Source organism: Rossellomorea sp. LjRoot5, from assembly GCF_964253455.1.
Lineage (GTDB): Bacteria > Bacillota > Bacilli > Bacillales > Bacillaceae_B > Rossellomorea.
Window position 1 is genome coordinate 2928111 of record NZ_CAXUQN020000001.1, and the last position, 57671, is coordinate 2985781.

The following is a 57671-nucleotide window of genomic DNA, read 5'->3' on the forward strand; positions in this document are numbered from 1 at the left end:
TCCTACCACCAGATTGATCCCAATCGCTGATAATGCAGTGGAAAGAATCGTCCGTCTTTCAGATTGAATGACAGCAGACACTTTTTGGAGCAGCGCCGGAATGATACCCAGTTTAAATAGTAATCCACCGAGACTCAGTGAGAGAATGACAAGGGAAATCGTAAACATCATGCTGTTCACTCCCCCTCTTGTCAACAGTGAGTCAACGGATTCTACACCAGTCTTCGATGTAAAACCTTCGAATAGCACCTGGAATAATTCATTTACCTTTAACGTCCCGTGGATAAAAGATAAGAACACAGAAACGGCTATGGTGATGGCCAGTGTGAATAGTGCAGGCGTCTTATATACAATCAGCACTACCAGCATTACTAAAGGAACTAAACTGTACCAGTGGATAAGGCCGGTCTGCATTAAACCTTCCTGTAACGCATCAAGCTTGGCCAAGTCGACCTTACTGGTCCCGGGCGATAGGACACCAAATACAATCAATGTAATGATAAAGGCTGGTACGGTCGTCCATGCCATATTTCGAATATGAGTAAACAGATCCACTTTGACAATGGATGACGCAAGATTGGTTGTATCCGATAAAGGAGACATCTTATCTCCAAAAAAAGCACCTGAAACGATAGCTCCAGCCGTGATTGCCATGGATAACCCCATAGCCTCACCGATTCCGATCAATGCCACACCGATGGTTGCTGCCGTTGTCAGTGAGCTTCCGATTGCTACTCCACTTAAGGATGTAAGTAAAAAGGCAATCGCATAAAAATAATGTGGAGTGACAAACTCAAACCCGTAAAACATCAACGTGGGAATGGTCCCACTGATCAACCAGCTGCTCACAAGCAGTCCAATAAAGAAAAATAATAGAATGGCACCTAATCCACCCTCTGCACCGGCAATCATCCCTTTTTCAATTTCTTTGAACTTCACTTTGCGTATCAGTCCATAAACCATCAAAAAGAAGAGGGAAAGAATGATCGGAATATGAGGGACCGCTCCCACACCTATAATGCTGACACTGATGATTCCCAGCACAGCGAGTAATACTGCGGATGCTTCTGGAACGGACGGTTTATGAACGCTCTGAATGTTTAACATGTTAACACTTCCTTCTGTAAGATTTATTATGTGACCGAAAAGGGATTGTATGACAAAAAGAACTCTCCATCCCTGATAGGGACGAAGAGTTCTCCGCGTTACCACCCTAATTGAAATAAACTCATGATGAGCATAAGATCGACTGATCCCTGGCAATCCTTTGGTTTATTTCCACTTCATAAAGGTTGTCTCTTGATAAACCCCCTAAGCCACTTAGAGAATTCATAAACAAAGTAATTCAGAAAGAAGCGGACCTGGACTTTCAGCTGACATCCAGTCTCTGTTTGCTGTCGCACTATTTCCTACTGCGTTGTTCAAGACAAAGATATGTGATTGATTTAGTTTAAGGATTCCATTACTCTTTTACCCTTAAACGCTTTTAAGCTTTTATGCACTAAAGTATTTTATAGTAATATAATATCATGCCCTTTGAAATTGTCAAGGAACTATTTTATTCTCCTTCTCCCTTTTAAAGATCCCCTTACATTAAGAATCCCTCCCGTAAATGTTGGGAGGGGCTTGGCGATTAAACGAATTGAGTTCCTGCAAATGGTTCCATCGCTTCTTCTTGTGGTTTTCCTATGAAATAGCCTTGTGCATAGTGGATTCCGATTTCTTTACAGAAAAGCAATTCTTCTTTTCTCTCAATCCCTTCTGCCAGGACCAAAATGTCCAATTCTCCGGCAATCTTCATTACTTTCCGTAAAAATGCCTGATTATCCACATCACGATCACAGTGATTGATGAAGGATCGATCGATCTTTACATAGTCTGGCTGAAGCAGGCTTAACATTTCAACTGTTGCAAAACCTGAACCTACGTCATCAAGGGCGACTTTCATTCCTTCTCTTTTATACACGTCAAGAACAGACCGCAAATGATCGACATCTTCAATCTTCTCTGTTTCTACCACTTCGAAGACGAGATCTTTAGGATTTACATTGCATTCATTCACAATCTTGAATGTATGGCGCAAACAAAATTCAGGGTTATAAATCGTTGAAGGAAGAAAATTGATAAAACTCTTCGTACCAGGTTCCACTTGGCCCTGCCTGGACTCGATTGCTGATTTCCTCGCCTTCTGATCCAACATGGAATGAAAACCAGTTCGCGAGGCGGCTTCGAACAACTCCCCTGGATTGATGAGTTTACTGCCACTCTCTGAGCGTAAGAGCGATTCATAGCCAAAAAGACTGAAATCGCTAAGATCGATGATAGGTTGAAGATGGCTCTTAAATTCCCCTCCCTGAATCAGCTTTACCATTTCTCTATATTTAATTAAATCCATGAATTCTTCTGCAAGACGGAAGGGACCGGGCTTCTCTGAACAATTAAAACTGCATGTCCATCCTTCCTTCACTAATGTGGTTTCTATTTCTGATAATTTTTCATACAGCTCATCCAGATTGTCATATGAAAAAACATACAAGCCTTCTTCTGTCCTATCAACTGATCCTGTCAGAGGTAAGTCCAATCTTTTTTCGTTATGTAAAAATAAAAATCCTGCCTCATGATATTCCATCTCTATTCCACAGTTCGCACATGCGTATTGCATACTATCTCTTCCTTCCCCTGTAACGGCAATAAATACCCATACCTACATACTATGACTAAATACCCTATAAACACCAGTAATATCCCTTTATTTTAGGATAAATTACTCAATGATTGTGAATGTTTCATGAAGCAGCTGTTTCATTTTTTTCTAAAAAGGCTATTTCGCAAAAATTGTCGTCATTTTATGTTCACAAGGATTTGAAGATGCTCTGTCAACTTAGTGTATGGCCCGAGGAGGCTCAACTCACGCCCCGCGGAAAGCGAGCACCTGGAGTGGAAATCAACCGGCATTCGTTATAATGTTTTACCAAAACAGCCAAAAAATAACCTTATTAAATTGAAAAAGCACTCCTCCAGTTCAGGAGAAGTGCTAAGTGTGCTTACATTAAACTATATAAACGAATATCCGGATTTTTATCATTGAACCATCTCATGGCAAAATCGTTTTCGAAAAGGAAGACGAGATTATCATGTCGATCCTTGACCAGCATGCTCCTGGAGCTTGACATGGTCTCCTTGACATCCTCTTCGTTTTCAATCCACCGGGCAATTTTAGATCCGATCGGTTCCATTTTCACATCAACGTTGTACTCATTCTTCATTCTATGCTCAAATACTTCAAATTGAAGTTGACCAACCGCTCCAAGAATGATATCTTCCGTGCGTGTTTTATAATACTGAATGGCTCCTTCTTGAACAAGCTGAAGGATTCCTTTTTGGAAGTGCTTCTGCTTCATCACGTTCTTGGCTGTGACACGGACAAAAAGTTCAGGCGTAAATTGAGGCAGCTTTTCATACTGAAAACCCTGTTTTCCCTGAACAAGTGTATCACCGATTTGATACGTACCCGTGTCATAAACCCCGATGATATCCCCACTGACCGCTTCATTCACCGTACTCCGATCATCTGCAAGAAATTGAGTGGATTGCGCCAGTTTAATGGACTTTCCTGTTCGGGAAAGATTGACCGTCATTCCTCTCTCGAATTGACCTGAGCAAATGCGGACAAAAGCAATCCGGTCCCGGTGGGCAGGGTTCATATTGGCTTGAATCTTGAATACAAACCCGGAGAAATCCTCTGCTGTCGGCTCAATCTCTCCAGCATCGGAATTTCTTGGCTGCGGAGATGGCGCAAACTGTAAGTATGTTTCTAGAAATGTTTGAACCCCGAAGTTCGTTAATGCACTTCCGAAAAAGACTGGAGATAATTCTCCATTCGCTATGCGTTCACGGGAAAACTGGTTTCCAGCTTCATTCAGCAACAAAACATCTTCAAGAGTCTGATTATAGAGGTTGCTTTCTTTAAGAGGGTGTTCGCCCTCAATTTCACCATCGTCATTTAATGGAATAAAGCGATCATCTTCTTCTACTCGAAATTGCTCGATGCGATTATGGAAGCGATCATAGATTCCTAAGAATTCTTTCCCCATTCCTACCGGCCAGTTCATGGGATAAGATTGAATTCCCAATACTTCTTCAAGCTCTTCCAATAACTCAAGTGGTTCACGCCCTTGGCGATCAAGCTTATTGATGAAGGTGAAGATCGGAATACCTCTCATTCGACAAACTTTGAATAGTTTCAAGGTTTGTGCTTCAATCCCTTTCGCTGAATCGATGATCATCACAGCACTGTCAACTGCCATCAATGTTCGATAGGTGTCTTCAGAAAAGTCCTGGTGACCTGGTGTATCCAGGATATTCACCCGATAATCGTCATAATCGAAGGCCATGACAGAAGAAGTGACAGAAATCCCCCTCTGCTTCTCGATTTCCATCCAGTCAGATGTTGCAAACTTACCTGATTTCTTTCCTTTAACTGTTCCAGCGGCGCGAATCGCACCTCCGAATAATAGTAGCTGTTCTGTTAAGGTTGTTTTCCCAGCATCCGGGTGGGAAATGATGGCGAAAGTCCGTCTTGATTGAACTTCCTGTATAAAGTCTATTTTCATTCATAAAATCCTTTCTCGTCATTCTCACTTTCTCATCATATTCGTTCTAAAGTAACAATGCAACAAAGAATGGAACAAGAAGCCCCCGTTTACCTCTTTCAAGAATAATAAGCGCCGGGTGGATCGTTTTTACATCTCAGTGGTCCATTGGACAATTCGTGAACTTAACGTCTCGGCTGTTTCCTGTGGGATCCTTTCCAGTAATGAATGGAGCAATTTTGATTGGATTTCTTCATCCTGATAAAAGAAGGAATACGACCATTCGATCGCAGGTACAGCTATCAGAAAGAACTCATCCTTCTTGTTTTCATATATATATACTTTTTGTTCCAAGCCTTCCAAAAAATTTTTTCTGATCTTCAATATTGTATCCTCTTTCATGAAAACGCTGTATTTGCGCATACTATTGACGATGTTGTCCGTACAACTTTCGACAAATCTTGCAATTATAGGTTGTCAGACGTCTGAAAGAATTGTAAAATAAAAATCCGAAAGCATCAAGTTCCAATCATACTTATCGAAGAGGTGAAAGAAGTGCAATATTTATGGGGTATCATGGGTATCATTGTCGTTATGGGAATTGCTTTTGCATTTTCTAAGAACAAAAAGCGGGTTAATGTCAGAACAGTCCTTGGAGGACTTGCCATACAGTTATTTTTCGCTTTTATCGTGTTAAAGACTTCTTGGGGACAGGGTGCCCTTAAGGGATTGACCGAAGTGGTGAATGCCATCATCAATTATTCTAACGAGGGGATCACTTTCCTATTTGGAGGACTTTACACTGAGGAATCAAACATAGCGTTCATTTTTGCATTCAATGTACTTCCTGTCGTTATTTTCTTCTCAGCTTTAATTTCAGTTCTTTATTATCTTAAAATCATGCAATTTTTCATCAAGATTTTAGGCGGCGGTTTGTCTAAACTGTTGGGAACAAGGAAAGCGGAATCATTGTCTGCTGCAGCAAATATTTTTGTCGGACAAACAGAAGCACCTTTAGTGGTAAGACCTTTCTTAGCGAAAATGACTGAATCGGAACTTTTCGCCGTCATGACGGGAGGGTTGGCATCAGTAGCCGGATCTGTCCTTGTTGGTTATTCTCTTTTAGGAGTCCCACTGGAATACTTACTTGCTGCAAGCTTCATGGCTGCACCTGCGGGACTTGTCATGGCCAAGTTATTTGTGCCTGAAACAGACGAATCTCCCGAACCTGAAGTGTTTGAAATGGAAGCGGATTCGGAATCGGCCAACGTGATCGATGCTGCTGCCAATGGTGCAAGCGTAGGTCTGCAACTGGCTTTAAACATTGGAGCTATGCTACTTGCATTCATCGCTCTTGTCGCCATGATCAATGGCTTACTTGGATTTGTGGGCGGATGGTTTGGATTTGACAGCCTTTCTCTTCAGCTTATTCTTGGTTATGTATTTGCACCTCTTGCCTTTGCAATCGGAGTACCATGGCATGAAGCGGTTACAGCAGGGAACTTCATTGGGCAGAAGCTTGTCATTAATGAATTTGTTGCGTATTCAGCTTTCGCTCCGGAAATCGGAAACCTGTCCGATAAAACAGTAGCAATCATTTCATTCGCATTATGTGGATTTGCGAACCTTTCTTCCCTGGGAATATTACTGGGAGGACTCGGGAATCTCGCACCGAATCGCAGAGGAGATATTGCCCGTTTAGGATTAAGAGCAGTCGCTGCAGGTGCACTTGCTTCACTATTGAGTGCTGCCATTGCCGGGATGTTCATTTAATTCATCGTTTCATCAAAGAAGCCACCCACTAGCGGATGGCTTCTTTTTCTTTATAAGTTATAGGATGACCCGGCATGAACAGTGCATCATTTGCCAGGCAGGTTCTTTTTTTACCCGCTTTCTTGGCCTGATACAATCGTTCGTCGGCAAGTGCGATCAGTCTTTCAGGTTCCAGGGTTTCAGTCGATTGAGACTGACCGAAGCTCATGGAAATGGCGATTGGCTCCAATTCTTTTAACTGTCCATACAATTCCTGAAGAAACCGTTGGATGATATGTTCATCCATAAAGGGTAAGATAAAGACAAATTCTTCTCCACCATATCTGAAGGCCTGCCCCTTGTATGCTCCGGCATGAATAAGAAAGACTTCACCTGTCTTCCGAATGACCTCATCCCCTGCCAAATGGCCGAACTCATCATTCACCTTTTTGAAATCATCTATATCTCCCAGCAATAGGATGAAGGATTCCTTCACTTCCAATTTGCTTCTGAATCTTTCCTGAAACGAACGATGATTAAACAAACCTGATAAATAGTCCTTATGGGCAAGGTGATGGTAGGCTTCTTTTTGGACATAATGAGCCCGCTCTCTTAACATGATTAACGCCCCGAACAACCCGATGATCCATAGAAAAAACAAGTTGGACGTCAAAGTGAAATAATGCTGAAATTGAAGGATATCGACTGTCATAAAGCCCATCACAACATAGCTTACACTGAATACAGACAGGGAGACGAGTGCACCCTTCGTCCTCCAGTAGATCGTCGCGTGCATCACGAATAAAATGGATATCGGATATAGCGGACTATGTATTCCTTGTGATAAAACCATCAGCCAAATCAGTGCCAGAAAATCAAAGACGATACCCGTCTTCAGTATGAATTGAAGACTGTGCTTGTCCTCCCTTGCCCGTATCAATGCAATTTGAGTCACCAGCATATAAATGACTCCTGATACCAATAAATAAGGATAGACCGTTTTGTTCGTTGTAATATTTTCTGAAAATGGAGGCATGTAAAAGATAAGCGTGGCGATCAGGACAAACAGCCATCTCAAAGTGGAAAACAATTTTTCTGTTTCATAATCATTCAAATATAACGAAAACTTCATAGGATTCATTCTCTCATCTTTTAATGTGTACTATAAATTTACCAAAGATTGTGAATTCCGTCTATCATCAAAAAAAAATAAAACAGACCAACACTTGTCGTATTGGTCTGTTCCACTATAGAGATTATTCGGTTATCCCGTACTTCAGATTGCTTTCTTCCGCAGCAATCTGTTTATCACTGTGGGGATATTTTGTATTCTCTATGATTTGATAGTCCTCATGCCCTTTTCCTGCGAAGATGATGATATCTCCCGGTTCACTTACTTCGATAGCATGTTTAACAGCTTCTGCACGATCCCCGATGAGGGCATATCGTTCATGCTGCATTCCTTTTTCCAGGTCACTCAAGATACTATCGTATTCTTCATACCTTGGGTCATCCGTCGTCAGGATGACATAGTCTGCGAGTGAGGCTTTTTCTGCCATTGTCGGACGTTTTGTCTTATCACGGTTTCCACCAGTACCGACCAGGAAGATGATTTTATTCTCCTTAAACGGAAGGACAGACTGAATGGCATTTTCAATGGCATCAGGTGTATGGGCGTAATCGATGTACACAGATAGCGGTGCCTTCATGTCAACCTTCTCCATTCGTCCATTCACTGGAGGCAGGTCACGGATGATTTCCACGAGTCTTGTGATTTCCATCCCCCTTGCATACAGGCATGCCATGGCAGTCAGTACATTATAGACATTGAATTTCCCTAAGAGCTTCATTTCCACCTCAAAGCTTCCTTCCGGTGAATTCAACGTGAATTTCGTCATATCATTGAAATATTCAATATTCACCGCCTTGAAGTCTGCATGGGCGTCAAGTCCGTAACTTATGACTTCATGTGGAGTCATGTAGCTGTAACGGTGATACCATTCATCATCGGCATTCAAGATGACATACTTTGGATTTTGAAGGTCCTGCCCCAACTGGGAGAATAAAAGACCTTTTGCATATCCGTAATGCTCCATCGTTCCATGATAATCCAAGTGATCATGACTTAAGTTTGTGAATGCAACAACATCAAAGTCGATTCCCCATAATCTGCCGAGCGCCAGTCCGTGAGAGGATACTTCCAGGGTGAAGTTTTCAATCCTCCGATCCAGTGCACTTTGCATCATCTGTTGATTCGTTAAATTATCACATGTCGTATTTTCACTCGGCAGCAATTCACCATTCAGATTAAACCCGATCGTTCCGGATAAAGCAGAACTCTGACCGTCTCGTTTAAGAATGGAATGAATCAGATTACTGACCGTGGTCTTTCCATTTGTGCCCGTCACACCGAAAACAGTTAGTTTCTGAGAAGGATAATTGTAATATTCATTCGATAATTGAGCCAGGGCTTTGAATGTATCTTTTACTACAACTAATGCCGCCTTACTTAAATCAATATCAAGCTGCTTTTCAGCTACGATTAAGGTCGCACCTTTTTCAACGGCCATTGCGGCGAAATCATGCCCATCCACTGTGTAACCTCTCGTACATACAAACATAGTGCCTTCTGTCACTTTTCTTGAATCGACGTGAATATCAGTTATTTCGGAAGGCAGTTCACCGTATACCGTTTTTAATTTAATGCTCTCTAACAGATTATATGTAATCATTCTTTTACCTCATTTTAAGTTATTAGTGTTTTTATTTTATCTTATCATCTTAGCTTTGATAAGAGAAATACCTCCTAAAATCAAAACTAATTTTTTCTCACACAAATGTCACCATACCCCGTTTACATTTGCGCAAAACAAAAAAAGTCTTCCATCACCCGGTAAAAGATGATGGAAGACTGCTTGTTCATTCAATGACCATCTTGGATTGAACATAATGCCAAAGCAAATTTTCCGTGTGAAGAATGGAAGATTCATGGGTACGTTCGTAGGCATGGGACGCATCGATCCCTGCACCTATCAATCCATGGACAATATCAAACCCTGCCCGTATGGCAGCGGAGGCATCCGATCCATAGTAGGGATAAATATCCACTTTATATTCAATACCATTCTCTTCAGCCAATGAGACTAAATGCTTGCGCAGTCCATAATGATAAGGTCCGCTTGAATCTTTCGCACAAATCGATACGGTAAACTCATCCGTGGATTGACCGTCACCGATCGCACCCATATCGACTGCCAAATATTCAATCGTTTCGTCAGGAATATTCGAATTTCCTCCATATCCGATTTCTTCATTATTTGAAATCAGAAAATGAGTCGTATAAGGAAGCGTGATTTCTTCCAATTGAATGTGGCGTATTAACTGCATGAGCATCCCTACACTCGCTTTATCATCCAGGTGACGGGATTTTATGAACCCGCTTTCTGTAATTTCAGCACGGGGATCAAATGATACGAAATCCCCAACTTCTATTCCCAGCTCTCTTACATCTGTGGCATTCCGGACTTTTTCGTCGATCCGAACTTCTATATTCGTTTCGTCCCGTTTCGCTTCACCTGCATTTTTGTATACATGGACAGAGGTTTGATGCATGAGGATGGTCCCGCTGTAGGTCTTACCTGAAGATGTTTCAATTCTGCAGTACTCCCCTTCCACCGCATTCCATCTAAATCCACCAATCATGGATAGTCGTAAGCGTCCGTCACTCTTAATATCCTTGACCATGGCCCCTAATGCATCGACATGTGCCGTCAGCATACGATGTCTCGATGTATCCTCACCAGGCAGGGTGAGGATGAGTGCACCTTTTCGATTCCTTTTCATTTCCACCTGTAAATCCGTGAAATATTCCTCCACAAAATTCATGATCGTATCCGTGTTTCCTGAAGGACTTGGAATTTCTACAAGTTCCTTTATTAATTGAATGGTCTTCTTCGTATCTGGGTATGTATTCATTTGACTCCCTCCCTTCCCATATTATACCGTCAACTGCAACACGACTACAAATGCTGTTTACCGAATATTCCATCGAATGACCGAGGGAAGAGAGTCATTTAGAAACAAGAAATCGCTCGGCACTATAGCCGAGCGATTCCTATTTCAATGTTTTCTCCGCTACACTACCGTTCAACAAGCCCCCGATCAAGAGGATTGTTGAAGATATATAAAACCATACCACCAGCGTGATGACGCTCCCGAGCTGACCATAAAATTGGGAGTAATCATTCAATTTCACATAAGTCCCGTAAAGCCACGATACCCCCTGCCACCCGAATGTCGCAACAAGGGCGCCAGGAATGACATGGAGAAGCGATATCCTTTTACTTGGAACGATCATATAGAGAAAGACAAAGAGAATGAACATAAAGACAGAGCTCAATCCCCACTTGCTGATCACCCAGGCCTGACTCCACTCGCCGTTAATTTTGCCTTCTGTAAATCGTGCATGACGGACATACTCCTCGACAACCGGTACAATGAGGGAAAACGAAATGAGGATCATGAAGCCGACGGTCAATAAGAGATCATATAACAATGCGATTAAAAAGGGTTTCTTCCTTTCAATCCTATATGCCTGATTCAACGAACGTACCATCGATTGGACCGCCATCGAAGAAAGCCAGAAGGTAAAGAAAATGGAAACCGACAATACGTCCCCTCTCTGGTCATAAAGAATGCGTTCAATATTATCCTGGATGATGGCGTAAGATTTATCAGGTGCAAAAGGTTTGATCAAGAGCAGCACATTGGTCTCAGATATGGGCAGATAACTGATTAATGAAAACACGAAAATCAAAAATGGAAAAATAGATAATAATAAGTAGTAGGCCAACTGTGCTGAATGATCGAAAAAGCGTTCCTTGAAAAATCGAACGATCACCGTCTTAATATGATGTATGATAAGCATGGTTTAACTCCTAAGCAGGAAAAGATACTCATATTTTCCCCTTTAAGATACGATTCAATCCTATATGAACCGCTTAACTTACTTCAAGAGTGTTCCAAAAAGACAAAATTTCATTTAAGTTCATGGTCCATGCACCCACCTGCCTCTTTATGCCACTCATCTTCTAGTACTCCGTAAAGAAGGGAGTCTCTCCACCCATCTTTCAGCTTCATATGATGACGGATCCTGCCCTCGAGCGTCATCCCGATCTTGACTAACACCCGTTGGGAAGAAGCGTTTCTAGGATCACAGGTTGCTGAAATCCTGTGTAGTTTTAAATTTCCGAACCCCTTATCTACCAGCGCTCGCCCTACAAGGGTCCCTATTCCTTGCCCCCAATAGTCAGGATGCAGTATATAACCGATTTCCCCCGAAAGATGAGTAAAGCTTTTAATGATGATTTCACCAGCACCGATCACTTTATCCACTCTTTCATCGACCAGTGCATGCACATATCTGGTTTTTGGAAAAACTTTTGCTGCGTGGAGGGCGTCTTCCATATAGGCTATTGTGTCATGTTCATTATTGGGGCCCCAATTCTGATATTTGGAAACTGCTGGTAAGGATGCGTACTCATGTACATCCTTCCAATCTTCTTTCTTTAAACTTCTACAATACAAATGGGAAGATAGATAAAACCTTTCCATATCCTTCACCTCAACTCAAATTCTAAAGTGTTTTAATATTACCATAATTCCCTGGCTACAGAATCCTTTTTTCAACTTTGGTACTCTGTTAAAAATCTTTCGAAAAAAATGAAGGAAGGAATTCCCCGTTTCTTTCCAGAAATATATATCAAGGAGAATGAATTGATTGCATCTCTGAATTCACGCACAAGAAAGGGAGAAACTTTATGGTTAACAAGAACGATTCCATGGGGAATGAAGAAGTATATACGGACTTTATCAACAAGATGACGTATGGTGAATATCTGGGGCTTGATACGTTACTAAGCAGTCAAAAGCGTTTATCCGGTCACCACGATGAAATGCTGTTCATCATCATCCATCAAGTCAGTGAGCTATGGATGAAATTGATCCTGCATGAAACCCGGGCAAGCATTGCGTCCATTCAAAAAGGCGAACTGTCACCTGCATTTAAAATGCTTGCCAGGGTTTCTAAGATACAATCCCAGATCATTCATGCATGGGACGTGTTATCGACCCTCACTCCATCAGAGTATGTCCAATTCAGGGACAGCCTTGGTCAAGCCTCCGGGTTCCAATCGTACCAATACAGAATGATTGAATTTTCCCTTGGGTATAAAACAAGGCATGTTCTTGAAATCTACAAAAAAGATCCCGAGTTATTAGCCCAGCTTACCGCTGCCTATGAGGCCCCTTCCCTTTATGATGTTTCCATCCTTGCTTTGGCGGGTGCAGGGTTGCCTATTCATGAAGATGTGAAGAATCGTGATTATACAAAGCCTTACAGTGAAGACCAGTCGGTACTCGAAGCCTGGACGACCGTCTATAAAAATCCTGATCAATATTGGGACCTTTATGAGTTAGCAGAAAAATTAATTGACATTGAGGATTGGCTCCAGCAATGGCGGTTCCGCCATATGAAAACAGTAGAAAGAATTATCGGCCACAAAATGGGTACCGGTGGCTCCAGCGGTGTAGGGTATTTAAAAAAAGTGCTTGACCACCGCTTTTTCCCTGAGCTTTGGAACGTGCGCACGACCCTTTGATTCAGCTTTTACACATACTCTTTTAAACGTTTATAGAATAAATGTACTATTCACACATTCTTTCAGCCTATTCTTATATACAGGTCATCCTCAGGGTTGCCATAGATAAAATTATCTGATAATATGTAATAGAATTATTTTTGTTCGGAATGGAAGGATGGACAAAGTTTTTAAAGCTTTTCGCCTTGAAGTTACATGAGCAAGAATAGTAATACATTGTGTGGAGAGCACACGAGGAGGTAACATTATGTTAGAAGGTACAGTTAAATGGTTTAACGCAGAAAAAGGTTTCGGATTCATCGAGCGCGAAGGTGGAGACGACGTGTTCGTACACTTCTCAGCTATTCAAGGCGAAGGATTCAAAACTTTAGAAGAAGGTCAAAAAGTTTCTTTTGAAATCGTTCAAGGAAACCGTGGCGACCAAGCAGCTAACGTTACTAAAGCATAATTTATGCATACCGGAAGACTCTACTCTGTAGAGTCTTTTTTTTTGCCATCCATTCACAAAGTGTATACAATATTCTTAACTTGTTTTCTGGGAGGATACTATGTATGGCAAAACACTCGTTTCATATTTCGACTGAATGGCCGGGTCTCAGGAATGATACAGGTACTTTGAGCTCGGAAAATTTTCATACGAAAATTTCAATCCCACCTGAAATGGATGGGCCCGGGATCGGGACAAACCCTGATGAAATGCTCCTTGGAGCTGCAGCTACATGCTATATCATCACTCTTGCTGCTATGCTGGAAAGAAGCCATATAGAGAAAAAAGATTTATCGATGACTTCTGAAGGAATTGTAGAAGTAGATAAAGGAGTCATCACGTACAAAGAAATCATTCATCGGCCAATCCTGTCACTGGGATCTGTTGCTAGTGAGAAAGAGATTGCACTTTCAAAGAAATTAATGCTGAAAGCTGAACAGTCATGCATGATCACCCGTGCCCTTAAGGGGAATGTAACGGTGAGGGTAGATCCAGAAATACATATGTAGAAAAAAAGGGCTTCCGATTGGATGCCCTTCTTTGTTTGCTCACGATTCTGCGTGAACAAGCTTCACGAGCATGTGAGAAAACATATGCTGTTCGTCTTTATTTCCAGCTTTCCATAATTCATATAACAACTTCTCTTCCCTGTTTTTCGGTTCTTCATGAGCTGCAAGATAGTCCCCTACCTTCTGTGCTGCCTTTGCCTGCTGCTCTTCATTCATCCCTAACTTATCTGCTAAGGAAACCTTGTTACCTAAGTATTCTTTGAAATGATCAAAGTTTGAAAGAATGTCCTCTTTTTTGTCCTGAGACATACGATCCAATGTACTGTCTACCTTCGACTCCATCTTTTCCTCTGTAGAATGATTTGCCATATAGCCAACCTCTCCTCTCACTAATCTACTATGTATATTCCCAGCAAAGGTATTACTAAACATTTATTTTCTTTTATTTGGAAAAACGCACTCGACTCTCTATGTATTGTTTATTCACTTCACTTAACGTGTAAACAATAGAGAGGAAATAAGGTTAATGAATTTTAAGGAGGATGAATGAGTATGAGTTCTAAGAAGGTTGCGATTATTACGGGAGCGAGCAGTGGGATCGGTCAGGCTACGGCAAAGGAATTAGCGTCAAAGGATATGACTGTCATGCTTGCAGCGAGACGGGAAGAACGCTTAAAGGAATTAAAAAATGAAATAGAGGAAATGGGCGGAACGGCATTTTACCACGTTACCGACGTGACGAACGTCGAAGAAATGGAACAACTTGCGAAGAAAACGGTAGAAGAAGCCGGCCGGATTGATGTATTGATCAATAATGCAGGTCTCATGCCCCTTTCACTTATAAATAAACGCAAAATCAAAGAATGGGATCAGATGGTTGACGTCAACATTAAAGGGGTACTCTATGGGATATCCGCTGTTCTTCCTTATATGGAAGATCAGAAGTCAGGACATATCATTAACATTTCATCCGTGGCCGGACATAAAGTGATGCCGGGCAGTTCAGTCTACAGTGGAACCAAATACGCCGTCAGGGCAATCACAGAAGGCTTGAGACAGGAAATGAATGCATCGCATAACATTCGTACGACCATCATCTGTCCTGGTGCAGTGGCAACAGAACTGACTGATACCATTACAGACGAAGATATCCTGGCCGCATTCAAGGAACGTGATATGAAACCCCTTGACAGTGAAAATATTGCTAAAGCGATTTCTTATGCAGTTATGCAGCCTGATCATGTAGATGTAAATGAAATTATTGTAAGGCCAACCCAGCAGGATATGTAAACAACAAGGAGGAAAAGGTTTATGAATACACAATTTGACAAACTCTTCATCAATGGTGAATGGCTTGATGGAAGCAGTGAAAATACAATACCGAATCATAATCCTTTTGACCATACTGAAATCGGATCCATTAAAGCTGCCAGTAAAGAAGATCTTGATAGAGCATATCAATCTGCACAGGAAGCACAAAAGTCCTGGGCAAATGAGCTGCCTCAAACAAAGAGGAGCATTATGGAAAAAGCGGTCTCTGTTGTTGAAGAAAATAAGGATCTAATCATAGAATGGCTCATCAAGGAGTCCGGAAGTACGTACATGAAAGCTGCAGGAGAAGTGACTGTCTCCATTAATAGCATGAAAGAAGCTGCTACGTATCCGTATAGAATGGAAGGGAAAATCCTGCCTTCCCAGGTTCCCGGCAAGGAAAACAGGGTATACAGAGCACCCCTTGGAGTCGTAGGCGTCATAAGCCCATGGAATTTCCCCTTCCATTTAGCTGTCCGCTCCATCGCCACTGCCCTGGCTACCGGAAACGGGGTTGTGGTCAAGCCTGCTACACATACCCCTGTCACTGGCGGGTTATTATTTGCAAGTATATTTGAAGCAGCCGGACTTCCGAAAGGGCTCCTTAATGTAGTGGTAGGGAAAGGTTCGGAAATCGGGGATGACATCGTGACTCATCCCATCCCCCGCTTGATTTCCTTTACAGGATCTACTGAAGTGGGACGCCGTATCGGGGAACTTGCAGGGAAAAACCTCAAGAAAACGGCTTTGGAGCTCGGTGGCAATAATGTCTTTATCGTACTTGATGATGCAGACCTCGATCAGGCTGTTGAATCTGCCCTTTTCGGTAAATTTTATCACCAGGGTCAAATATGCATGAGCATCAACCGGATCATGGTTCAACGAGGGATATATGATAAGTTCGTGGATGCCTTCGTTTCCAGGGTGAAAGAATTACAGGTTGGAGATCCCTCGGACAAAAAGACACATATCGGTCCATTGATCGATCAAAATCAAGTAGACCGGATATTGAAAGACATTGAAAGCAGCAAGGAACTGGGCGCTGAAGTGGTCCTTGGAGGAAATGCAGAAAAGAACTTATTATATCCAACGGTTTTGACCCATGTGACAAATTCAATGCCGATTGCAAAGAATGAAATTTTTGGACCTGTGGCAGCCATCATTCCTTTCGAATCCGAAGAAGAAGTTGTAGGGCTAGCTAATGAACACCCATACGGCTTAAGCGGCGCAGTCCATTCTACATCCATCGAAAGAGCGACGAATGTGGCTCATCAAGTGGAAACCGGGATGATTCATATCAATGACGAACCAGTTAATGACGAACCCCATATGCCATTTGGTGGAGAAAAAGATTCAGGGTTGGGACGGTTTAATGGAGAATGGGCCCTAGAAGAATTCACGACTGTGAAATGGGTGGCCGTTCAACATAAGAGAAGGGATTATGGTCCTTTCATTGAAAAAAGATAACAAAAAGCGAGTCATGCCGACTCGCTTTTTTTTATGTCCCCATTACAGCTCATCAAATCCATTTGCATCCGATGTTTTAGTATACTGCCTTGATCTTTGTTCAAAGAAATCGGTCTTTCCCCTATCGACTTCCTGATACGCTATGATCCATTTAAGCGGATTCGTTTTGTAGCCGTCGAATGGTTCGTCAAAACCTAATTGCTTCGCTCTTTTATTGGCCATGAATTTTATATAGTCCTCCAAATCACTCATTAAAAGCCCTTCCATATTGGATCCAATGATTTCCCTCCCCCATTCTATTTCGAGGTAGGCTGCCTGTTGGAATGATTCCATCCCGAAAGTACGCAGCTCTTCCGTCTGATAAGAGGGATTTTCATTCAACACTTCTTTAAATATTTTTTCGAACAAGCCGACATGGAGCTGTTCGTCACGATTGATATAATTGATCATCGTGCTGGTTGCGACCATCTTTTGGTTTCTTGCTAAATGATAGAAAAAAGCAAAACCTGAATAGAAGAACAATCCTTCCAGGACGACATCATAAATGATTGACTTTAATAGATTCTGAACAGTCGGTGATTCCACAAACCCTTTATAGCCATTTGTGATAAATTCATTCCTCTTCAACAGAATGGGATCGTTTTTCCAAAAGTCAAACACTTCATTTTGCTCACTTTTTGACACGATGCTGGATAACACATAGCTGTAGGAATGGTTATGCACGACTTCTTGCTGAGCCAGGATGATCATGAGCGCGTTTAAACTCGAATCCGTCAGATAATCTGCCACTTTTCCCGCATAATCGGTTTGAACGCTATCAAGCAGAGCCAGGAGCCCAATGATTTTTAAAAAGGATTCCTGCTCGTTCTTTGATAAAGTCGGGAACTGCTTGATATCTTTAGCCATATTGATTTCAAAAGGGGTCCAGAAATTCCCGAGCATTCTTTTATATTTTGGGTAGGCCCAGGGAAAGCGGACGTCATCCCAGTTTAATATATTGGAGCTTTCCCCGTTTACGATACCCGTTGATTTATTTGGGGCCTGTGAATCAATCAAGACCCGTTGTGTCAATTCTTCCATCTTACCTCTTCCTCCCCTGCTAGCTATGACAACTTTCACATTCTTCAAAATTGGATACGGACGTAGACCTTACATAGTAAGTGGTTTTCAATCCCGACTTCCATGCATCCAGATGAAGATCTAATAATTCTTTAGCCTTGATGTCATTACGTACATACAGATTAAATGAAATCCCTTGATCGATATGCCTCTGTCTCTTTTCGTTCTGTTCCACACTCCAATGTTGATCCACATGATAAGCGGTCTTGTAATACCAGGTCGTTTCCGGGGACAGATCGGGAGCAGTCACAGGAATCTTGTAATCTTTCTTTTCTTCAGAATACTCTAGCCTGAATATCGGATCGATGCTGGCAGAGGAACCTGCAATCATCGAGGTTGAGGAATTGGGTGCAACCGCCATTAAATATCCATTGCGTATCCCTTTGGCTATAATCCCATCCCTCAATTCAATCCATTTCTCACTTGAATATTTCCGTTTAATAAAATATTCTCCCGTGGACCAGTCCGAGTCGTCGAAATAAGGATAGCTCCCCTTTTCTTTTGCCAGGTCATGACTTGCTTTTATCGTGTAATAAGCTATCTTTTCATAAAGGGAATCACAATACTCAACCGCTTGCCTGCTTTCCCACTTCAATCCCTTCAAGGCAAGGAGATGATGCCATCCGAATGTTCCCAATCCGATTCCCCTGTACTGTTGATTGGTGATTCGGGCCTGCAGGACGGGAAGATCGTTTAAGTCAATCACATTATCCAGTAATCTTACGCCTATTGCCACCACTCTCTCAAGCTCATCATCCATTATGGTCTTGGCTAAAGAAATGGATGCAAGATTGCAAACGACATAATCTCCCGGAGACTTATACGTGACGATTTTTCCATCTTGTATCACTTCTTCCTCCATCACAGTCGCACTCATATTCTGAGCGATTTCCGTACATAAGTTACTGCAATAGATCATCCCTTTATGGGGATTGGCATTCATACGGTTAACGGTATCACGGTAAAACATATACGGAGTCCCCGTTTCGAGCTGAGAAATCATGATCCGCTTGAAGATTTCAATGGCAGGCATCTCTTCCCGTGAAAGGGTTGGGTTGGCGACACATTCCCAATACTTCTCCCGAAAAGAACCAGCCCCTGCTGTTTCGTCGTAGTAGTCTTCCAGGGAAAAGCCCATGACTACCTTCACTTCATGAGGGTCGAATAAATACCAATCCTCTCTCTTCTCCACCTGTTCCATAAACACATCCGGTAAGGAAACTCCCGTGAAAAGATCATGGGTCCTTTGCCTTTCGTCTCCATTGTTCAACCGGGTATCCAGAAAAGGAAAAATGTCTTTATGCCATACATCCAAATAAACGGCGATCGCACCTTGACGCTGACCCAGTTGATCGACGGATACCGCCGTATTATTCAGTTGTTTCATCCAGGGTATAACCCCCGAGCTCACTCCTTTAAAGCCTTTTATATCACTTCCTCTGCTACGCACCTTCCCCAAATAAATTCCAAGGCCCCCTCCATTCTTGCTAAGAGTGGAAACGTCAGTATTACTGTCATAAATGCTTCTTAAGTCATCTTCCACTGTATCAATGAAACAGCTGGATAGCTGGCCATGACTTTTTCCTGCATTCGCAAACGTAGGGGTTGCCACGGTCATATACAGATTTGATAGTGCCCAATACGCTTCTTCAATCAACGAGATTCTTTTTTCTTTTTCCTCATTCATGTATAAGGTCATACTAATGACCATAAATCGCTCTTGGGGCAGCTCCAGCACTCTTCCATTATGGGACTTTGTCAAATACCTCTCGGAAAGTGTAACGATCCCTATGTAAGTAAAGAGATAATCCCTGTTGAAGTCCAGTATGGAACCTAAGTAATCCACTTCTTCCTTACTATATGAATCCAGTAGTGCCGGGGAATATAACTGGTCCGCAGTTAAATCTTTCATCACTTGATAAAATGAGCCGGGTAGATTATCTTCTGATTTCCCCCTCGATAAGGAAACTTTTTGATATAAACCCTTGATGTACAAGGATGCAGCCACATAGGTCCAATCCGGTTCAAGTGCCGTGATACGTTCGATCGCTGTCAGGATCATGAAATGATGGAGCTGTTCTTTGGTCCGTTCCTCCTGCTGATTTGTATACTTCGTCATTTTCTCATGGAATTCTGTGAAATCCAGGTTGGGAAACTGTTTGCTAAGGCTATGAAGGATCCCTTCCACTTCTTTTTGCTTTACCATTGTGAATGTCATGATACATTCCTCCCGTTTCTTAGAGTGGGAAGGAGTCAAAAAAAGCCCATCCTTCAAGAAGGAGGGGCTTTAAAAAATACGGAGATATAAATAGACTTCAGCCTATTGCAATCCTCGCTTTATCCTCCCAATTCCCGAAGAAGATAACACGTGTTAAATAAGGCAGGTCTCCTGACTCGCGCTTCACCCTACTCTAAGGCCTTCCCATCGATACGACAGTGGCAGTTCCTTATTTCGTCAGCACATACAGTTGCGGGGACAGCTCCGGATTCTCACCAGATTCCCTTTTAAGTCTCATCAGACACCTTATTTACAGGTTATAATCAATATATAGTTATTAAAAAATAAATAGACACCAAATGTTGTGTCCTTAACTATCATATATGATTCAAAATGGATTTTCAAGTAAATCTATTAATTTTTATTTTCTCAAAATGCCCCCTGGAATATGCTTATAATTATTATTTTCCCTGAAAAGGAAAGAAGATGATGGAATAGTGCCTCCAAACGGACAGTGGTCCGTCCACATTTACTTATATGTGGGTTGAGGTAAGTGGATTCCTTCTCTATAATTCAAATAGAAGGTTGTTTGACAGTATTCTTTGGTCCCCAATATTCTTGATAGGTTGTTTAAATGGAGAAACACTCGATTTAAACAACCTCTTTTTTTGAACGTATGAATGTAATATTCCTCCTGCTTTATCATTTTAAGAGGAATTATACTCCCTATATATTTCAGTGTACTGAAGGAGGAACTGCGTTTCATCCGTATTTCATCCAGATTACAATCAATACTTTTTGACCTAAATACTTTCTTTTTACGCATTTTTCATTTACAATGCCCATTAAGTGATTTTTTTTATAAATCACACCTTAGTTCTGAGAGGAGTCTATTATGAAGAAACTATTAACGACTTTACTAGTGGGATTATTAACAATTGGACTAGCCGCTTGCGGTTCGAATGAGGAGAGCCAAAAAGCTGACGATAAACCAAAAACAGAAGCTTCTGACAAAAAGGCTCAAGAAGATCAAGCGAAAAAGATGGAAGAAATGCAAAAGAAAATGGATAAACAAAAGGTGGAAAAAGATAAGATCGTCGCCATTGTCAACGACGAAAAAATCAAAGGTGAAGATTTCAACAATGTGTTGGCTCAATCTCAGATGCAGTATCAACAAATGGGACAGGACCCGACAAATAAGGATGCTGCCAAAAAAATCAAAGATCAAACCATCGATAGCATAGTCGGTCAAACCCTTCTTATGCAACAGGCCGAGGAAAAAGGCTATAAAGCGACGGATGATGAAATCAATAAGCAGCTCGAAGAAGTGAAAAAGCAATACAAAGATGAAAAGCAATTCGAAGAAGCCATGAAGAAAGCCGGATTTACCATGGATGAGCTGAAAACTCAAATTGCTGAGAATATCAAGTACACAAACTACGTTGAAAAAGAAATCAAAGTCGACGAAGTGACAGAAGATGAAATGAAGAAGTTTTATGATCAATATGCCAGTCAACAAGGACAGGATCAAGCAAAGGATGCACCGAAGTTCGAAGATGTAAAACCACAGATCAAGACACAGTTGGAGCAGCAGAAGAAACAAGAAAAGCTTGTTCAACATGTTGAAGATTTAAAGAAAAATGCTAAAATTGATGTGAAAATCTAACACATGTCTGAAAGCCGCCTTCTTATGGCGGCTTTTTCTTTTTTTCTATCTTCCACAGGAGGTTTTTCTCCCTGTCCCGGGGGTATGGTATAAGAACCGATATTTAAAGGAGGATGAACATCATGACCAAAAGAACAAATCAAAATCCGGAAAACGCCGAGCAGGATCAGGAAAGTATCCTTGATCAGCATGAAAGCGAACAAAATGTTGATCCCATCCCTATCGATGAACTAAAAAAAGACCAGCGCGATGAAAAGAAAAAACACGATACTAAAGACGATTAAAAAACGGCCCTGTGAATTTCCACAGGGCCGCTCTTATTATTTTGATAACCAATCTGTATGGAAAGTACCTTCTTTGTCAATGCGCTGATACGTATGGGCTCCGAAATAGTCCCGTTGTGCCTGTAGGAGATTCGCAGGCAGTGATTCAGAACGATAGCTGTCATAATATGCTAACGCACTGGCGAGACCCGGTACAGGAATACCCAGCTTGATGGCTGTTGCCACTACTTCCCTTGCTTCATCCTGATAATTTTCTACAATCTCCTTAAAATATGGATCAAGGAGCAGATTCGTCAATCCCGGATCACGATCATAGGCATTCTTGATTTCTCCAAGGAATCCGGCACGAATGATGCACCCACCTCTGAAGATCATGGAAATCTCACCCGGTTTAAGATCCCAACCGTATTCATCCGACGCCGATTGAAGCTGCGCGAATCCTTGTGCATAAGAACAAATCTTACTCAAGTATAAGGCCTTGCGGATCATTTCGATGAACTCCTGTTTATTACCTGTAAACTCTTTATTTTTAGGTCCTCTCAGAATCTTGCTCGCCTTCACACGTTCTTCCTTCATAGCTGAAATGAAACGGGCAAAAACAGATTCAGTGATGATGGATAATGGTACTCCTAATTCAAGGGAACTGATGCTCGTCCATTTTCCTGTCCCTTTTTGACCGGCAGTATCCAAGATGACATCTACAAGGGGCTTGCCTGTTTCTTCATCCACCTTCGTAAAGATATCGGCTGTAATTTCAATCAGATAGCTGTCAAGCTCCCCTGCGTTCCATTCTTTGAAAATTTCATGAAGTTCCGTTGCACTTAACCCAAGCACATTCTTCATTAGATAATACGCTTCACAAATGAGCTGCATATCACTGTATTCTATTCCGTTATGAACCATTTTCACGTAATGGCCGGATCCGTCCGGGCCGATATATGTACTGCATGCATCCCCTTTTACCTTGGCAGCGATGGCTGTCAGGAAAGGTTCGACTAAATCATACGCTTCTTTCTGGCCGCTTGGCATAATCGCAGGGCCGTATAATGCACCCTCTTCTCCACCGGAAACTCCTGCTCCAATGAAGTTGATTCCCTTCTCATCCAGTGCCTTATTGCGGCGGATGGTATCTTCAAAGTACGTGTTCCCACCGTCGATGAGGATATCTCCTTTATCCAGATGAGGAAGCAATGAATCAATCGCTTTATCCGTAATATTCCCGGCAGGTACCATGATGAGAATTTTACGCGGCACTTCCAACGATTGAACAAATTCACTTACATCATGTGTTCCAACCAAATTCTTTCCTTGATGCTCGTCCAGTACTTCTTTTACCTTTTCATCAGACACATCATATATAGAAACTGAATAGCCTCTGCTTTCAAAGTTTAAGGCGAGGCTCTTTCCCATCACTCCGACGCCGACGACTCCTATTTGTTGTTTTGTCATTACGATCATTCCTTTCAAGTACGAGTAAATAGATCTCTTCACCGTTATTATTATAATACGAAATAAATTTCCGTGGTGGATTTTTATGAAATAATATTTTTTTATTTTGCGAAATAGGTTAAAATTATTTTCACAGATGTCTTACAGGAGGTATTCTACCACTATGGATGAACAGGCTCAACATTGTTTTCCACGAATCCGGTCCCATTACTCACAATTCAGTGAAAAAGAAAAAATGATTGCTGATTTTATTATTGCTAATCCTGAAAAAATTATCCATTCAACCATCAGTGGCGTGGCAGAAGATCTCGGAATTGCAGATGCCACCGTTTTCCGCTTCTGCAAGCGATTAGGCTTCAAAGGCTACCAGGCGATGAAGATTTCACTCGCCTCTGATCTTGTGGCACCGATCAAGGATATCCACGAGACCATCCATGAAGAGGATTCTGAAGGGGTCATCGCCCAAAAGGTGTTCAGGTCGAATATGAGAAGCCTTGAAGACTCATTGCGCATAATGAAAGAAGAAACATTCCGGCAAGCCGTTCAAGCGATGCTAGATGCTAGGAGGATCGAATTTTATGGTACCGGCGGTTCAGGCTTCATTGCCATGGATGCCCATCACAAGTTTCTCAGAACAGGAATGACCACTAACGCTTATAATGACTCCCACATGCAGCTGATATCCGCTTCTCAACTGACGGAAGAAGATGTGATTGTGTTTATTTCCCACTCAGGGGCCAATAAAGATCTATTGGAAGTGCTGGAGGTTGCGAAGAAAAATCATGTCACTACGATCGGTATCACTCATTTCGCTAAATCTCCCTTGAGCAGCAGGATCGATATTCCGTTATTCACAGTCTCACAGGAAACTGAATACCGCGGGGAAGCCCTTGCGTCAAGAATCAGTCAGCTGAGCATTGTGGATGCCCTCTATGTGAACATCATGAAGAAACGGAAAGACCTATCCAAAACATCCCTGCAAAAAATACGTGATGCCATTTCTATAAAAAAAATATAATAATGAGAGGGACGGACCTTTAAAGGTCCGTCCCTCTCATTATTATACATCCAGTCTTTCAATGATTGTGGCATTGGCCATGCCATGTCCTTCACACATGGTTTGCAGGCCATATCTTCCTCCCGTGCGTTCAAGCTCATGCATCATGCTCACCATGATCCTTGCACCACTGGCCCCTAATGGATGGCCGAGGGCGATTGCCCCTCCATTCGGATTTAACTTGGAAGGATCCGCATCTATCTCCTTCAACCATGCAAGTGCCACTGGGGCAAACGCTTCATTCACTTCAAATATGTCAATATCCTCGACCGTCAGCCTCGCTTTTTGCAGGGCTTTTCGTGTTGCAGGGATGGGCCCCGTTAACATCAGGGTCGGATCAGACCCCACCACCACCCGGGTATGAACCTTGAAACGTGCTTTCAAACCCAATTCGTCGGCTTTTTCTTTCGACATAAGAAGCAGGGCTGCAGCACCATCACTGATTTGACTGGCATTCCCCGCATGAATGACGCCACCATCTTTGAATGCAGGTTTTAATTTCCCCAGTATTTCGATTGACGTTTCTTTTCTAGGTCCTTCATCTTTCGTGAAGAAGAACGGATTTCCGTCTTCATCTTCGACTTTCACACCATAAATTTCACGATCGAAGTGTCCTTCAACCTGGGCCTTTAAAGCTTTTTGATGACTATGATAGGAGAACCGGTCTAACTCTTCACGGGTAAAACCATATTTTTCAGCAATTCGCTCTGCTGATAACCCCTGGTGAATGATCTCATGTTTTCCCCTTAACTTTTCACTGAAATCCGCCCCTTGATAATTAGATCCGATCGGCGTTCTTGTCATGTTCTCTACCCCACCTGCAATGACGACATCCATATCCCCGGAAAGGATGGCTTGTGAAGCAAAATGAACGGCCTGCTGACTGGATCCACATTGGCGGTCAATGGTTGTTCCGGGCACTTCAATCGGAAAACCCGCTATAAGCGCAGCCACCCTGGCAATATCCCCTGCCTGTTCTCCAGACTGAGTGACACATCCAAGAATGACATCATCGATGCAATCCGGATCCACCCCCGACTTCTCTACCAATCCTTTAAGTATCTCACCTGCCAAATCGTCAGGTCTCATCCCCATTAACGATCCTTTTCTCCTTCCAACCGCAGAACGGACCCCTTCAACAATGACAACTTCTCTCATCCCACTCTCCCTTTCTATAACCCCAGATTCTTCGCAATGATCACTTTCATGATTTCATTGGTGCCGGCATAAATGCTTGCAACCGGTATATCCCGATATCGCCTTGCAATCGGATATTCTTCCATATAGCCATATCCACCGTGAAGCTGCATGCAATCTGTGGCAATATGACGAGCCATTTCTGTCAGCTTATACTTGGCCATGGATACCTTTGTTACCACATCCATTCCATGCATATGCTCGGCTATCAACCCATCCAAAAAAGCTCTTCCCATTTCAATATCAGTCGCCATTTCTGCCATCTTGAATTGGGTATTCTGAAATTGACTGACTGGTCTTCCAAATGCTTGACGGCTCTTCACGTATTCCATCGTAAGGGAAAACATTTCTTCTGAAGCCGTTTGGGCTGCAATCGCCACGATAAGCCGTTCCTGCTGCAGCTTATTCATCAAATATCGAAAGCCGTTGCCTTCCTCTCCAATCAGATTCTCTTTCGGTACCTTACAATCTTCAAAAATGAGTTCCGCTGTATCCTGACAATGCAACCCGATTTTATCCAGCTTCCGCCCCCTGGAAAACCCTGGAGTATCCCTTTCAATCGCCAACAAGCTGACACCTTTATAGGGCGGTTTACTGCTGAGATCCGTTTTTACAGCCACAATCACTAAATCACCATGTATACCATTGGTTATAAAGGTCTTTTGCCCGTTCACGATATAATGATCTCCACCTGGTAGGGCTGTCGTTTTGATGGCGGCTAAATCAGAACCTGCACCGGGCTCTGTCATGGCAATGGCTGTGATCATCTTTCCGCTCGCACATAAAGGAAGCCACTTCTTTTTCTGTTCATTTGTCCCATATTCCGAAATATAAGGGACTACGATATCATTATGAAGACCTATTCCGATCAAGCCGGATCCAACTCTTTCCAATTCTTCATTAATGATGACAGAAAAGCCCCAATCGACCCCGCTTCCCCCATACTCCTCTTCAAGGTCCGGGCAAAGAAACCCCTGTTTCCCCATCTTCTCCCAAAATGATCTGGGAACTATCCTGTTGTGCTCCCACTCCTCATAATAAGGATAAGCTTCCTTTTGTAGAAATTTCCTCAGAGCCTGACGAAATATACTGTGTTCTTCGGTTAAATAAGGATGTTTCATACGTTTCTCCCTCACTTCATATAGGCGGATAAAGGATAGCGCTTACATTCATAATGAATGAATCTACATTCACTCCACTGTCTTCACAGGTTATTTAGGCGGCATCCTGATGGCACCGTCCAATCGGATCGTCTCCCCATTCAACATTGGGTTTTCAAGTATGCTTTTCACCAACTGAGCATATTCAGATGGATAACCAAGTCTTTTAGGGAAAGGAGCCGTGCTTCCAAGGGATTGTCTTGCCTCTTCTGGAAGGGTGTCAAACATCGGGGTGTGAAATAATCCTGGTGCAATCGTCATGACCCTGATGCCATCCTTTGCAAGTTCCCTGGCAATCGGCAGAGTCATTCCTACAACTCCTCCTTTTGATGCACTATAAGCAGCCTGACCGATTTGGCCGTCAAATGCGGCAACAGACGCGGTATTCACGATCACACCTTTTTCTCCATGCTCATTCGGTATGTTTTGCATCATCTTTTCTGCAGTCATGCGAATGACATTGAAGGTACCGATCAAATTCACTTCAATTACTTTGGAAAATTGCTCAAGGGAATGGATCCCTTTTCTCCCCACGACTTTTCCAGGCGGTGCTATGCCTGCACAATTCACAACTGTATTGATTCCCCCGAATTCTTCCAGAACTCTGTTAAGGGCCTCTTTTACACTTTCTTCATTTGTTACATCCGTTTCATAAAAACGCATGGAGTCCCCATACTCTTCTTTTAAAGTAGAGCTTCTCTTACCATTGAGGTCAAGGATATAAACCTTTCCCCCTTCTTCCATGATTTTTCGTGCCGTCGCTTCCCCCAGTCCGGATGCTCCCCCTGTGATGACGGCAACAGAATCTTTCATCTCCATTCTAATTCCCTCCACTCTGCATGCTTATAGTTTTATTTTAGCGTTGGATGAAGGAAAAAGATATAAAGTTTTAAAAATTCCGTCTATTCATGATAAGAGCAGGCTATCCACTACATGCAAGCATGGATCCATAAAAAAAACAGACTCACGAATGAGTCTGTTTTTGAATGTGTAAAGTTAGATTATGCTTTACGTACGTTGGCTGCTTGTGGTCCACGAGCACCTTGTTCAACGTCGAAAGATACTTCTTGACCTTCGTCAAGAGATTTGAAACCTTCACCTTGAATCGCTGAGAAGTGTACGAATACGTCGTCTCCACCTTCTACTTCGATGAATCCGAAACCTTTTTCTGCGTTAAACCATTTTACTTTACCATTTTCCATGTTTGTTGCCTCCTAAAGTGCGTTACACACAATATATTACTATTCTTGCGATATCAGGTGAAAACCAAATCTTGTTCTTCCCTCGTATACCGGACAAAAATAATTCTTCTATAGAATAACAGGAATGAATCAAATAAGCAAGTTCATGAAGAGGAAGTTTTTAAAGTCAGACCTCTGACATAATTTGATTCCGGCTTCTTTTGCCAGTTATAGCGGAAGATGAATTCCACTTTTTAACATGAATGCGTTTCCTTTATTCGTCCTTCTGGTCCTTTTGGTGGAACGTGATCGTTTTATCAAGTTTATCACTCATGGGACTCTAAAATGGAGGGTGAACTGTGGTATAATGATTAAATATGAAAGGGAGTGCCCAATGAAATCCACAAAAAACCGGTTCAGTAATGGCTCTATGGTTACCATCAAGGAAACAGGAGAAACAGTGACAATATTAAAATGGCAATACGTTAAGAACATGAAGCGATATTCTTATATCGTAAAGGAACATCCAGGCACATTTTATTTTGAAGAAGAGTTAGAAGTGAACTAAATACTTTCATAATGATTAATATGATTTTGACAAGGACTCTTACCCGAACTCAGCAGAGTCCTTTTTCAATTCAATCGGGTTTTATGAAGATACATAAATACATAAAAGGAGCTTGCATCCTATAGGATGCAGGCTCCTTTTTATGTATGACCTGTGAGGGATTCGAACCCACGACCCCTTCCCTGTCAAGGAAGTGCTCTCCCACTGAGCTAACAAGTCGCGATGTAAGGTACATATTCTATTATATTAAATTCGAGAAAAATGTCAATGGATTTTTTTATAAAATGCACCTATTCTAGATTTCATGTATAAAAGAACACTCGTTCGCATACAATGTCAATACATTCAACTGAGAGGGGCTTCCTTATGATGAGGATATTAGAGCGATCGTTGATGGATCGATGTCCCATTGAAATCATATACATGACTTCGGAGCTGAAATGTTCAAAAAGGAAAATACTGGTGAAAAAAGTTGAAAAGGACTATATCACAGCCTATTGCTATTTCAGGAGAGATATCCGCAACTTTAGAATTCATGACATCTTAGCTGCTTCTCCTATCCTTTTTCATGCTGACAATATGATATCAAGTCTGGATTATAATAAGTAAGAGGCTGTTAGCCCAGGAATGGGGTAACAGCCTCTTATTGTGTTATGCCGTTGCTCTTGTTGGTGTTTTATCTTCTCTCTTAATAAAGAATTGCAGCGCAAGCATGATACCGAATAAAACCAGACCAATAATGTCTGACATCCCCTCAGGATAAATCAGTAATAATCCGGCTGCTACGCAAAGAAGACGTTCTATGACGAATACTCGTCGATACCAATACCCGATCATACCTGCACCGATCGCCATCATTCCCGTTACGGCCGTAAAGACGACCCAAAGTAATGTTGGAATGGTTGTATCAATCATTAACAGTTCAGGTGATAGAACGAACATATAAGGGATGATAAAGGCGGCGATGGCCAATTTAGCGGAATTGACCCCTGTCCTTATCGGTTCCCCTCCCGATACCCCGGCTGCGGCGAATGCAGCCAGCGCCACTGGAGGCGTGATATCAGCAATGATCCCGAAGTAAAACACGAATAAGTGAGCCGCTAACTCAGGTGCTCCTAATAAGATGATCGCTGGAGCAGCAATGGTGGACGTAATGACATAATTCGCCGTTGTCGGTGAACCCATGCCGAGTACGATCGACGCTATCATCGTGAATATTAATGTAAGGATCAGCTTGCCTTCTGTTGTATTGGTCAGATCACCAGCCAGGTCCACCAGTCCATTTGCAAGGGTCAATCCTAACCCCGTTTTTGTTACAACACCGACGATCATACCGGCGGCTGCTGTCGCCACCGCTACAGACAAGGCAGTTCTGGCACCGTCAACAAGGGCATCCACAGCATCCTTGAAACCGATCCTTGTATCTTTCCGTATCGCACTGATTACGATAGTGGCAACAATCGACCATAGAGCAGCCCGCATGACACTCATCCCGCTTACCAACAAAATGATGACCGTCAGTATCGGAAGCAGCAGATAAATCTTTTTGAATACTTCTTTACGATTGGGCATTTCTTCATCTGATAATCCACGAAGACCGATACGCTTCGCTTCAAAGTGAGTCATGATCCAAATCCCGGTAAAATAAAGGACGGCAGGAATGGAGGCAGCTTTCGCAATATCCCAATAGGAGATCCCTCCGATGAACTCGACCATCAGGAAAGCGGCAGCTCCCATGATCGGCGGCATCAGCTGGCCACCTGTCGACGCAGCAGCCTCTACCCCACCGGCAAACTCTTTACGGTACCCTAGCTTTTTCATCATAGGGATGGTGAAGGAACCCGATGTCACCACGTTTGCTACCGAGCTTCCACTGATCGTCCCTTGAAGGGCACTGGAGAAGATCGCAACCTTAGCTGGGCCTCCAACACGCTTTCCGGCAATGGACACTGCCAAATCATTAAAATATTGTCCGACACCGGTTTTCACCAGAAACGCCCCGAACAAAAGGAACAGGAAGATGAAGGTGGCTGATACATAGAGAGGCGTACCAAGGATCCCTTCACTTGTAAAGAACATCGTTTTAACAATATCGTCCCAGTCATATCCTCTATGAGCAAGGAATCCAGGCATCAATCTGCCATAATACATATAAAGGATGAAGGCAGAAGCAATGATTGTAATCGGTAACCCTACTGCACGACGGGTTGCTTCAAGTACAAGGATCATCGCAGCGAAACCGACATAGAAATCCAGGGAGGTCATTAATCCCACTCGGCTGACGATATCATCCTGCATGATCGGCCAATAAGCACCGATCCCAATCGAGATGACTGAAAGAACAACGTCATACCAGGCGATCTTATCCTTCTTCAAATTCTTCTTCCGGGCAGGGAATAAGAGAAACACTAAAGAAAGGGCGAACCCTAAGTGAACGGATAACAATAATTGCCTAGGGATGAATTGAAAAATGGATGCTACTAATTGAAATAATGAAAATGCTAATAAACCGAAGAATATGATCCATTTGAATATCCCGTGATGGAATTTTCTTGTAGATGATTCGGGATCATATTTCTCAAGTAACTCTTGTTGTTGTTCTGCAGTCAATGATTCAAATTCTTTATCTTTTTCCAACTACAGTCACTCCTTTCCACTGATCATAAATTGATTGTTTCATTAATTGAACCCGAACGACGGAGCCTTTATCAAAATAGTCGGCTAAAGGATATTCATTGCCGTCCATCACTAGGCGGTGATTGGCGACGACCTGTCCGATCCGGATATCAATGTATGGAAACACTTTATCCATATTAGATATTAAATATTTGCCTTCCTTCGTCACTTCAAAGGTTTCATTTCCCTCTGCATTGGCCGGCATCCCAATGGCAGTATCTTCATAGAGTAATTTGGTTTGTTGAATTTGATTAGAAGATGTTTGATGGTAAAATTCTTCTACTTCTGATAGATGAATAGAGTGTGTATAGCGAACCGAAAATGAATGATCGACGGGAAGGCTGAAAAGGACCGGGTCTCCCGTTGTACTTCTCGGTTCTATTACTAAAAATGTTTGTAAGGGTATAAAAAGGATGATTCCGACACTAAGAATAAGGAGAATCGCACCCATGAATGAAAATTTCTTCATCAAGAATTCCCCACCATTCCTGTTTTGTACGTTTTGCTAAAGGCTTGGAATTAGCTTGAACCAAAACAAAAGAATAGACCGTATTAAGCGGCCTATCCCTTCGTCTATCTTCCGGTGTAAAACTATTCCATTGAAATTCCTTTTTCATCAAAGTATTTCTTTGCACCAGGATGTAACTCGATTCCCATACCTTTAAGTCCATCTTCAGCTTTGATCAGCTTACCTTTGGCGTGAGTGATTTTATCCGTATTTTCAAAAATGGCCTTTGTTACATCGTAGATGACGTCTTCAGAAATGTCAGCGTTCGTCACAAGCATGGCACGAACCGCAACCGTTGTCACTGCATCATCCACTTTACTGTATGTTCCAGCCGGGATTTCATCTTCTGAGTAGTAAGGATACTTCTCGATCAGCTCACTCACTTTTCCTGACTCAACAGGTACGATCGCAATGTCTTCCGTTGCAGCCAGACCTTCAACTGCTCCAGTCGGAGTACCAGATGTGATGAATGCCGCATCGATTGTACCATCCTGGATTCCTGTCGTTGAATCATCAAATGATAAATTACGAGCTTTTAAATCTTCCAGTTTGATGCCATGAATTTCGAGGATTTGAGTGGCATTCAGTAATGTACCAGAACCGGCTTCACCAACAGAAACGACTTTTCCTTTAAGGTCTTCAACTGATTTGATACCTGAATCCTTCGTTGTAACGATCTGGATTGTTTCTGGATAAAGAGTCGCAATACCTCTTGCGTTCTCTACTTTGTTGTCCTTGAACATTTCTGTACCTTCTGACGCGTAAGATGCAATATCCGTTTGCGTAAAAGCGATTTCAGTTTTGCCGTCTTTCACAGCGGCCATATTCTCAGCAGATGCACCTGAAGTAGATGCCGAAGACTTGATTCCGGTTTCATCTTCAATAATCTTAGCGAATGTTCCGCCTAACGGGTAATATGTACCCCCTGTTCCACCTGTAGCAATTCCAATGAAGTCAACCTCTTTGTTACCTTCACCATCAGATGATGAACCTCCACCTGATCCGCCGCCACATGCAGCAAGAACGACAGATAGAACTAGAAGTAGTGCAGTGCTTAGAAACAAACTGCGTTTTTTCATATTCTAATTCCCCCTATTAAATTTTATACGTTAACGTAATAATTGTAACACAGCCTGTAACAATCTTGTCAAATCAAATACATAAACTTTAAACATTTTTCATAAAAAAACCTATTATACATAGCCCTTGTCCTACAAGTTCCCCCTATTCTGAACCTGCTAATGTATAAGAAATGTATAAAACGCTTACAAGAAATACATCCTATTTCACCTGCGACGTATGTTTGTCCACACAAAAGGGACTGAAGATGAATTCACATTCTTCAGTCCCCCGCTGTTATATATCAGATTGTCTATTAGCCGATTAGTTCCTCGTCCTCAAACTTCAACTTATCTTCTTCGGAAATATTCTCTTCACGGTCCCTCAAGCTATGGGCAATCCTTGAAGATGCATTTGCAGCGATGCTTGCTACTATATCATCTAAAAAGGTATGGACACCCTTTCCGTTTTTCGTATCCAATTCACGGATGATGCCTATCTTATTTTTGTCAAGATGACCAAAAGTGGTCACGGCTATGCTTCCATATCCAAGGGCAGCCCCCAGCGCGATGGTCTCATCGACTCCAAACAAGCCCTCATCCGTTTCCACGATCGATTGAAGAGGTTCAGAAAGCTTCTTCTCTTCAGCAAGCTGATCCAATTCCACCCCGACAAGGATGGCATGCTGAATCTCCCTTTTTAATAAGACTCTCTTTACACTATCAATGCAATCTTCCATAGTAAGCTCAAGATTATATGGAAACTGCATTTCAAAGACGATTTCAGCTATATCTTCTATCATCACTCCCCGATCTTTCAATCTTTTTAAAGCAGCTTTCGTAACATCTCTTGAATGGACAGGTTTATTCATTGGTATTCCCCTTTCTAAACAGCCATGAATTTACTAAAAATTATAACACTCTTTTGAATTTTCGTATTGCAATCCGCTTTTGGGAATTCTGAAAGAGATTATGGTACAATCTTTCTGTAAACGTTAACACTGATCTTAGGAGGCTACCGTGATGACAACTGCAAGAGGAACTGTAACCGAATTAAACCTCTTTAGCAAAGAATTAAACGAAGAGATGAAGATGCTGGTTTATTTACCGGCAACCTACTCTCCCCTTTATAAATACACCCTGCTCATTGCACAGGATGGCAAAGATTACTTCCAGCTGGGGAGAATCCCGCGGCACGCGGATGAATTGCTTTCAAACAGGGAAATCGAAAATATGATCATAGTGGGGGTCCCATACAGGGACGTAGAGGATCGCAGACGGAAGTATCATCCCCACGGTGAGGAAAACGATGCATATATCCGCTTTCTGGCACATGAACTGGTCCCCTATTTAGATGAACATTATCCGACGTATCATATGGGGATGGGACGGGCTCTGATCGGAGATTCATTGGGTGCAACCGTGTCTTTGATGACCGCATTGAAATACCCGAACACATTCGGTAAGGTCCTCCTTCAGTCTCCTTTCGTCGACGAAAAAGTCCTTGATGCCGTGGAAGACTTTACACAGCCTCATCTGTTAAGCATTTACCATATAATAGGTAAGCAGGAAACCGATGTGAAAACGACAGATGGTAAAGTAAAGGACTTCCTGAAACCAAACCGACAGCTTCATGAAACATTCGATCAAAAAGGATTCAGCTCCTTTTACGATGAATTTGACGGGGATCACACATGGAAGCATTGGCAGCATGATTTAAAACGTGCATTGAAATTAATGTTTTAGCTGAACTAAAAGGCATAGGGTCTCTCCCTTGTCTCTCAGAACAGCCGTGAGCTTCAGTAATCACCCCATTGCTCTTTCGTTCGCCCTATATTAAATTTTTGAAAAATTTGCTATACTATACATATGACAATGATAGTAAAATAGAGGAGGATTGAAGAAAATGAATTATGGTATAGTCATTTTCCCATCGAAAAAGCTACAAGATATCGCGAACTCTTATAGGAAACGCTATGATCCTCATTACGCATTGGTTCCGCCACATTTGACATTAAAAAATGTCTTTAGTGCAGACGACGATCAAATTAAAGATATCGCAGGAAAGCTTTCCGTGATTTCAAAGAAATATGATCCATTCAATTTAAAGGTGTATAAAGTAAGTTCTTTTCAACCTGTAAACAATGTGATTTATTTCAAGGTTGAATCAAAGCCTGAACTACAAGGGTTGCACGATGACATGCATAATCAGAACTTCATGGGTGACGAACCGGAATTCGCTTTCGTACCTCACATCACGATCGCCCAGAAGCTTTCGAATGATGAACATTCGGATATTTTTGGATCATTGAGCATGCTGGGCATCGATCATGAGGAAACAATCGACCGCTTCCATTTGCTTTATCAACTGGAGAACGGCTCCTGGACCGTATACGAAACATTCCGATTAGGGAAGGAACAGTAAACGGTGAATGTCGAAGTTGCTAAGTCAGAACAGCAGATCCAAGAGGTATTCTATATACGAAAGACCGTCTTTGTAGAGGAACAGCAGGTTCCTCTGGAAGAAGAAATCGATGAGTATGAAAACGACTCCACCCATTTCGTTCTCTATGATGAGGACAAAGCGGTCGGTGCCGGGCGGTTTCGCATTCTAGATGGAGTTGGAAAAGTAGAAAGGATCTGCGTCCTTAAATCCATCAGAGGAAAAGGTGCCGGACGTGAATTGATGCTCGCCATTGAAGAATATGCGAAACGGCAGCCATTATCACAATTGAAATTAAATGCCCAAACATATGCCATTCCTTTTTACGAAGGATTAGGATATCAGGTTACTTCCGATGAATTCCTGGATGCCGGAATTCCTCATAAAACAATGAAAAAAACCATCTGAATAGAACAGAGAGTCCAGTTTCAGGCTTGGATTCTCTGTTCTTTTTTGTTAATCCCTTCGTATATTCACAACTACTCCCGGCGATAATGGTGAAAGGTATGGAAAAGGGGGGGGAAATCATGGAAATCAAGTCCATTGCCATCGAATTGATCGTTGGATATTTTGCTCTACTCATTTTGACAAAAATCCTCGGAAAAACACAAATCACCCAAATATCAGCCTTTGATTTCATTTCCGCTTTAATTCTTGGTGAACTCGTGGGAAACTCCCTTTATGACGGGAAAACAACCGTCTACCAAATACTCGCCGCCATTTCGATTTGGGGAAGCCTGATATTCATTACTGAATACTTCACTCAAAAATCTAGGCGGTTCCGACATATGCTTGAGGGTACCCCTTCGTTAATCATCAATAAAGGACATATTAATTTTGATGAATTGAAAAAGAATCATCTGGATTTGAATCAACTTCAGCATTTACTTCGGGCAAAGGATGTATTTTCTGTAAGAGAATGTGAATACGCTCTTCTTGAATCAGACGGAACGTTGAGCGTCATTCGAAAGCCACTATATGATATGGTACAACGACAGGATCTTCAACTCCCCATCAAGGCTGCCACCCTCCCTCTTGCCTTTATAGTTGATGGTGAAATTGTCTATGATAACTTAACCCTTGCCGGACAAGAAGATAGTTGGTTATTGAGAGAAATAAAAAAACAAGGCTTCGACTCCTCCAAGGATGTACTTTACGCAGAATGGGAAGAGGGAAAAACCTTGTTGGTTCAAGGGTATTAACGGGGTTTAATGAGCAGTTGATTGTTTTGAATCAAAAATGACAGGAGTGCCTTCCGTTCAAGACTTGTGAGATATGCTGTGACCGATGTTCTGAATAGCAGCCACTGCCCCACATTCGAGACGGTGATCATATGTAGTTCCAAGTATTCCCGCATGATGTGATCGATTGTCTTTCCGTTAGGACTTGTATTTACCACACTTAAAAGGGAGTTCATTCTTTCCTCATGAAGTTCGATATTCTCCTTCACGGTTTCAGTGATGTCTACTTCGAATCGGCCATGACCAGGTATCGCTCCTTTACAGGAAATGTGAAGGAGTTTTTCTAATGATTCCAATGTTTGGTCTGCATCCACAATAAAGGGGATCACATGCTTCTTCAGGGTCTCACTGCCAAAATAACTGTCTGCTGCATATAAGATATCATCAACCAGGAGACCTGCCTGACTATGTGAATGCCCTGGTAAATTTATGACGTCGAAGGTGAACGGCCCAATGGTGTTTTCGCCCGTAAATAATTCTCTATCCACCTCGACTGCCTGTCCCTCAAGAAATTTATTCCTTAAGTCATTTATAGGGACAGCCCCATTGAACAAATAGATGGGTTCTAAAATGGAATTCTCGATGATGGCTTTTTCAAATTTCAGGGCAAACAACGGAATATCATACTTACTCTTAAGATAGTGGGCACCGCCAAAATGATCGGAGTGGGCATGGGTGATCACGCAGTAATCGAGGGGGAGTCCCTCTCCGTCCAATATCCTCTTCACCTTCTTAACAGCCGAATCGTCCAATCCGCTATCGATTAAAAGCCCCTTTCCATCTTTTACACAATAACCAATCGTAACCGCACCGGTAAATGCATAGCAATGTTCTGTGAATTTCTGTAGTTTCAAGTCAAATACCTCCATAGAATCGGTTCACTACACATATTCGTTAAAGTGTGTACCTTTTCCTGTGAGCTCTGCTAATAATGCGGAGGGGATGGATGATTTACTTAGTTTCTCGTATGGAGCCTTTACTTGATTGAAATGTGGAACTTGTTCGCTTGTTCCTTCCGGATGAGCTTGTGATTTATTTTTCAGTGGTTTAATCGGTTGCACGGGGAAAAAGCTGAAGTGGTTTTTATCAACCTTGATTTCTCTTTCCTGATATTGTTTGTATTGATAGTGCGGAATCGGCGCAATGTATCCCATTTTTATGACCTCCTTGGTTTTATTTACCCAATTTCAGATTGTTAAAAACTTACTCAAGCTTACTTTTTTGTCTCTGAAACCTTCCTATAAATAAGAAAGAAGAATTAACATAAAATACGTGGTTGCACGTTTTTTTATGTCCATTCTCCTTGATGTTTATTCTTTCTTTTATTTTTTTCCCTTGTTTAACATATTGGAGATTGTTCCAAAGTCCAATTGCTTTCCATCGTTCACGATCGATTGGACAATTTTATCTTCCATTTCCTTGTTTACAGGTTTATTGGCGATTTTAGATACACGTTTGATGACGCTTCTAACCGTAGCTTCATCTTTGAAATTTGCGTTTTGTAAAGAGTTCGCAAGCTCTAACACTTCGTTCATGTTAACGCCTGTCTTCTTCTCTAAATTCTTAAAAAAGTTATTATTCATTTCCATCACGCCTCCTTTTAACTATAAGCATCATATGTAAAAAAACCAGGAGCGTGAATTGAATACCAAAATAAATAAAAATTGAAGATGAATGTAGCCTTCTTAAAACAAAATCCGCTTAAGCAAGGGTTGCTGGTTTTCAGACATATCGTCTGCTCGGGCTCTGTCTATCAGTGTACGGTGGGATGGCAAGGGGAACCGCTCCGCTTTCCGCGGACGTACGGCCGAGCCTCCTCAGCTTTCGCTTCCGGGGTCTCGGCACGCCCGTTTTCCGCAGGAGTCTACGCAGTTCCCCCTCACCATCAAACAAGATTAGTGTGACAGAGCTCAGGAGTGACAAAAGCAATTTTTGAAAAATGACTTCTACTAAAGAAGTCACTCTCTACTCTTACTACTTTTGTATAAGAAAGACAGCTTTTAATCTTTGCATGTTCAGATATTTATATTAGGCATGTTTAAAATTATGCTTTAAGTAAGTTGATTTCCGCTGCAGGTGCTCGCGAAAAGCGAGCACCTGCAGCGGAAATCAACCAAAACGTCACTCTTTTGATAAGTATATATATAAACAAAACAAAAAGACAAAATCTCTCCAATGAGGATTCTGCCTTTTGTACCCCTTTCTAACAGAAGCTTGCTCCTACGATAATCAAGAGAATGAAAAGCACAACGATCAATACAAACGTTGAGCCATAACCGCCGCCATATCCACAGCCGCCACCATATCCACAGCCACCGTAACCATATCCGTACATAAATATCACCTCTCTTTTACCTTTAGTCTCTTATAACATATGAATAAAGAGAGGAGAACGTATGGGCTATTGGATATTTTATTGTGTGTTTGTCCAATCGAACAGGTCGAAGGTCAGGTTCCCTTCAGAATCCAATTGTGCCAGAAAGACGGATTCTACCTTGAGTTTTCTTTTAGACAGCTCACGAACTAACCATGCCAAAGGAAAACCTACTTCTGAGAGGGCTTTTTGATCGATTTTTCCATCTGTGATGACGGCTTGAGGTGGAGTGGATTTTTGTGATATGTCAAATACATCTTCTCGGACAAGGGGTTGTTTTTCTTTCTTCAACAAAACACTTAAATCACCGTTTGTGTCAAGGGACGCAAATTCCACATCGGCAACACGGAACACATCCTTTTTCCGTAATTGTTCAAGCATTTCATCAACGGAATACTTCTCTTTCTTCAAAGCTTTTTCATCAATATTTCCATCCTTTATGAATACCGTAGGCTTGCCTTCAGCAAACCTCCTGAAGCGAATACTCTTCAAGGACAGAAAGGAAAACAGGAGGGGAAATGCAAACCATAATAGGATACTCATAAGCCCTTCACTCAATGGCAGATTCAAATCCATTGAAAGGGTCCCTGCAATGCTTCCAACTGTAATTCCAGTGATATATTCGAAGAAGGACAATTTCGACAGCTGTTTTTTCCCCAATAATTTGGTGATCGCAAACAGGGAAAGCAGGATAAATATACTTCTTAGTGCCACCTGTAAGTATTCAGGCATATGGGTTCACCTCTATCATCCCTTCGGTTTGAACAGGAGCGCACCAATAAAGCCGAAGATAATGGCGGATGAGATCCCGGAACTTGTGACTTCGAACATACCGGTAAGGACGCCTACCAATCCATGTTCCCCGGCTTCCTGCATGGCCCCGTTTACGAGTGCGTTACCGAAGCTCGTAATGGGAATGGTCGCTCCCGCCCCGGCAAAATCGATAAGGGGCTCGTATAATCCGAAGCCTGAAAGGATGGCTCCCGAGACTACCAGCAGACTTAATGTGTGTGCCGGGGTCAGTTTCGCCACATCAAACAATAATTGACCGATCACACAGATGATTCCACCTATTGTAAAGGCCCAAAAAAACATCGCTAACACTTGGTTTCCTCCTTTCAGAACTACATATATTCAATCGACACCGCATGAGCGATACAAGGAATCGACTCACCTTGTTGAAATGTCAGGGGTGATAACAACGCTCCGGTCGCTATGACTAAAATGCGTTTATACGTTCCTTTTTTCATTTCGTTCAATAAATGACCGTAAAGTACGGTGGCTGAACATCCCGGCCCACTTGCTCCTGATTGAACCGGCTGGTTTTCACCGTAAATCAGCATCCCGCAATCTTTAAATAGATGATCAGGCAGGGTGAATCCCTTTTGTTTCAACATTTCTACAGCCGTCTGCCTTCCAATTGTGGCAAGATCCCCTGTAATAATGAGGTCATAGTATGAGGGGTCCCTTCCCAGATCCTGAAAATGACCAACAATCGTATCTACAGCTGCCGGGGCCATAGCGCCACCCATATTAAATGGGTCCTTCAACCCCATATCCACCACCTTCCCGATTGTTGCAGATGTCACTCTCGGAGTCGGCATGGAGACGGATGTCCCTTCTCCAATCACAGCATAGCCGGCACCCGTAACCGTCCATTGGGCCGTCGGAGGTTTCTGGCCACCATATTCAGTAGGGTAACGGAATTGTTTTTCCGTTGCCGAGTTGTGACTGGAAGCACCTGTAACCACATGACGGGCTCCATGATAATTCACTAAAAAGGCAGAAAGTGCGAGACCCTCCATTGATGTGGAGCACGCACCGAACAATCCGAAATAGGGAATTCCATTGGTTCTTGCCGCAAAACTTGAAGGGGTGATTTGATTGATCAGATCACCGGTCAAAAAGAATTGAATATCGCTTTTTTGCAGAGATTGTTTTTCGAGAGCGATCTGAACGGCGTCCTCAATTAGAGTCCGGTTGGCTTTTTCGTACGTCCCCTGCCCCATCCATACATCATCGTAAAATTGATCAAAATCTGCTGTGAGGTTTCCTTTTTTCTCAAATGGCCCACCGACGACACCGGTTGAAAGGATGGCCGGGTTTCCAGGAAATATCCACGAACGTGTACCCTGCAGCATCAGATCACCCCCAGCTGGATTAAGATGGTCTTGATTAAAGCCACGACAAAGGCTGAAAATACCCCGAATACAATGACAGAGCCTGCCAGTTTGAAAATATTCCCTCCAACTCCGAGGACGAGCCCTTCTGTTCTATGCTCAATGGCGGCAGAAATCACGGCGTTCCCGAAGCCTGTGACAGGGACGGCACTTCCTGCCCCTGCAAATTGGCCGATGTGGTCATACACCCCGAAACCCGTCAGAAGCATGGCGAGAAAGACCATCGTCGCAACTGTAGGGTTCCCTGCAGTCTGCTCAGTGAAGTTGAAATAATAAATGTACATATACGTTACCGCCTGTCCGATTAAACAGATGAAGCCTCCCACAAAGAATGCTTTAATGACATTTTTCAGTAGGGGTCGCTTCGTTTCATATTGCTTTTCTAACTGCTCGTACTTCTTTTGTTCGGGTGTTTTTGGTGTTTTCCCCACGAAACATTCCTCCTACGTTTTCTCTTTTTGCAACTTCACGATATCACGAAATCTGTTTTCAGCATCCTTTTTTGAGATTGACCCTTTTTTCAGTCTTTCTTTTAAGCGGATGGTTTCGAGGAAGATTTTATAGTCACTGGACAATATAAAATCTTCCTCAGGATATTTATCTTCCAAATAGCGATCCATTTTCTTTTCGATACTTTTCATTTTAAATCTGTGCAAGTGCTTCACCTTATAAACAACGAGCGTTTCTTTCTTTCCCTGGATGACAGCGACATCGTAAAGCTCCTTCATTTTGGAAATTTCCCTTTTGATGGTATGACCGTAACTGTCAGTCTCTGGATTGTCTACTAATTCAATGGGTGGCGGATTGGTTTTCTTCATCAGTGCAATTTTACTATCGCTTCCATCTTCCTTATTCGCACATCCAATCAATACGCATAATGAAAGTGGAATGATGATCCTTTTTTTATTCATGACAGATCCCTCTTTTGTTTGTACTCACCTTTATTTTTTTCATAAAGTCGTTTTTTATGAAAAAAAAAGACTGCCCAATTGAGCAGCCTTAGCTTTTTTTTACTTTTGATCCGCAACCGCACCCTTTTTTCTTAGTGGATGAGTTTCCTTGTTTCTGTGTATTTGCAGAGGTTTTCTTCACTTTTTATTTCCTCCTTTATCCTGTTTCCCTTTTTATTATATGTGAAGGAACCTGAGCTTGTTTCCACTAATTACCTAGAGCTTCAATCCGTTTTCCAACTTTGTACTCGAGCTTCCAGAAGGGCAGCGATTCCCGCAACGGCTAAAAGCGTGATGAGTGGAACGAAGTACAAGGGTAAAAAGAAATAACCTCCATATAGAAAACCGGATACCCATATTCCCGTACACCAATAACAAGACAATAACTCTCCGATAAACCCTTTTAAACCACTTTTTTTAGGGGAGAGATAAATCGCCTCTTCCCCGTTCTCTTCCACTTCAACATATTCATCGAAAAATGGAGCCCGTAAGAACTCAGTGATTTTATCGAAGACAATGAGATGGGTCAACCGGAAGATGGCTAAGCCAAGTGCGATCAGTTCAATAAACGTAAGTTGCAATGGAAAGACTCCCTTCAATTCACAAATTATACAAGCCCAAATTTACAAAAGAGGGCAGATGTCCGTTACCTAATTGCCTACATGACAATATGTTAGTAATGTAAATGAAATTCATTTTAAGGAGGAACTTCTATATGGGTTGCGGAAGAGATAAAGACAATAGTTCAAAAAATCGTGGTTGCGTATGTCAAGCCGTCCGTGCTATTAAAGATATTCAAGACGAAGCAAATCAAGAGTGTAACGATTGTAAAAATGATTGTTTCCTTGAGCCACTTGGTTCAATGGTAAGTCCTACTAACCGCTTGAATACTCGCATCTTCAAGTTGTATCTTAAAAACGGTGATACGTTTAAAGCGCATATCAAGGGATGTCCTTGGAAATCACCATTTTTCCGTGTAAAGGAAGTATTCGATAACTGCTGTGCGACTCTTCAAGTGTTAAAGCCTGACTATGCTGATGGTTCTGGTTCTGGTTCTGGTTCTAGATCCGGATCCGGGTCTGATATGGAAACTATGGGTACTAACACTGAATGGGTATTCACCGGCGAATGTATCACAGTTGACCTTGATTGCTTCTGTGCGATTCAATGTATCAAAGACGTACACGTATTCCTTGAATGCGAAGACTAATCAACATTTCAGATGAAAGAAGCCAGTCGGGTATCCCGCCTGGCTCCTTTTTTATTGCAGCCCGATCATCTTGATGGATTGTATCTCATTCTTCCTCATTTTCACTTCTTCGCCGTGAAAGCTTTTGATAGTGATATCATCCCCCGTTTCCTCCACAATGACTCCTTTCACAGCCACCTGACCATTAGCAAACTCACACGGAAATGGTACTTTGCCGGAAATACTTTCAGAAATGTAGTCTAATTTCTCTTCTATGGACAATTCTCGGAATGGCTTTAATTTCCTGAACGCAGAAGCGGACGTCTTCCGTTCAGGGAGTTGTGGGACCGGTTGGACCTTTGGTTCTTCCAGGTGCTCCTCCTGGTCCAAGAATAACTTCTCATCAACATATTTATCTTCTTGCACCCCTTGGCTTAATGGTGTTTCCAGGTCTGGTATCTTATTACTTTTACTACTCTCAGCCTGGTTGGTTTTCTTGACTGAGCGGTAAGTAACTTGCATATTGCCTTTAACTTCTTCTAATTTCGGCTGGTTTATATACAGCAAGGGTTCTCTCCCCGCTTTTTTCTCTTTTCTCACTAAGACACCTCCTAATTGATCTCCACTTTTATATGTATGCAGAAAGCGCCCAAGGGTTTCATTTTTATGGAATATAAAAAAAACGGCTTAGGGAATCTTATCCCATAGCCGTTTTTTTATTATTATCCCAGTACGTGATAGCCTGAATCTACATGAAGGTTCTCTCCTGTAATTCCTCTTGAGTAATCACTGAAAAGGAATACTGCCGTATCCCCAACCTCTTCCGGTGTCGTATTACGGCGAAGCGGGGCACGCTCTTCGATTTCTTTCAGGATGCTATTGAAGTCCCCGACGCCTTTGGCTGACAGGGTACGAATCGGACCTGCAGAAATGGCATTCACACGGATACCGTGTTTTCCAAGATCGCTCGCAAGATATTTCACACTCGCTTCAAGAGAAGCTTTTGCCACTCCCATGACATTATAGTTCTGCATGACTCGTTCTCCGCCGAGGTAGGTCATGCTCACGATGCTTCCACCTTCAGTCATAAGGTCCTTAGCCACTTTAGCCACTGCAGTCAGTGAATATGAGCTGATATTGTGAGCAAGCAGGAAACCGTCTCTTGTCGTATTCATATAATCTCCGGCAAGCTCTTCTTTATTGGCAAAGGCAATACAGTGAGCCAGTCCATGAATAGTCCCCACTTCTTCTTTGATAGTGGCAAAACATTTTTCGATGTCTTCATCCCTTGTCACATCACACGGAAGTACGAGTGAATCTTCTCCACCTTCCAGTGTTCCGGCTAAATCCCTGACACCTTTTTCAAAACGCTCCCCTGCATATGTAAAAATCAAACGTGCACCTGATTGATGCAGCGAACGGGCTATACCCCACGCAATACTGCGCTTATTTGCCACTCCCATTACAACATATGTTTTACCTTTTAATGAAAGAGTCATTATTATCCTCCTATTTAATACATGTTATTAGTACCTGCTACTAATTCTACCGCACTCTACTATAAAAGAAAAGAGAATTTCTATGTTATTCTCTTTTTCACATCTTCCATTTGCACGAGATGCCTCTGTTCATGTTTCCCGAGAAGCTCAAGTACTTGCCATATCGGCATGTCTCCAAATCGGTGATGGTTCATGGATTGACGATTCAAGCCTTCTTTCGTGTATTTCTCCAGAAAGTGTGTGGTGAGAGAACGTGACTCGTCCAATGCTTTCATCAAATCGTCCATTTTCTGGGGATCACTGGAAGGCTCGATGGGTGCTATCAGTTTTTGTGATGGATCATCAAATACAGATAGATCTACATCGGATTCGCTTCTACCCCCTCCACTTTTTGCAGAATCATTGGCCAAAGTCAAAAAACGCGTTTCCGCTCCGGCCAGATGAAGAACAATTTGTGCAATGGTCCATTCCTCTTGAGAAGGTTTTTGATTCAGTTTTTCATAAGGCAAACCCTCTATACTTTCCTTTACCTTTTTCCGAATCTCCACAATCTTGGTTTCCCACATATTCTTTTCCTCCTTCTTACCTTACATTATCTATTAGGGATGAGGTCATGATACTCCTTTATAAAGTGAAAACTTCCCAAGAAAAATGTTTCTTGGGAAGCAGGTTTCATGTTAGCAGTATTCACAGAATTCGAGCTCTCGTTTGAGTTCATCGACGTATTCTTTTGTACCAGTGACTATCAGGCGGTCATTCATGTGAAGTTCTGTATCCCCATGGGGAACGATGGAGTCCTTCCCTCTGAAGATCCGGACGAAGATAACATCTCCCGTGAATGGGAATTTCCGGAGTGTCATTCCTTCAAACTGACTGTTCAACATGCGGATTTCATACAGGGATGTTTCCTGATTGGTCAGGATGTTCATGACGGAAGGTGATTCAATGAGCGCCCTTAATAAAGCTTTCGTTGATAGGAATACAGAATATACTTCAATATCTTGTTCACGAAGGCTTTCATGCAGATCAGGGCTCTCCACCCTTACGATAACGCGACCTACTCCATACTCTTTTGCCGTCACTGCCAGTGTTGCATTCACCTCTTCATCCCCAGTTGAAATCACAAGGATATCCGATTCAAAGATTTCCTTCTCTTCAAGTGTATCGAGATCATAATCATCGATTTCATGGATATCGAACAGTGAATCAGCGATGCTCCGATCTGATTTATCCTGTTTCGTATGATACAGGACGGGTTCGTACAAGGAGGATTGAAGCTCCCTTGAAACGGGCATGGTTAACTGATTGGCACCCAGGAACGTAATTTTCAGCTTCTTCTCTTTTGCACTTTCCCGAGGGAAAAGCTTCTTAAAGATGATAGGTGTGATGATACATGTAATCACGGCCACCAGAATGAGCGTGCCACTCATTTGAGGGGTGATAATTTCAATTCTTTCTGCGATTTTTGCAGCAGCAATCACCAACGACAAAGTTGACGTTAGGAGAAATGCTGAAGCGATCGTCGTCTTCGTATCATACCAGTATCTCAATAAATATACCGGGATGATCTTCGAAATGAGGAAAGCGAGAACCAGCAATGGAATGAGTAAAAGCATTTTCTTGTCACTCAGTAGTGACCCAAGGTCCAGCTCTACACCGACCATCACGAAAAAGATCGGGATTAAAAATCCATATCCAAATGAATCAAGCTTATGAACCATCTCCTGATTCGGTGCAAGTAAAGATACGAGTACACCGGCAAGGAAAGCTCCCAGAATGTTCTCGGCACCCACCGTCTCTGACACGGCCACCAGTAATATGATCAAGGTAAAGACCGCACGTGTTCCGATTTGGACGGTCCCGGTCGATAGACTTCTGATGAAAGGGTTATTTTTCAGCCTCTTGGCGAGGAAGTATAATAGCAGACCAACACCAAAGAGGATCAGAAGAAGCCACATATTCCCGTGTCCTTCTCCATAAAGAGAAACGAACACAGCCAGTAAGATCATGGTCACCAGGTCTGCGATGACCGCTACCAGCAGAATGATCTGTCCGATGGCACTTTTCGTGATATGTGCCTCTTTCAGTGTAGGAACCACGACACCAAGGGATATCGTGGAGATGATCAATGTCATCAAGAACGCATTGTCAATGAGTCCAAACATGACAAACAGATAAGACAGTCCCAATGATACAAAGAAAATACCGATAAAAATGATAATCGCCAATTTCAAGCGGTTTGGTTCTTCTTTACCACTCGGCAAAAGCTCTCTTTTCTTTTTCCCGCCTGAAAAAGCCGTGAAATCAATTTCAACACCACTTAAGAACATGAGGAAGATAAACCCAAGGGTAGAAAGTGTCTCAAGCCACATGTCCTGCTGGACGAGATTAAACCCGCTCTTTCCTATAACCAATCCCATGATAATCTCCGCAATGACGACAGGGATGAAATTCAACTTGAATCGATGCAGCAAAATGGGAGTTAAAAAAGCTACCATGATCACGATCACAAGGGATGCAACAGATGCATGTTGTTCCATTCATATTTCCCCCTCTTCTTTCTATATTAGGTAATTCATAAACATTGTCGCTAAGCCAAGATATATTAAAGTACTGATGATATCATTGATCGTCGTGATAAAAGGACCGGAAGCGACGGCCGGATCCACTTTAAGCTTGTGCATCATGAGGGGCACTAATGTACCTGCGAGAGTAGCAACGAATAGTGAAATCAATACGGAGACGCCGACAAGGATCCCTAAAAAGAATTCGCCTTTCCACACGTATACAATGATGCTGACCACAATCCCGCAAGTCGTCCCGGTAATCAGTCCTGTTCCCGCTTCACGGAAGACCAGGGACATCTTATTTTCCTTTTCCAGATCCCCTGTCGCGATCCCCCTTACGGCAACGGCGAGTGCCTGAGTTCCAGTATTCCCTGCCATTCCGGCAATCAATGGGATGAACACGGCAAGGATGGCCACTTTATCCAATGTATCTTCAAACCTGCCGATGAGGCTTGCGGTGAACATTCCGAGGAATAGTAAGGCGATGAGCCAAGGGAGACGCTTCTTGGCCGCATTTATAGGGCTTCTGTCTATGGAATCCAAATCGGCGATACCGGCAAGTTTAGAGTAGTCATCGGACGCCTCTTCTTCCATGACGTCCATGATGTCATCTACCGTAATGATTCCAAGCAGATGATGTTGAAAATCAACAACGGGCAAGGCAAGGAAGTCGTAATCCTTCATCTGCCGTGCGACAGCTTCCTGATCTTCGCTGACTCCGACAGACATGACCCGGCCACTCATAATTTCACCGATCATCACATCATCATGGCTGATGATCAAATCTCTAAGGGAAATAACCCCTACAAGCTTTTTATCATCATCCACCACATAGATATAGTAAATCGTTTCCGCATTCGGTGCTTCATTTTTCAATATATACATGGCAGACCTGACCGTCTGATTCTTTGAAATGGCCACGAACTCGGTGGTCATGATACTACCAGCTGTGTATTCTTCATAATGCAGTAACTCTTTAATCTCTTTAGCCGATTCATCATTCATGATCGTCAAATAACTGACAACCTGATCTTTATCCAGTTCATTCAATACATCCACTGCGTCATCGGCATACATATTAGAAAGCATTTCGGCTGCGTATGTAGGATTCATTTCCGCTAAGATATCCTGATAATCTTCTTCATCTATATCCAGACTTTCAAAAAGATCCGCCATTTCTTCCGGTGAAAGATAATGATACAACCGGCTTCGTAGGTCTTCATCTATTTTAGAGAAAAATTTTGCTTGATCATAAGAGTGTAATTGAACAAATTCTGAACGAAATAAATCCAGATCTTCTTCCTGAAGGGCTCTGATGAGAAGGTCTTCATCATACATTTCCTTTTCCTGCTTATCTCTGTCATTCTCCTGTTCTTGAGTTACCTCAGACATCCAATACACCCTCCTTCATAACTTCATTGAATATAGTCGTAATAATACTAGCAAATCTCAACACAATTGTCTCTTATGAAATCATAACCATCTATGTATTCACTTGCTTTAATATGTCATACTAATGCCTGACGAATAATGAATGCAGGGATTGCTGAATCATTAATATGTCATAAAATACGGGAAAAGAAAAGGAAAAAGGCAGGTAAGGGAGTCGGATTATGATGAAAATTGATATTATCGGTGATGTTCATGGCTGTTTTACCGAATTTAGAAAGTTGACGAGGAAGCTTGGGTATGAATGGGGCAGCGGCCTACCTGTACACCCTGGTGGAAGGAAACTTGGTTTTGTGGGAGACCTGACTGATCGGGGACATCACTCCCTGGAGACCATTGCAACAGTATACGCCCTCTTTCAAAAAGATACTGTTTATTATGTCCCCGGGAACCATTGCAACAAGCTTTACCGTTATTTCTTAGGAAACAACGTAAAAATCCTTCACGGCCTCGAAACAACCGTGGCAGAACTGGGTGCCCTCCCGCAAAAGGAAAGAAATCGCTATCGGGATATGTTCATCGAATTATATGAACAATCCCCTCTATACCATGTACTGGATAAAGGAAAGCTAATCATTGCCCATGCAGGCATCAAAAAAGAACTGATCGGAAAACAATCGAACCGGGTCAAAACCTTCGTCCTTTACGGAGACATAACTGGAGAAAAGAACGATGACGGCACGCCTGTCAGAAAAGACTGGGCACGTGACTATCAAGGCGAAGCATGGATCGTATACGGCCACACCCCAGTGAAAGAAGCACGCCTCATCAATAAAACGGCCAACATCGATACGGGGGCTGTGTTTGGCGGAATGCTATCTGCATTTAGATACCCTGAACTGGAAGTTGTGAGTGTAGCATCAAGCATGCCTTTCGTGGCGGAGAAGTTTCGTGAAGTTGAATGAGTTTTCTTGTGGGCGAAAAGAATAAAAAGAGATCCCTTCAGTCTAACTGAAAGGGATCTCTTACTGCCTATCTAGAAGCATCTTCATATCATCGGGCAAGGAGCACTCCAAGTTCATCCATTCTTTCATAATCGGATGGAAAAAGTGCAGTCTTGTACAATGAAGGGCCTGTCTGCCTATCAGTTTTACACTTCCTCCATATAAATCATCTCCTGCAAGAGGATGGCCTAAGAAGGAAAGATGAACGCGGATCTGATGGGTTCTGCCTGTTTCCAGTTTCAACACCAGGTGGGCAAATTCAGGAAACTGATCTTCCACCCTGTAATGGGTCAGGGCATATTGTCCATCTGACCGCACTTCTCTTTCAATGATGCTGTCGGATTTCCTTCCGATCGGCTCTTCTATCGAACCGGATCCATTCATAACCCCTTCTGCAAAGGCTTCATATGTCCGGTTGATTTCCCTCCCCTTCTGCTGAAGGCTGAAGAGATGATGAACGTGGCGGTGTTTTGCCACCAGTACCAGGCCCGATGTGTTTTTATCCAATCGGGTAACGATGTGTACCGTTGAAGCGAGGTCCAGTTGATTGAAATATCCCAATATGGCATTCGCAAGACTTCCTGTCGGCTCTTCTTTCGTGGGGATCGTTTTCATCCCCCACGGTTTGTCCACAACGAGCACATCACCATCTTCGTAAACGATTGAGAGAGGGATTTTTTCTGCCACCAATGTTTCACTTGTTCTTTCTTCAGGAAATCTCACCTCAAGATGATCTCCTGTAGTAAGAAGATACCGGACATTTTCTTCTTTTCCATTGATGGTGATCCTTCCTCCGTCAAACTTGACTGCCGTCAATGTACGCTTTGACAAATGCTGATCGATTAGAAACTCTCTCATTAGCTTCCCTTCATAGCCAGACGGGATGGACCACTTTAGCGAATATCCCTTCACTTTACCATTCCCCTTCATTCATCCGCTACAAATGAATCATGCACCCGTTTCCAGAACGGGAAAGGACGGAAGCGTGCGAAGCGAATTTTCTCATTTGCGACACGATATTGAATGCTTTTCACATCTTTATGAAGGAGGGATAGATGATCAATCGTCACCAGGAAATCCGGTCCATTCACAGGCTTCAGCATGCATGTATGATGTGCAGGTAATATGAGCGGGGATCCGATGGTACGGAATACCCGATTATTAATGGAAGCCATTTCAGCGAACTGGATGGCGGGTAAGGACGGATGAATGATCGCCCCTCCCAGTGCCTTATTATAGGCAGTACTGCCTGAAGGAGTGGACAGGCATAATCCGTCGCCCCTGAACCGTTCAAAATGCTGCCCCCGGATTTCCACATCCATCACCAGGGTCCCTTCGACACTTTTGACCGTTGATTCATTCAAGGCAAGATAACGGGTTTCTTTTCCACCATGCTGATAACGGATAATCGTTTCCAATAGTGGATATTCAATGATCTGATATGGTGTCTTGGCGATGGCAATGACAAGTTTCTCAATTTCTTCAGGCACCCAGTCTGCATAAAAGCCGAGGTGACCCGTATGTACACCGACGAATGCAGTCTTATCAAGCCTCGATCTATAGCGGTGAAAAGCATATAGAAGGGTGCCGTCCCCGCCGACTGAAATGACGATATCGGGTTGATCATCATCATAGATCAGGTTGAAATCCTGGAGATACGTTCTCATTTTATGCATCAGTGTATTGGACTTTGAATCACCTTTTGATGTAATAGCGAACTTCATTCATTTACCCCCTTCAAGTCACTGTTGTTTAGGTTCAGAGCCACGCTGGTCTTTTTCCTTTTTGTTTGTGAAAATGACCTGGGCTTCCTGGATTTCTTCACGGATCAAACTCATTTCTTCATCCAGCCTGAAGGCCGCTTCGGCAGCACTTTGCAGGCGATGACGGATCTGTTCAGGAATTTGTCCACTGTACTTATAATTCAACGAATGTTCGATCGTCGCCCAGAAATTCATCGAAAGCGTACGGATTTGGATTTCCACCAGGATGTTCTTTTCACCGTGAATCGTTTGTACCGGATAGTCGATGACGACATGATAAGAACGGTATCCGCTTTGTTTCTTATGGGTCACATAGTCTCTTTCTTCAATAATTGTAAAATCCTTGCGCACGCGGAGCTTTTCCACCACCACATGAATATCCTCTACAAATTGACACATCATTCTTAAACCTGCGATGTCCTGCAATTCTGTTCCAATATTGGATAGCTTGATTCCTTTTTGATTGGCTTTATCAAGGATACTCGCGATCGGTTTAACTCTGCCAGTCACGAATTCAATGGGGGAATGAGTGTTATGAAGTTCATATTCTCCCCTCATCCCCTTAAGCTTAATCTTTAATTCATCAATCGCCTGTTTGTAGGGAGCCAAAAATTGTTCCCAGTGATTCATTCCCCTCACCTCTAAACGCCTACTTTTCAAGAAATACGTTCTCTACCTTTTTAACCATTTCGTCACCGTAGTTCCCGTTTCCTTCTATATTATCTATAAGATAATCAAGTTCTTCTATGAATTGAACTAATTCCAGTGAATACTTTTCACTTTTAGCCACGACAGCCACTTTTTCCTTAAGAGCACTTTTTAATTCCGGCCAGATTGACTCTTCCAAATATAAGTATACATATTCCTCTTCATTTTCAGCTAAGTATACGAAAGCATAGCGATCGGAGTCTGCAATGATCTGACCTGCCGCCGTTGTACCTTTTAGGAGCTCAGACTGGTCCGTATGTAAGTGTAATGTTCCTTTTTCATATGTTGTGTGGTTAAATTGAATAATTTTCCTCATGCTTTTCTTCATCCTTCCATTAAACAATCAGTATCATTTTAACATAAGAAAACCATTTCATCTAAATATTGAAGTTCCCTTTTATTAAAGAGATAATAGAGGCAGTATGCAAGGAAAGGATGCTTGTGATGGCACAGGAAATTGAAATTGAATTTAAGAATCTCTTAACAGAAGATGAATTCACCCGCTTGATCTCACATTTTCATATAAATGAGGAAAATTTCATTTCTCAGGATAATCATTATTTCGATACACCGGATTATGAGTTAAAGGAGAAGCAGTCTGCTCTTCGGATCCGCGAGAAAAATGGGACGCATACGTTAACATTAAAGACCCCGTTAAAAGAAGATCTCCTGGAGACGAATCAACTCTTATCTAAAAATCAATCAGACTCACTTTTAAAAAAAGGTATATTTCCAGAAGGAGAAGTCAGAGATGTGCTGAATTCCCTTTCCATCTCTTATGAATCCCTGCAACACTTCGGAACACTCTCAACCAGCAGGGCGGAAATTCCTTATAGGGACGGACTGCTTGTCTTTGACCAAAGCTCTTACCTTCAAAAAGAAGATTATGAGCTCGAATATGAAGTGAAAGAACGTACATCAGGTGAAGCGATATTCTTAGAATTACTCGAACAGCATCAGATTCCAATTCGTCAGACAGATAATAAAATCAAACGTTTTTACTTGGAAAAATTAAAGCAGGACCGAACATGACCGATATAGAATAGGAATAAGCGTTTTATTAAAGGGGAGTCAAACATATGAATGTTCAACAGTTGAAAACGATGATGCAGCTTCAAGCCTTGAACAATCTGGGGTCAGTATCTTCTATCCAGGGTACAGCCGGTCAATCGAATGATTTGTTTCAACAATTATTAACTCAAGCCCTGCAACCAAGCCAACAAAATATAGATTTGAATCAAACACTTGGAGCCGTGAATGGAGCCCTTCTGTCCCGAGCCGCCATGTCGGCTCCTATAAACACCCACCCCCTTTCTGCTCTAAACAAGGCGAACAGTAATGCCCCTCATGAAATCGATGAAATCATCACCCGTGCAGCCGATCACTTCGGCATGCCAAAAAAATTGATTCAAGCCGTCATTAAACAAGAGTCCAATTTCAACCCGGATGCCGTCAGCCCTGCAGGCGCCACAGGATTGATGCAGCTCATGCCGAGCACCGCACGGGGGCTTGGGGTCAACAACATATTCGATGCCGAAGAGAATGTATTTGCCGGTACAAAATATCTAAAGCAAATGCTCGATAAGTACAATGGGGACATCCACCTTGCACTGGCAGCCTATAATGCAGGTCCCGGAAATGTGGATAAATACAACGGTATCCCACCGTTCAAAGAAACCACGTCCTATGTCAAAAAAGTAACGGATCGCTATTTCGCCTAACGATCCTGCCATCATTCATAAAGCTGGCCGCTCATTTCGTGGCCAGCTTTTTTATAGTCTCTTTTGTTAGTATTATCAGTATTCATTATTGCTAAAGTAGCAAGTGGTGGTTGATTTCCGCTGCAGGCGCTCGCTTTCCGCGGGGCTGGCGGTGAGCCTCCTCGGCTTCGCCTGCGGGGTCTCACCCACTGGCTTTGCACAACTTCTAAAAAAAGTAAATTCGTCTTTTTAATAAGTGGTCGTGTTAAAACATAGACCGTTCCTTTTCGCTCCAGGCACTTGCTTTCCGCGGGGAGGAAGTCGAGCCTCCTCGACGTTCCGTCTGCGGGGTCTCGACTTTTCCTCAATTCCCGCAGGAGTCAAGTGCCTTCCGCTACAATACACTCTGTGCGTCTATATTAGGACTGCTTAATGACATATAGACAAACACAAAAAAAGCTCCTATTGTAGATATGTTGAGCGTTTGTTCCCAAAAACAAACTATCTACAAAGGAGCACAAAATAACCTCATTATGATAGCTCGAAAATCAGTGATTAGTCAATGTTTATCGTTATTACCTACAAAGGATTTAGCTTGTCCTCTTCTAAATTACAATTTTAAAAAGCTTTCCATTGAACAGTTAGTCAAGGTTTTTGTGACGGCTCAATTGGATAATTGGAAATCGTATCCTGAATTTGACACTCAGATGCACGCAAATCAAAGTCTAATGAATGAGATTGGAATCAAAGGAATTAGTGGATCTCAACTAAGTAGAAGAATAAATGAATTAGATACCACCATTCTTCAAACCCTATTTTTCAACGTTCTAAATGAACTGAGGGCCTATACTCATTCACTTTCGGGTATTCCGAATATCGGAAAACTTCACATAGTTGATGCGACCCATATCAAGCTTTCCCCTGTGTTATCTGAATGGGCTTATGTCACTAAAGGGTGGAACGTCGTCAAAATGCACACCCGTTTAGTGGTGGCTTCACCGGATGTTCATTACCCAGACAAAATTGTCCCCTCAAACGGGAAAGCCTCGGATCATGAAGGGGGTGAATTCTTAATCGAATCGGATGATGCCACTTATGTGATGGACCGGGGATACATGGATAAAATCAGGATGAATCAATGGATCAAGGACAAGATTAAGTTTGTCATTCGATTAAAGAACGATATTCGGATTCAAGTAGAGGAAGAATATGAGATCCCAGAAGGGAATCGGGATCAGATCTTAAGAGATGCCAAAGTCATCTTAGGTGTAGAAAGAAAGATGGAGCCTGTACGATTGGTGGAATATAGAGATGAGAATGGAAACGTGTATAAAGTAGCGACCACAAGATGGGATTTAACACCAAGTGAAGTTGCAGACATCTACAAAAACCGATGGATCATTGAACTGTTTTTCAAATGGATCAAGCAATCCCTTCGGTTTGTAAACGTATGGAGCACCAAGCCGAAAGGCATATGGAACCAAATGTTTATCGCCATGATTGCCTATGTCCTTACCTTGATGGTGAAGTTGAAAACGCAATCTACTAAAAGCATGTTGGATATTCTTAGACATATTCGAATCTATTTCAATCGAACGTGGTCCGAATTCACGGCTGCCTTAGATTATAAGCCGAAAAAAACATCAAGAGGCAGGCAGAAAATCCCCGATAAACCTAAGATAGAAGTAGATTTTGGCACCCTCGCTCTAGTCGTCAAGACAAGAAAAAAGCAAGTCAAGAGAATGATAAAATAAACTAAATAACAAAAAATGGGAACAAATGAGCATCTTATTTGAGATTCTCTTTTTTGCCCCCACAGTAAAACTTAAATGGAAAATTTATACTTATATTGAAATTCATTTACAACTATGCAAAGCCAGTGGGTCTCACCTGTCCAGCGTTTCCCGCAGGAGTCGAGCACCTTCCGCTCCAATCAACTTTATGGGAATGAGGGGCAAATCAACCAGCATACACATCGATAAAACATCTTTTTGAACCGTGTGATAATAAGATCCATATTTATTAATGTTTTTACTAGTAAGCTCTGTCACGGTATCTCTTTAAGATGGTGAGGGAAACGGTGTAGATCACACAGATGGTCCAATCGAGCCTTATTGACTCTTCAGCCATAATTCCCACTATTTCATGGAATTTGGGGATAGAGTGAAAATAACAGGCTACACTAATTTAGGAATAATCAGTTGATGTAAGGCGATTTGTTTGAGATATGAAAGAATGCTTGCTAGAATAAACATACAATCTAAGGAAAAAGGAGTCATTCTTATGGTCGAGAAACCACAAATGCCTTATAATCTTATCGGCGAAAAGAAACTCTCCATGCTCGTTGAAGCCTTTTATAATAGAGTATCAAATCATCCCGAGTTAGCACCGATCTTTCCGGATGATTTAACCGAGACAGCTCGTAAACAGAAACAATTCCTAACTCAATATTTAGGTGGACCGGCTCTTTATACAGAAGAACACGGACACCCCATGCTGCGTGCAAGGCACCTCCCCTTTCCCATCACAGAGTCACGGGCTAAGGCTTGGTTAAGTTGTATGCATGAAGCAATGGATGAGGTCAACCTAGAGGGTCCTGTAAGGGATGACTTTTTTCACAGACTCGTATTAACCGCCCATCATATGGTAAATACTGAAACACCCAAGGGTTCTTCCATTGACTAGAACAAATAGCTGGCATCACCTTAAAGGGTGTGGGCGTGACAAGAAACCTCTGGAAATATATATGTTTGTTGACCCTCTTTGCCCGGAATGCTGGGCGCTTGAACCAATCCTAAAGAAATTGCACATTGAGTATGGACAATACTTCCGGATCCGCTATATTTTAAGCGGACAGCTCGCCTCCTTAGACCTTGCGACGAAAAGGAAGCAGGAAGATCTGGCACAGCAATGGGATAAAACAGCGAGTCGCTCCGGCATGTCCTGTGACGGGAGCCTGTGGATTGAGAATCCGATTGATTCACCCTATCTCGCTTCATTCGCCATTAAAGCGGCAGAACTTCAAGGAAAGCACTCGGGGATCCGCTTTTTACGTTTTTTACAAGAGCGGTTATTCCTTCAAAAGCAAGACATCTCCAATATCGAGGTACTGAAGGAGTGCGCACAGGCAGCCAAGCTTGATCTCACTGAATTCATGAACGATATCAACTCTTCTTCCGCTTCCAAAGCATTTCAATGTGATGTCAAGATCACGTCTGAAATGGAAGTTGAGGAAATTCCGACGCTTGTCTTCTTCAATGAGAATATTGAAGATGAGGGATTAAAGATTACAGGATTGTATTCCTATGAGGTATACGTACACATCATTGAAGAAATGCTTGCAACAAAGCCAGAAAAGCAGCCGTTGCCTCCTCTGGATGTATTCATGAAGTATTATCGGGTTGTCGCATCGAAGGAAATAGCGGTTGTGTACGATCTATCGGTAGAAGAGGTAGAGAGACAAATGAAGAAATGGACACTTCAGCAAAAAGTAAAAAAGCTCCCTGCAAAGCACGGAACCTTTTGGAAATATATCAGTCAATAATTATTTTAAAATAATTAAACATCCCTATAAACAAGAAAAGCCGATGTTGTTTCCAACATCGGTTTTTCAATACGAACAAAGGGGATGGGAGAAATTTTTCACGGTCAAACAAAGGGGTATATGTTTGCTTGTGATCAACTTCACACTGATAATATATCATGTATCCACTTGTATTGGCAAGTTGTTTGTATGGTATTTCACA

61 protein-coding genes, 1 tRNA gene and 1 riboswitch (1 of these 63 only partly in view) are annotated in these 57671 nt (G+C 42.4%); of the genes, 21 read left to right on the forward strand and 41 right to left on the reverse strand.

Going from position 1 to position 57671, the window contains the following annotated elements; genetic code table 11:
- The 4 genes from nhaC to ACSQ2E_RS14965 form a co-directional block, all read right to left on the reverse strand.
- On the reverse strand, positions 1 to 1107 hold the 5' portion of the coding sequence (gene nhaC, locus ACSQ2E_RS14950; protein WP_435991760.1) for a Na+/H+ antiporter NhaC. Its footprint begins 303 nt before the window's first position; 1107 of the gene's 1410 nt are visible here — the first part of the coding sequence; its start codon is at positions 1105 to 1107; the stop codon falls past the left edge of the window.
- 526 nt (positions 1108 to 1633) lie between these two features.
- Positions 1634 to 2662 (reverse strand): EAL domain-containing protein, encoded by a 1029-nt coding sequence (locus ACSQ2E_RS14955; RefSeq protein WP_435991762.1) that lies wholly within the window; start codon positions 2660 to 2662, stop codon positions 1634 to 1636.
- A 382-nt stretch (positions 2663 to 3044) separates the two neighbouring features.
- Positions 3045 to 4613: a peptide chain release factor 3 gene (locus ACSQ2E_RS14960; protein WP_435991764.1), complete on the reverse strand. Its 1569-nt coding sequence runs from the start codon at positions 4611 to 4613 to the stop codon at positions 3045 to 3047.
- A gap of 129 nt (positions 4614 to 4742) precedes the next feature.
- The gene (locus ACSQ2E_RS14965; protein WP_435991766.1) at positions 4743 to 4976 is read right to left on the reverse strand and encodes a YueH family protein; all 234 of its coding nucleotides are present in this window, start codon (positions 4974 to 4976) and stop codon (positions 4743 to 4745) included.
- Positions 4977 to 5147: 171 nt separating this feature from the next.
- On the opposite strand from ACSQ2E_RS14965, the gene ACSQ2E_RS14970 reads away from it, so the two are divergent.
- On the forward strand, positions 5148 to 6365 hold the full coding sequence (locus tag ACSQ2E_RS14970; RefSeq protein ID WP_435991768.1) for a NupC/NupG family nucleoside CNT transporter: 1218 nt from the start codon (positions 5148 to 5150) through the stop codon (positions 6363 to 6365).
- 28 nt (positions 6366 to 6393) lie between these two features.
- On the opposite strand, the gene ACSQ2E_RS14975 is transcribed toward ACSQ2E_RS14970, so the two are convergent.
- The 5 genes from ACSQ2E_RS14975 to ACSQ2E_RS14995 form a co-directional block, all read right to left on the reverse strand.
- Positions 6394 to 7476 carry a GGDEF domain-containing protein gene (locus ACSQ2E_RS14975; RefSeq protein ID WP_435991770.1) on the reverse strand — a complete coding sequence of 361 codons (1083 nt, stop codon included), beginning with the start codon at positions 7474 to 7476 and terminating at the stop codon, positions 6394 to 6396.
- A gap of 124 nt (positions 7477 to 7600) precedes the next feature.
- Positions 7601 to 9076, reverse strand: coding sequence for a UDP-N-acetylmuramoyl-L-alanyl-D-glutamate--2,6-diaminopimelate ligase (locus ACSQ2E_RS14980; RefSeq protein ID WP_435991772.1), 1476 nt, complete (start codon positions 9074 to 9076; stop codon positions 7601 to 7603).
- A gap of 187 nt (positions 9077 to 9263) precedes the next feature.
- The gene (locus ACSQ2E_RS14985; RefSeq protein WP_435991774.1) at positions 9264 to 10319 is read right to left on the reverse strand and encodes a M42 family metallopeptidase; all 1056 of its coding nucleotides are present in this window, start codon (positions 10317 to 10319) and stop codon (positions 9264 to 9266) included.
- Positions 10320 to 10458: 139 nt separating this feature from the next.
- A complete protein-coding gene (locus tag ACSQ2E_RS14990; protein WP_435991776.1) occupies positions 10459 to 11271 on the reverse strand; it encodes a YihY/virulence factor BrkB family protein in 813 nt (270 codons plus the stop codon).
- Positions 11272 to 11381: 110 nt separating this feature from the next.
- On the reverse strand, positions 11382 to 11957 hold the full coding sequence (locus ACSQ2E_RS14995; RefSeq protein ID WP_435991778.1) for a GNAT family N-acetyltransferase: 576 nt from the start codon (positions 11955 to 11957) through the stop codon (positions 11382 to 11384).
- A 206-nt stretch (positions 11958 to 12163) separates the two neighbouring features.
- On the opposite strand from ACSQ2E_RS14995, the gene kynA reads away from it, so the two are divergent.
- The 3 genes from kynA (at position 12164) to ACSQ2E_RS15010 (ending at position 13999) form a co-directional block, all read left to right on the forward strand.
- Positions 12164 to 13003 carry a tryptophan 2,3-dioxygenase gene (gene kynA / locus ACSQ2E_RS15000; protein WP_435991780.1) on the forward strand — a complete coding sequence of 280 codons (840 nt, stop codon included), beginning with the start codon at positions 12164 to 12166 and terminating at the stop codon, positions 13001 to 13003.
- A 247-nt stretch (positions 13004 to 13250) separates the two neighbouring features.
- The gene (locus tag ACSQ2E_RS15005) at positions 13251 to 13451 is read left to right on the forward strand and encodes a cold-shock protein (RefSeq protein ID WP_034763568.1); all 201 of its coding nucleotides are present in this window, start codon (positions 13251 to 13253) and stop codon (positions 13449 to 13451) included.
- Positions 13452 to 13555: 104 nt separating this feature from the next.
- Positions 13556 to 13999, forward strand: a complete 444-nt coding sequence (locus tag ACSQ2E_RS15010; protein WP_435991783.1) for an SACOL1771 family peroxiredoxin — start codon at positions 13556 to 13558, stop codon at positions 13997 to 13999.
- Positions 14000 to 14038: 39 nt separating this feature from the next.
- On the opposite strand, the gene ACSQ2E_RS15015 is transcribed toward ACSQ2E_RS15010, so the two are convergent.
- On the reverse strand, positions 14039 to 14368 hold the full coding sequence (locus tag ACSQ2E_RS15015) for a DUF3243 domain-containing protein (protein ID WP_435991785.1): 330 nt from the start codon (positions 14366 to 14368) through the stop codon (positions 14039 to 14041).
- 183 nt (positions 14369 to 14551) lie between these two features.
- Here ACSQ2E_RS15015 and ACSQ2E_RS15020 point away from each other — a divergent pair, with 183 nt between their 5' ends.
- Both ACSQ2E_RS15020 and ACSQ2E_RS15025 read left to right on the forward strand, forming a co-directional pair.
- Positions 14552 to 15289, forward strand: a complete 738-nt coding sequence (locus tag ACSQ2E_RS15020; RefSeq protein WP_435991787.1) for an SDR family oxidoreductase — start codon at positions 14552 to 14554, stop codon at positions 15287 to 15289.
- Between the two features lie 21 nt (positions 15290 to 15310).
- A complete protein-coding gene (locus ACSQ2E_RS15025) occupies positions 15311 to 16777 on the forward strand; it encodes an aldehyde dehydrogenase family protein (protein ID WP_435991789.1) in 1467 nt (488 codons plus the stop codon).
- Between the two features lie 42 nt (positions 16778 to 16819).
- On the opposite strand, the gene ACSQ2E_RS15030 is transcribed toward ACSQ2E_RS15025, so the two are convergent.
- Positions 16820 to 17857: a ribonucleotide-diphosphate reductase subunit beta gene (locus ACSQ2E_RS15030; RefSeq protein ID WP_435991791.1), complete on the reverse strand. Its 1038-nt coding sequence runs from the start codon at positions 17855 to 17857 to the stop codon at positions 16820 to 16822.
- Between the two features lie 19 nt (positions 17858 to 17876).
- The gene (locus ACSQ2E_RS15035; RefSeq protein WP_435991793.1) at positions 17877 to 20114 is read right to left on the reverse strand and encodes a ribonucleoside-diphosphate reductase subunit alpha; all 2238 of its coding nucleotides are present in this window, start codon (positions 20112 to 20114) and stop codon (positions 17877 to 17879) included.
- A 144-nt stretch (positions 20115 to 20258) separates the two neighbouring features.
- Positions 20259 to 20438, reverse strand: a riboswitch (cobalamin riboswitch).
- A gap of 571 nt (positions 20439 to 21009) precedes the next feature.
- Between ACSQ2E_RS15035 and ACSQ2E_RS15040 the strand changes: the two genes are divergently transcribed.
- Positions 21010 to 21780 carry a SurA N-terminal domain-containing protein gene (locus tag ACSQ2E_RS15040; RefSeq protein ID WP_435991795.1) on the forward strand — a complete coding sequence of 257 codons (771 nt, stop codon included), beginning with the start codon at positions 21010 to 21012 and terminating at the stop codon, positions 21778 to 21780.
- Between the two features lie 122 nt (positions 21781 to 21902).
- A complete protein-coding gene (locus tag ACSQ2E_RS15045; protein ID WP_200908406.1) occupies positions 21903 to 22064 on the forward strand; it encodes a hypothetical protein in 162 nt (53 codons plus the stop codon).
- A gap of 36 nt (positions 22065 to 22100) precedes the next feature.
- Here ACSQ2E_RS15045 and gndA read toward each other — a convergent pair whose 3' ends face one another.
- Complete coding sequence (gndA, locus tag ACSQ2E_RS15050) at positions 22101 to 23513, reverse strand: NADP-dependent phosphogluconate dehydrogenase (RefSeq protein WP_435991798.1); 1413 nt, start codon at positions 23511 to 23513, stop codon at positions 22101 to 22103.
- A gap of 163 nt (positions 23514 to 23676) precedes the next feature.
- On the opposite strand from gndA, the gene ACSQ2E_RS15055 reads away from it, so the two are divergent.
- Positions 23677 to 24531, forward strand: a complete 855-nt coding sequence (locus ACSQ2E_RS15055) for a MurR/RpiR family transcriptional regulator (protein WP_435991800.1) — start codon at positions 23677 to 23679, stop codon at positions 24529 to 24531.
- A gap of 42 nt (positions 24532 to 24573) precedes the next feature.
- Here the strand turns inward: ACSQ2E_RS15055 and ACSQ2E_RS15060 are convergent, their stop codons facing one another.
- The 4 genes from ACSQ2E_RS15060 to ACSQ2E_RS15075 form a co-directional block, all read right to left on the reverse strand.
- Positions 24574 to 25728 carry a thiolase family protein gene (locus tag ACSQ2E_RS15060; protein ID WP_435991802.1) on the reverse strand — a complete coding sequence of 385 codons (1155 nt, stop codon included), beginning with the start codon at positions 25726 to 25728 and terminating at the stop codon, positions 24574 to 24576.
- Positions 25729 to 25742: 14 nt separating this feature from the next.
- Positions 25743 to 26888 (reverse strand): acyl-CoA dehydrogenase family protein, encoded by a 1146-nt coding sequence (locus ACSQ2E_RS15065; protein ID WP_435991804.1) that lies wholly within the window; start codon positions 26886 to 26888, stop codon positions 25743 to 25745.
- A gap of 90 nt (positions 26889 to 26978) precedes the next feature.
- Positions 26979 to 27746 (reverse strand): 3-hydroxyacyl-CoA dehydrogenase, encoded by a 768-nt coding sequence (locus ACSQ2E_RS15070; protein ID WP_435991806.1) that lies wholly within the window; start codon positions 27744 to 27746, stop codon positions 26979 to 26981.
- A gap of 182 nt (positions 27747 to 27928) precedes the next feature.
- On the reverse strand, positions 27929 to 28129 hold the full coding sequence (locus ACSQ2E_RS15075) for a cold-shock protein (protein ID WP_034763533.1): 201 nt from the start codon (positions 28127 to 28129) through the stop codon (positions 27929 to 27931).
- A gap of 373 nt (positions 28130 to 28502) precedes the next feature.
- Between ACSQ2E_RS15075 and ACSQ2E_RS15080 the strand changes: the two genes are divergently transcribed.
- Positions 28503 to 28676, forward strand: coding sequence for a hypothetical protein (locus tag ACSQ2E_RS15080; RefSeq protein WP_167562135.1), 174 nt, complete (start codon positions 28503 to 28505; stop codon positions 28674 to 28676).
- Between the two features lie 147 nt (positions 28677 to 28823).
- Here the strand turns inward: ACSQ2E_RS15080 and ACSQ2E_RS15085 are convergent.
- The 5 genes from ACSQ2E_RS15085 to ACSQ2E_RS15105 form a co-directional block, all read right to left on the reverse strand.
- A tRNA-Val gene (locus ACSQ2E_RS15085) sits at positions 28824 to 28895 on the reverse strand.
- Positions 28896 to 29327: 432 nt separating this feature from the next.
- Entirely contained in the window at positions 29328 to 31313 is a 1986-nt protein-coding gene (locus tag ACSQ2E_RS15090) for a TRAP transporter permease (RefSeq protein ID WP_435991809.1), read from the reverse strand.
- Positions 31300 to 31821, reverse strand: coding sequence for a DUF1850 domain-containing protein (locus ACSQ2E_RS15095; protein ID WP_435994562.1), 522 nt, complete (start codon positions 31819 to 31821; stop codon positions 31300 to 31302). Before ACSQ2E_RS15095 ends, ACSQ2E_RS15090 begins: the two co-directional genes overlap by 14 nt.
- 122 nt (positions 31822 to 31943) lie before the next feature.
- The gene (locus ACSQ2E_RS15100) at positions 31944 to 32939 is read right to left on the reverse strand and encodes a TAXI family TRAP transporter solute-binding subunit (protein ID WP_435991812.1); all 996 of its coding nucleotides are present in this window, start codon (positions 32937 to 32939) and stop codon (positions 31944 to 31946) included.
- Positions 32940 to 33235: 296 nt separating this feature from the next.
- Positions 33236 to 33790 carry a phosphatidylglycerophosphatase A family protein gene (locus tag ACSQ2E_RS15105; RefSeq protein WP_435991814.1) on the reverse strand — a complete coding sequence of 185 codons (555 nt, stop codon included), beginning with the start codon at positions 33788 to 33790 and terminating at the stop codon, positions 33236 to 33238.
- Between the two features lie 151 nt (positions 33791 to 33941).
- Here ACSQ2E_RS15105 and ACSQ2E_RS15110 point away from each other — a divergent pair, with 151 nt between their 5' ends.
- From ACSQ2E_RS15110 to ACSQ2E_RS15125, 4 genes are all read left to right on the forward strand, one after another.
- Positions 33942 to 34664 carry an alpha/beta hydrolase gene (locus ACSQ2E_RS15110; RefSeq protein WP_435991816.1) on the forward strand — a complete coding sequence of 241 codons (723 nt, stop codon included), beginning with the start codon at positions 33942 to 33944 and terminating at the stop codon, positions 34662 to 34664.
- A gap of 160 nt (positions 34665 to 34824) precedes the next feature.
- Positions 34825 to 35343, forward strand: coding sequence for a YjcG family protein (locus ACSQ2E_RS15115; RefSeq protein ID WP_430338169.1), 519 nt, complete (start codon positions 34825 to 34827; stop codon positions 35341 to 35343).
- Between the two features lie 3 nt (positions 35344 to 35346).
- Positions 35347 to 35769 (forward strand): GNAT family N-acetyltransferase, encoded by a 423-nt coding sequence (locus ACSQ2E_RS15120; RefSeq protein WP_435991818.1) that lies wholly within the window; start codon positions 35347 to 35349, stop codon positions 35767 to 35769.
- Positions 35770 to 35888: 119 nt separating this feature from the next.
- Positions 35889 to 36563 (forward strand): DUF421 domain-containing protein, encoded by a 675-nt coding sequence (locus ACSQ2E_RS15125; protein ID WP_435991820.1) that lies wholly within the window; start codon positions 35889 to 35891, stop codon positions 36561 to 36563.
- Here ACSQ2E_RS15125 and ACSQ2E_RS15130 read toward each other — a convergent pair.
- The 10 genes from ACSQ2E_RS15130 to ACSQ2E_RS15175 form a co-directional block, all read right to left on the reverse strand.
- Positions 36560 to 37456 (reverse strand): MBL fold metallo-hydrolase, encoded by an 897-nt coding sequence (locus tag ACSQ2E_RS15130; RefSeq protein WP_435991822.1) that lies wholly within the window; start codon positions 37454 to 37456, stop codon positions 36560 to 36562. The genes ACSQ2E_RS15125 and ACSQ2E_RS15130 overlap by 4 nt on opposite strands.
- Before the next feature lie 27 nt (positions 37457 to 37483).
- Positions 37484 to 37756 (reverse strand): hypothetical protein, encoded by a 273-nt coding sequence (locus tag ACSQ2E_RS15135; protein WP_435991824.1) that lies wholly within the window; start codon positions 37754 to 37756, stop codon positions 37484 to 37486.
- 168 nt (positions 37757 to 37924) lie between these two features.
- Complete coding sequence (locus ACSQ2E_RS15140; protein ID WP_034763965.1) at positions 37925 to 38185, reverse strand: stage VI sporulation protein F; 261 nt, start codon at positions 38183 to 38185, stop codon at positions 37925 to 37927.
- A gap of 620 nt (positions 38186 to 38805) precedes the next feature.
- Entirely contained in the window at positions 38806 to 38937 is a 132-nt protein-coding gene (locus ACSQ2E_RS15145; RefSeq protein WP_082386193.1) for a YjcZ family sporulation protein, read from the reverse strand.
- A 78-nt stretch (positions 38938 to 39015) separates the two neighbouring features.
- A complete protein-coding gene (locus ACSQ2E_RS15150) occupies positions 39016 to 39708 on the reverse strand; it encodes a DUF421 domain-containing protein (protein WP_435991827.1) in 693 nt (230 codons plus the stop codon).
- 15 nt (positions 39709 to 39723) lie between these two features.
- On the reverse strand, positions 39724 to 40080 hold the full coding sequence (spoVAE, locus tag ACSQ2E_RS15155) for a stage V sporulation protein AE (protein ID WP_034763503.1): 357 nt from the start codon (positions 40078 to 40080) through the stop codon (positions 39724 to 39726).
- 20 nt (positions 40081 to 40100) lie between these two features.
- Positions 40101 to 41117, reverse strand: a complete 1017-nt coding sequence (gene spoVAD, locus ACSQ2E_RS15160) for a stage V sporulation protein AD (RefSeq protein WP_435991830.1) — start codon at positions 41115 to 41117, stop codon at positions 40101 to 40103.
- Positions 41117 to 41587 (reverse strand): stage V sporulation protein AC, encoded by a 471-nt coding sequence (gene spoVAC / locus ACSQ2E_RS15165; RefSeq protein ID WP_435991832.1) that lies wholly within the window; start codon positions 41585 to 41587, stop codon positions 41117 to 41119. Before spoVAC ends, spoVAD begins: the two co-directional genes overlap by 1 nt.
- Before the next feature lie 12 nt (positions 41588 to 41599).
- Positions 41600 to 42067: a sporulation protein gene (locus ACSQ2E_RS15170; protein WP_435991834.1), complete on the reverse strand. Its 468-nt coding sequence runs from the start codon at positions 42065 to 42067 to the stop codon at positions 41600 to 41602.
- A 263-nt stretch (positions 42068 to 42330) separates the two neighbouring features.
- Positions 42331 to 42687, reverse strand: coding sequence for a DUF1360 domain-containing protein (locus ACSQ2E_RS15175; protein WP_435991836.1), 357 nt, complete (start codon positions 42685 to 42687; stop codon positions 42331 to 42333).
- 134 nt (positions 42688 to 42821) lie between these two features.
- On the opposite strand from ACSQ2E_RS15175, the gene ACSQ2E_RS15180 reads away from it, so the two are divergent.
- Positions 42822 to 43316, forward strand: a complete 495-nt coding sequence (locus tag ACSQ2E_RS15180) for a CotY/CotZ family spore coat protein (protein WP_435991838.1) — start codon at positions 42822 to 42824, stop codon at positions 43314 to 43316.
- 51 nt (positions 43317 to 43367) lie between these two features.
- On the opposite strand, the gene ACSQ2E_RS15185 is transcribed toward ACSQ2E_RS15180, so the two are convergent.
- From ACSQ2E_RS15185 to mgtE, 5 genes are all read right to left on the reverse strand, one after another.
- Positions 43368 to 43895 (reverse strand): CotO family spore coat protein, encoded by a 528-nt coding sequence (locus ACSQ2E_RS15185; RefSeq protein WP_435991840.1) that lies wholly within the window; start codon positions 43893 to 43895, stop codon positions 43368 to 43370.
- Positions 43896 to 44017: 122 nt separating this feature from the next.
- On the reverse strand, positions 44018 to 44794 hold the full coding sequence (gene fabI / locus ACSQ2E_RS15190; RefSeq protein ID WP_060670221.1) for an enoyl-ACP reductase FabI: 777 nt from the start codon (positions 44792 to 44794) through the stop codon (positions 44018 to 44020).
- Between the two features lie 80 nt (positions 44795 to 44874).
- Positions 44875 to 45360, reverse strand: coding sequence for a DinB family protein (locus ACSQ2E_RS15195; protein ID WP_435991842.1), 486 nt, complete (start codon positions 45358 to 45360; stop codon positions 44875 to 44877).
- A gap of 111 nt (positions 45361 to 45471) precedes the next feature.
- A complete protein-coding gene (locus ACSQ2E_RS15200; protein ID WP_435991844.1) occupies positions 45472 to 47334 on the reverse strand; it encodes a monovalent cation:proton antiporter family protein in 1863 nt (620 codons plus the stop codon).
- Between the two features lie 21 nt (positions 47335 to 47355).
- The gene (gene mgtE, locus ACSQ2E_RS15205) at positions 47356 to 48699 is read right to left on the reverse strand and encodes a magnesium transporter (protein ID WP_435994564.1); all 1344 of its coding nucleotides are present in this window, start codon (positions 48697 to 48699) and stop codon (positions 47356 to 47358) included.
- A gap of 278 nt (positions 48700 to 48977) precedes the next feature.
- Between mgtE and prpE the strand changes: the two genes are divergently transcribed.
- Positions 48978 to 49715, forward strand: coding sequence for a bis(5'-nucleosyl)-tetraphosphatase PrpE (gene prpE, locus ACSQ2E_RS15210; protein ID WP_435994566.1), 738 nt, complete (start codon positions 48978 to 48980; stop codon positions 49713 to 49715).
- A 60-nt stretch (positions 49716 to 49775) separates the two neighbouring features.
- Here the strand turns inward: prpE and ACSQ2E_RS15215 are convergent, their stop codons facing one another.
- Genes ACSQ2E_RS15215 through ACSQ2E_RS15230 form a run of 4 tightly spaced genes read right to left on the reverse strand, consistent with a single transcriptional unit; the run spans position 49776 to position 52541 of the window.
- Positions 49776 to 50666 carry an RluA family pseudouridine synthase gene (locus ACSQ2E_RS15215; RefSeq protein WP_435991846.1) on the reverse strand — a complete coding sequence of 297 codons (891 nt, stop codon included), beginning with the start codon at positions 50664 to 50666 and terminating at the stop codon, positions 49776 to 49778.
- A 14-nt stretch (positions 50667 to 50680) separates the two neighbouring features.
- Entirely contained in the window at positions 50681 to 51478 is a 798-nt protein-coding gene (locus ACSQ2E_RS15220) for an NAD kinase (RefSeq protein WP_435991848.1), read from the reverse strand.
- An 18-nt stretch (positions 51479 to 51496) separates the two neighbouring features.
- Complete coding sequence (locus ACSQ2E_RS15225; RefSeq protein WP_435991850.1) at positions 51497 to 52147, reverse strand: GTP pyrophosphokinase; 651 nt, start codon at positions 52145 to 52147, stop codon at positions 51497 to 51499.
- A 19-nt stretch (positions 52148 to 52166) separates the two neighbouring features.
- Positions 52167 to 52541, reverse strand: coding sequence for a hypothetical protein (locus ACSQ2E_RS15230; protein WP_435991852.1), 375 nt, complete (start codon positions 52539 to 52541; stop codon positions 52167 to 52169).
- A gap of 128 nt (positions 52542 to 52669) precedes the next feature.
- Between ACSQ2E_RS15230 and ACSQ2E_RS15235 the strand changes: the two genes are divergently transcribed.
- The 5 genes from ACSQ2E_RS15235 to ACSQ2E_RS15255 all read left to right on the forward strand — a co-directional run bounded on the left by ACSQ2E_RS15235 (position 52670) and on the right by ACSQ2E_RS15255 (position 57469).
- Positions 52670 to 53257: a CYTH domain-containing protein gene (locus tag ACSQ2E_RS15235; RefSeq protein ID WP_435991854.1), complete on the forward strand. Its 588-nt coding sequence runs from the start codon at positions 52670 to 52672 to the stop codon at positions 53255 to 53257.
- Positions 53258 to 53304: 47 nt separating this feature from the next.
- Positions 53305 to 53946, forward strand: coding sequence for a lytic transglycosylase domain-containing protein (locus ACSQ2E_RS15240; protein ID WP_435991856.1), 642 nt, complete (start codon positions 53305 to 53307; stop codon positions 53944 to 53946).
- A 530-nt stretch (positions 53947 to 54476) separates the two neighbouring features.
- Entirely contained in the window at positions 54477 to 55679 is a 1203-nt protein-coding gene (locus tag ACSQ2E_RS15245; RefSeq protein WP_435991858.1) for an IS4 family transposase, read from the forward strand.
- 529 nt (positions 55680 to 56208) lie between these two features.
- Entirely contained in the window at positions 56209 to 56610 is a 402-nt protein-coding gene (locus ACSQ2E_RS15250) for a globin (RefSeq protein WP_435991860.1), read from the forward strand.
- On the forward strand, positions 56603 to 57469 hold the full coding sequence (locus tag ACSQ2E_RS15255) for a ClpXP adapter SpxH family protein (protein WP_435991862.1): 867 nt from the start codon (positions 56603 to 56605) through the stop codon (positions 57467 to 57469). The genes ACSQ2E_RS15250 and ACSQ2E_RS15255 overlap by 8 nt, the downstream gene beginning before the upstream one ends.
- The last annotated feature ends 202 nt before the right edge of the window (positions 57470 to 57671 follow it).

Coding starts and splice junctions, on each gene's coding strand:
- ACSQ2E_RS15180 (WP_435991838.1), top strand. CDS start 42,822: ATGGGTTGCGGAAGAGATAAAGACAATAGTTCAAAAAATCGTGGTTGC.
- ACSQ2E_RS15010 (WP_435991783.1), top strand. CDS start 13,556: ATGGCAAAACACTCGTTTCATATTTCGACTGAATGGCCGGGTCTCAGG.
- ACSQ2E_RS15145 (WP_082386193.1), bottom strand. CDS start 38,937: ATGTACGGATATGGTTACGGTGGCTGTGGATATGGTGGCGGCTGTGGA.
- ACSQ2E_RS15115 (WP_430338169.1), top strand. CDS start 34,825: ATGAATTATGGTATAGTCATTTTCCCATCGAAAAAGCTACAAGATATC.
- ACSQ2E_RS15020 (WP_435991787.1), top strand. CDS start 14,552: ATGAGTTCTAAGAAGGTTGCGATTATTACGGGAGCGAGCAGTGGGATC.
- kynA (WP_435991780.1), top strand. CDS start 12,164: ATGGTTAACAAGAACGATTCCATGGGGAATGAAGAAGTATATACGGAC.
- gndA (WP_435991798.1), bottom strand. CDS start 23,513: ATGACAAAACAACAAATAGGAGTCGTCGGCGTCGGAGTGATGGGAAAG.
- ACSQ2E_RS15110 (WP_435991816.1), top strand. CDS start 33,942: ATGACAACTGCAAGAGGAACTGTAACCGAATTAAACCTCTTTAGCAAA.
- ACSQ2E_RS14990 (WP_435991776.1), bottom strand. CDS start 11,271: ATGCTTATCATACATCATATTAAGACGGTGATCGTTCGATTTTTCAAG.
- ACSQ2E_RS15065 (WP_435991804.1), bottom strand. CDS start 26,888: ATGAAACATCCTTATTTAACCGAAGAACACAGTATATTTCGTCAGGCT.
- ACSQ2E_RS15015 (WP_435991785.1), bottom strand. CDS start 14,368: ATGGCAAATCATTCTACAGAGGAAAAGATGGAGTCGAAGGTAGACAGT.
- spoVAD (WP_435991830.1), bottom strand. CDS start 41,117: ATGCTGCAGGGTACACGTTCGTGGATATTTCCTGGAAACCCGGCCATC.
- fabI (WP_060670221.1), bottom strand. CDS start 44,794: ATGACTCTTTCATTAAAAGGTAAAACATATGTTGTAATGGGAGTGGCA.
- ACSQ2E_RS14960 (WP_435991764.1), bottom strand. CDS start 4,613: ATGAAAATAGACTTTATACAGGAAGTTCAATCAAGACGGACTTTCGCC.
- ACSQ2E_RS15055 (WP_435991800.1), top strand. CDS start 23,677: ATGGATGAACAGGCTCAACATTGTTTTCCACGAATCCGGTCCCATTAC.
- ACSQ2E_RS15035 (WP_435991793.1), bottom strand. CDS start 20,114: ATGACATTCACAATGGTAAAGCAAAAAGAAGTGGAAGGGATCCTTCAT.
- ACSQ2E_RS15250 (WP_435991860.1), top strand. CDS start 56,209: ATGGTCGAGAAACCACAAATGCCTTATAATCTTATCGGCGAAAAGAAA.
- ACSQ2E_RS15070 (WP_435991806.1), bottom strand. CDS start 27,746: ATGGAGATGAAAGATTCTGTTGCCGTCATCACAGGGGGAGCATCCGGA.
- ACSQ2E_RS15230 (WP_435991852.1), bottom strand. CDS start 52,541: ATGAGGAAAATTATTCAATTTAACCACACAACATATGAAAAAGGAACA.
- ACSQ2E_RS15045 (WP_200908406.1), top strand. CDS start 21,903: ATGACCAAAAGAACAAATCAAAATCCGGAAAACGCCGAGCAGGATCAG.
- ACSQ2E_RS14995 (WP_435991778.1), bottom strand. CDS start 11,957: ATGGAAAGGTTTTATCTATCTTCCCATTTGTATTGTAGAAGTTTAAAG.
- ACSQ2E_RS15030 (WP_435991791.1), bottom strand. CDS start 17,857: ATGGAAGAATTGACACAACGGGTCTTGATTGATTCACAGGCCCCAAAT.
- ACSQ2E_RS15150 (WP_435991827.1), bottom strand. CDS start 39,708: ATGCCTGAATACTTACAGGTGGCACTAAGAAGTATATTTATCCTGCTT.
- prpE (WP_435994566.1), top strand. CDS start 48,978: ATGAAAATTGATATTATCGGTGATGTTCATGGCTGTTTTACCGAATTT.
- ACSQ2E_RS15125 (WP_435991820.1), top strand. CDS start 35,889: ATGGAAATCAAGTCCATTGCCATCGAATTGATCGTTGGATATTTTGCT.
- ACSQ2E_RS15105 (WP_435991814.1), bottom strand. CDS start 33,790: ATGAATAAACCTGTCCATTCAAGAGATGTTACGAAAGCTGCTTTAAAA.
- ACSQ2E_RS15080 (WP_167562135.1), top strand. CDS start 28,503: ATGAAATCCACAAAAAACCGGTTCAGTAATGGCTCTATGGTTACCATC.
- ACSQ2E_RS15140 (WP_034763965.1), bottom strand. CDS start 38,185: ATGAATAATAACTTTTTTAAGAATTTAGAGAAGAAGACAGGCGTTAAC.
- ACSQ2E_RS15225 (WP_435991850.1), bottom strand. CDS start 52,147: ATGAATCACTGGGAACAATTTTTGGCTCCCTACAAACAGGCGATTGAT.
- ACSQ2E_RS15220 (WP_435991848.1), bottom strand. CDS start 51,478: ATGAAGTTCGCTATTACATCAAAAGGTGATTCAAAGTCCAATACACTG.
- ACSQ2E_RS15075 (WP_034763533.1), bottom strand. CDS start 28,129: ATGGAAAATGGTAAAGTAAAATGGTTTAACGCAGAAAAAGGTTTCGGA.
- ACSQ2E_RS15025 (WP_435991789.1), top strand. CDS start 15,311: ATGAATACACAATTTGACAAACTCTTCATCAATGGTGAATGGCTTGAT.
- ACSQ2E_RS15100 (WP_435991812.1), bottom strand. CDS start 32,939: ATGAAAAAACGCAGTTTGTTTCTAAGCACTGCACTACTTCTAGTTCTA.
- ACSQ2E_RS15240 (WP_435991856.1), top strand. CDS start 53,305: ATGAATGTTCAACAGTTGAAAACGATGATGCAGCTTCAAGCCTTGAAC.
- ACSQ2E_RS14980 (WP_435991772.1), bottom strand. CDS start 9,076: ATGATTACATATAATCTGTTAGAGAGCATTAAATTAAAAACGGTATAC.
- ACSQ2E_RS15170 (WP_435991834.1), bottom strand. CDS start 42,067: ATGAATAAAAAAAGGATCATCATTCCACTTTCATTATGCGTATTGATT.
- ACSQ2E_RS15200 (WP_435991844.1), bottom strand. CDS start 47,334: ATGGAACAACATGCATCTGTTGCATCCCTTGTGATCGTGATCATGGTA.
- ACSQ2E_RS14955 (WP_435991762.1), bottom strand. CDS start 2,662: ATGCAATACGCATGTGCGAACTGTGGAATAGAGATGGAATATCATGAG.
- ACSQ2E_RS15195 (WP_435991842.1), bottom strand. CDS start 45,360: ATGTGGGAAACCAAGATTGTGGAGATTCGGAAAAAGGTAAAGGAAAGT.
- ACSQ2E_RS15135 (WP_435991824.1), bottom strand. CDS start 37,756: ATGGGATACATTGCGCCGATTCCGCACTATCAATACAAACAATATCAG.
- ACSQ2E_RS15095 (WP_435994562.1), bottom strand. CDS start 31,821: ATGAAGAAATTTTCATTCATGGGTGCGATTCTCCTTATTCTTAGTGTC.
- ACSQ2E_RS15005 (WP_034763568.1), top strand. CDS start 13,251: ATGTTAGAAGGTACAGTTAAATGGTTTAACGCAGAAAAAGGTTTCGGA.
- mgtE (WP_435994564.1), bottom strand. CDS start 48,699: ATGTATGATGAAGACCTTCTCATCAGAGCCCTTCAGGAAGAAGATCTG.
- ACSQ2E_RS14985 (WP_435991774.1), bottom strand. CDS start 10,319: ATGAATACATACCCAGATACGAAGAAGACCATTCAATTAATAAAGGAA.
- ACSQ2E_RS15235 (WP_435991854.1), top strand. CDS start 52,670: ATGGCACAGGAAATTGAAATTGAATTTAAGAATCTCTTAACAGAAGAT.
- ACSQ2E_RS15040 (WP_435991795.1), top strand. CDS start 21,010: ATGAAGAAACTATTAACGACTTTACTAGTGGGATTATTAACAATTGGA.
- ACSQ2E_RS15060 (WP_435991802.1), bottom strand. CDS start 25,728: ATGAGAGAAGTTGTCATTGTTGAAGGGGTCCGTTCTGCGGTTGGAAGG.
- ACSQ2E_RS14975 (WP_435991770.1), bottom strand. CDS start 7,476: ATGAAGTTTTCGTTATATTTGAATGATTATGAAACAGAAAAATTGTTT.